Source organism: Pantoea sp. CTOTU50773, from assembly GCF_032082325.1.
GTDB classification, from domain to species: domain Bacteria; phylum Pseudomonadota; class Gammaproteobacteria; order Enterobacterales; family Enterobacteriaceae; genus Pantoea; species Pantoea communis.
On sequence record NZ_DAMDQC010000019.1, the window covers coordinates 1 to 46,814 of the forward strand.

General features: G+C 53.7%; 45 protein-coding genes and 1 pseudogene. 15 read left to right on the forward strand and 31 right to left on the reverse strand.

Features of this window, described 5'->3' with window-relative positions; genetic code table 11:
* Together RT340_RS04935 and RT340_RS04940 are read right to left on the reverse strand one after the other, a co-directional pair.
* A partial coding sequence (locus RT340_RS04935) for a transporter substrate-binding domain-containing protein (RefSeq protein ID WP_313374512.1) occupies window positions 1–1,064 on the reverse strand: 1,064 nt, incomplete at its 3' end.
* Between the two features lie 7 nt (window positions 1,065–1,071).
* Entirely contained in the window at window positions 1,072–1,695 is a 624-nt protein-coding gene (locus RT340_RS04940; RefSeq protein ID WP_034828290.1) for a response regulator, read from the reverse strand.
* Between the two features lie 740 nt (window positions 1,696–2,435).
* Here RT340_RS04940 and RT340_RS04945 point away from each other — a divergent pair.
* Window positions 2,436–5,135, forward strand: a complete 2,700-nt coding sequence (locus tag RT340_RS04945) for a cation-transporting P-type ATPase (RefSeq protein ID WP_313374514.1) — start codon at window positions 2,436–2,438, stop codon at window positions 5,133–5,135.
* Window position 5,136: 1 nt separating this feature from the next.
* Here RT340_RS04945 and RT340_RS04950 read toward each other — a convergent pair whose 3' ends face one another.
* Together RT340_RS04950 and RT340_RS04955 are read right to left on the reverse strand one after the other, a co-directional pair.
* Entirely contained in the window at window positions 5,137–6,138 is a 1,002-nt protein-coding gene (locus RT340_RS04950) for an AI-2E family transporter (RefSeq protein ID WP_313374516.1), read from the reverse strand.
* Between the two features lie 63 nt (window positions 6,139–6,201).
* A complete protein-coding gene (locus RT340_RS04955) occupies window positions 6,202–7,305 on the reverse strand; it encodes an AI-2E family transporter (RefSeq protein WP_097117448.1) in 1,104 nt (367 codons plus the stop codon).
* Window positions 7,306–7,487: 182 nt separating this feature from the next.
* On the opposite strand from RT340_RS04955, the gene RT340_RS04960 reads away from it, so the two are divergent.
* Window positions 7,488–7,727 carry a DUF1272 domain-containing protein gene (locus RT340_RS04960; protein WP_211728080.1) on the forward strand — a complete coding sequence of 80 codons (240 nt, stop codon included), beginning with the start codon at window positions 7,488–7,490 and terminating at the stop codon, window positions 7,725–7,727.
* On the opposite strand, the gene RT340_RS04965 is transcribed toward RT340_RS04960, so the two are convergent.
* Window positions 7,700–7,867, reverse strand: coding sequence for a hypothetical protein (locus RT340_RS04965; protein WP_176505734.1), 168 nt, complete (start codon window positions 7,865–7,867; stop codon window positions 7,700–7,702). The two genes, RT340_RS04960 and RT340_RS04965, sit on opposite strands and share 28 nt — an antisense overlap.
* 805 nt (window positions 7,868–8,672) lie before the next feature.
* Between RT340_RS04965 and RT340_RS04970 the strand changes: the two genes are divergently transcribed.
* Both RT340_RS04970 and RT340_RS04975 read left to right on the forward strand, forming a co-directional pair.
* Window positions 8,673–9,146 carry an RcnB family protein gene (locus RT340_RS04970; protein ID WP_034828301.1) on the forward strand — a complete coding sequence of 158 codons (474 nt, stop codon included), beginning with the start codon at window positions 8,673–8,675 and terminating at the stop codon, window positions 9,144–9,146.
* A gap of 109 nt (window positions 9,147–9,255) precedes the next feature.
* On the forward strand, window positions 9,256–10,083 hold the full coding sequence (locus RT340_RS04975) for a Cof-type HAD-IIB family hydrolase (protein WP_097117446.1): 828 nt from the start codon (window positions 9,256–9,258) through the stop codon (window positions 10,081–10,083).
* A 159-nt stretch (window positions 10,084–10,242) separates the two neighbouring features.
* On the opposite strand, the pseudogene RT340_RS04980 reads toward RT340_RS04975, so the two are convergent.
* Window positions 10,243–11,555, reverse strand: a pseudogene (locus tag RT340_RS04980) (iron-containing alcohol dehydrogenase).
* Window positions 11,556–11,680: 125 nt separating this feature from the next.
* On the opposite strand from RT340_RS04980, the gene gntT reads away from it, so the two are divergent.
* Window positions 11,681–12,997: a gluconate transporter gene (gene gntT / locus RT340_RS04985; RefSeq protein ID WP_313374521.1), complete on the forward strand. Its 1,317-nt coding sequence runs from the start codon at window positions 11,681–11,683 to the stop codon at window positions 12,995–12,997.
* Window positions 12,998–13,044: 47 nt separating this feature from the next.
* On the opposite strand, the gene RT340_RS04990 is transcribed toward gntT, so the two are convergent.
* Window positions 13,045–14,127, reverse strand: coding sequence for a malate/lactate/ureidoglycolate dehydrogenase (locus RT340_RS04990; RefSeq protein WP_313374523.1), 1,083 nt, complete (start codon window positions 14,125–14,127; stop codon window positions 13,045–13,047).
* A gap of 108 nt (window positions 14,128–14,235) precedes the next feature.
* A complete protein-coding gene (locus RT340_RS04995) occupies window positions 14,236–14,481 on the reverse strand; it encodes a hypothetical protein (protein WP_008103719.1) in 246 nt (81 codons plus the stop codon).
* A gap of 943 nt (window positions 14,482–15,424) precedes the next feature.
* On the opposite strand from RT340_RS04995, the gene pagP reads away from it, so the two are divergent.
* The 3 genes from pagP (at window position 15,425) to RT340_RS05010 (ending at window position 17,146) form a co-directional block, all read left to right on the forward strand.
* Window positions 15,425–15,997: a lipid IV(A) palmitoyltransferase PagP gene (pagP, locus tag RT340_RS05000; RefSeq protein WP_034829022.1), complete on the forward strand. Its 573-nt coding sequence runs from the start codon at window positions 15,425–15,427 to the stop codon at window positions 15,995–15,997.
* 150 nt (window positions 15,998–16,147) lie between these two features.
* Window positions 16,148–16,357: a transcription antiterminator/RNA stability regulator CspE gene (cspE, locus tag RT340_RS05005; protein ID WP_034829024.1), complete on the forward strand. Its 210-nt coding sequence runs from the start codon at window positions 16,148–16,150 to the stop codon at window positions 16,355–16,357.
* A gap of 357 nt (window positions 16,358–16,714) precedes the next feature.
* Entirely contained in the window at window positions 16,715–17,146 is a 432-nt protein-coding gene (locus tag RT340_RS05010) for a GNAT family N-acetyltransferase (RefSeq protein WP_034829026.1), read from the forward strand.
* On the opposite strand, the gene RT340_RS05015 is transcribed toward RT340_RS05010, so the two are convergent.
* Entirely contained in the window at window positions 17,124–18,479 is a 1,356-nt protein-coding gene (locus tag RT340_RS05015) for a PLP-dependent aminotransferase family protein (protein WP_313374527.1), read from the reverse strand. The genes RT340_RS05010 and RT340_RS05015 overlap by 23 nt on opposite strands.
* A gap of 135 nt (window positions 18,480–18,614) precedes the next feature.
* Between RT340_RS05015 and RT340_RS05020 the strand changes: the two genes are divergently transcribed.
* The 6 genes from RT340_RS05020 to tatE all read left to right on the forward strand — a co-directional run bounded on the left by RT340_RS05020 (window position 18,615) and on the right by tatE (window position 23,304).
* On the forward strand, window positions 18,615–19,574 hold the full coding sequence (locus RT340_RS05020) for an ABC transporter substrate-binding protein (RefSeq protein WP_045816520.1): 960 nt from the start codon (window positions 18,615–18,617) through the stop codon (window positions 19,572–19,574).
* A 2-nt stretch (window positions 19,575–19,576) separates the two neighbouring features.
* Window positions 19,577–20,371 carry a deaminated glutathione amidase gene (locus RT340_RS05025; RefSeq protein ID WP_313374531.1) on the forward strand — a complete coding sequence of 265 codons (795 nt, stop codon included), beginning with the start codon at window positions 19,577–19,579 and terminating at the stop codon, window positions 20,369–20,371.
* A 21-nt stretch (window positions 20,372–20,392) separates the two neighbouring features.
* The gene (locus RT340_RS05030) at window positions 20,393–21,280 is read left to right on the forward strand and encodes an ABC transporter substrate-binding protein (protein ID WP_097117441.1); all 888 of its coding nucleotides are present in this window, start codon (window positions 20,393–20,395) and stop codon (window positions 21,278–21,280) included.
* Window positions 21,277–22,227 carry an amino acid ABC transporter permease gene (locus tag RT340_RS05035; RefSeq protein WP_058960807.1) on the forward strand — a complete coding sequence of 317 codons (951 nt, stop codon included), beginning with the start codon at window positions 21,277–21,279 and terminating at the stop codon, window positions 22,225–22,227. Before RT340_RS05030 ends, RT340_RS05035 begins: the two co-directional genes overlap by 4 nt.
* Window positions 22,224–22,994 carry an amino acid ABC transporter ATP-binding protein gene (locus tag RT340_RS05040; RefSeq protein ID WP_313374534.1) on the forward strand — a complete coding sequence of 257 codons (771 nt, stop codon included), beginning with the start codon at window positions 22,224–22,226 and terminating at the stop codon, window positions 22,992–22,994. Before RT340_RS05035 ends, RT340_RS05040 begins: the two co-directional genes overlap by 4 nt.
* A 106-nt stretch (window positions 22,995–23,100) precedes the next feature.
* Window positions 23,101–23,304 carry a twin-arginine translocase subunit TatE gene (gene tatE / locus RT340_RS05045; RefSeq protein ID WP_034829040.1) on the forward strand — a complete coding sequence of 68 codons (204 nt, stop codon included), beginning with the start codon at window positions 23,101–23,103 and terminating at the stop codon, window positions 23,302–23,304.
* A gap of 132 nt (window positions 23,305–23,436) precedes the next feature.
* Here tatE and lipA read toward each other — a convergent pair whose 3' ends face one another.
* From lipA to leuS, 13 genes are all read right to left on the reverse strand, one after another.
* Window positions 23,437–24,402, reverse strand: a complete 966-nt coding sequence (lipA, locus tag RT340_RS05050; protein ID WP_313374536.1) for a lipoyl synthase — start codon at window positions 24,400–24,402, stop codon at window positions 23,437–23,439.
* A 176-nt stretch (window positions 24,403–24,578) separates the two neighbouring features.
* On the reverse strand, window positions 24,579–25,229 hold the full coding sequence (gene lipB, locus RT340_RS05055; RefSeq protein WP_313374538.1) for a lipoyl(octanoyl) transferase LipB: 651 nt from the start codon (window positions 25,227–25,229) through the stop codon (window positions 24,579–24,581).
* A 69-nt stretch (window positions 25,230–25,298) separates the two neighbouring features.
* On the reverse strand, window positions 25,299–25,562 hold the full coding sequence (gene ybeD, locus RT340_RS05060; RefSeq protein ID WP_313374540.1) for a DUF493 family protein YbeD: 264 nt from the start codon (window positions 25,560–25,562) through the stop codon (window positions 25,299–25,301).
* A gap of 159 nt (window positions 25,563–25,721) precedes the next feature.
* The gene (gene dacA, locus RT340_RS05065) at window positions 25,722–26,933 is read right to left on the reverse strand and encodes a D-alanyl-D-alanine carboxypeptidase DacA (protein ID WP_034829047.1); all 1,212 of its coding nucleotides are present in this window, start codon (window positions 26,931–26,933) and stop codon (window positions 25,722–25,724) included.
* 122 nt (window positions 26,934–27,055) lie between these two features.
* Window positions 27,056–28,156 (reverse strand): endolytic peptidoglycan transglycosylase RlpA, encoded by a 1,101-nt coding sequence (gene rlpA / locus RT340_RS05070; RefSeq protein WP_097117438.1) that lies wholly within the window; start codon window positions 28,154–28,156, stop codon window positions 27,056–27,058.
* 10 nt (window positions 28,157–28,166) lie between these two features.
* Window positions 28,167–29,279 (reverse strand): peptidoglycan glycosyltransferase MrdB, encoded by a 1,113-nt coding sequence (mrdB, locus tag RT340_RS05075; protein WP_097117589.1) that lies wholly within the window; start codon window positions 29,277–29,279, stop codon window positions 28,167–28,169.
* A gap of 8 nt (window positions 29,280–29,287) precedes the next feature.
* Window positions 29,288–31,192: a peptidoglycan DD-transpeptidase MrdA gene (gene mrdA / locus RT340_RS05080; protein WP_034829051.1), complete on the reverse strand. Its 1,905-nt coding sequence runs from the start codon at window positions 31,190–31,192 to the stop codon at window positions 29,288–29,290.
* A gap of 34 nt (window positions 31,193–31,226) precedes the next feature.
* The gene (gene rlmH, locus RT340_RS05085; protein ID WP_313374544.1) at window positions 31,227–31,697 is read right to left on the reverse strand and encodes a 23S rRNA (pseudouridine(1915)-N(3))-methyltransferase RlmH; all 471 of its coding nucleotides are present in this window, start codon (window positions 31,695–31,697) and stop codon (window positions 31,227–31,229) included.
* Window positions 31,698–31,700: 3 nt separating this feature from the next.
* Entirely contained in the window at window positions 31,701–32,018 is a 318-nt protein-coding gene (gene rsfS / locus RT340_RS05090; protein WP_034829055.1) for a ribosome silencing factor, read from the reverse strand.
* Between the two features lie 91 nt (window positions 32,019–32,109).
* Window positions 32,110–32,754, reverse strand: coding sequence for a nicotinate-nucleotide adenylyltransferase (gene nadD, locus RT340_RS05095; protein ID WP_097117437.1), 645 nt, complete (start codon window positions 32,752–32,754; stop codon window positions 32,110–32,112).
* A complete protein-coding gene (holA, locus tag RT340_RS05100; RefSeq protein WP_313374547.1) occupies window positions 32,747–33,778 on the reverse strand; it encodes a DNA polymerase III subunit delta in 1,032 nt (343 codons plus the stop codon). The genes nadD and holA overlap by 8 nt, the downstream gene beginning before the upstream one ends.
* Entirely contained in the window at window positions 33,775–34,374 is a 600-nt protein-coding gene (gene lptE, locus RT340_RS05105) for an LPS assembly lipoprotein LptE (RefSeq protein WP_313374549.1), read from the reverse strand. Before lptE ends, holA begins: the two co-directional genes overlap by 4 nt.
* A 14-nt stretch (window positions 34,375–34,388) precedes the next feature.
* A complete protein-coding gene (gene leuS, locus RT340_RS05110) occupies window positions 34,389–36,971 on the reverse strand; it encodes a leucine--tRNA ligase (RefSeq protein ID WP_160832612.1) in 2,583 nt (860 codons plus the stop codon).
* A 343-nt stretch (window positions 36,972–37,314) separates the two neighbouring features.
* Here leuS and RT340_RS05115 point away from each other — a divergent pair, with 343 nt between their 5' ends.
* Complete coding sequence (locus tag RT340_RS05115; protein WP_058960798.1) at window positions 37,315–37,797, forward strand: zinc ribbon-containing protein; 483 nt, start codon at window positions 37,315–37,317, stop codon at window positions 37,795–37,797.
* 74 nt (window positions 37,798–37,871) lie between these two features.
* On the opposite strand, the gene RT340_RS05120 is transcribed toward RT340_RS05115, so the two are convergent.
* The 9 genes from RT340_RS05120 to miaB form a co-directional block, all read right to left on the reverse strand.
* Window positions 37,872–38,597, reverse strand: coding sequence for an amino acid ABC transporter ATP-binding protein (locus tag RT340_RS05120; RefSeq protein WP_034829065.1), 726 nt, complete (start codon window positions 38,595–38,597; stop codon window positions 37,872–37,874).
* Window positions 38,598–39,275: a glutamate/aspartate ABC transporter permease GltK gene (gltK, locus tag RT340_RS05125; RefSeq protein ID WP_058960797.1), complete on the reverse strand. Its 678-nt coding sequence runs from the start codon at window positions 39,273–39,275 to the stop codon at window positions 38,598–38,600.
* Window positions 39,275–40,015, reverse strand: coding sequence for an amino acid ABC transporter permease (locus tag RT340_RS05130; protein ID WP_034829069.1), 741 nt, complete (start codon window positions 40,013–40,015; stop codon window positions 39,275–39,277). The genes gltK and RT340_RS05130 overlap by 1 nt, the downstream gene beginning before the upstream one ends.
* A 161-nt stretch (window positions 40,016–40,176) precedes the next feature.
* Window positions 40,177–41,070, reverse strand: a complete 894-nt coding sequence (locus RT340_RS05135) for a glutamate/aspartate ABC transporter substrate-binding protein (RefSeq protein ID WP_039330499.1) — start codon at window positions 41,068–41,070, stop codon at window positions 40,177–40,179.
* A gap of 439 nt (window positions 41,071–41,509) precedes the next feature.
* Entirely contained in the window at window positions 41,510–43,036 is a 1,527-nt protein-coding gene (gene lnt / locus RT340_RS05140; RefSeq protein WP_313374555.1) for an apolipoprotein N-acyltransferase, read from the reverse strand.
* Between the two features lie 4 nt (window positions 43,037–43,040).
* Complete coding sequence (corC, locus tag RT340_RS05145) at window positions 43,041–43,922, reverse strand: CNNM family magnesium/cobalt transport protein CorC (RefSeq protein WP_034829075.1); 882 nt, start codon at window positions 43,920–43,922, stop codon at window positions 43,041–43,043.
* Between the two features lie 84 nt (window positions 43,923–44,006).
* Entirely contained in the window at window positions 44,007–44,480 is a 474-nt protein-coding gene (gene ybeY / locus RT340_RS05150; RefSeq protein ID WP_313374558.1) for an rRNA maturation RNase YbeY, read from the reverse strand.
* On the reverse strand, window positions 44,477–45,550 hold the full coding sequence (locus RT340_RS05155; RefSeq protein ID WP_058960793.1) for a PhoH family protein: 1,074 nt from the start codon (window positions 45,548–45,550) through the stop codon (window positions 44,477–44,479). The genes ybeY and RT340_RS05155 overlap by 4 nt, the downstream gene beginning before the upstream one ends.
* A 205-nt stretch (window positions 45,551–45,755) precedes the next feature.
* Window positions 45,756–46,814: tRNA (N6-isopentenyl adenosine(37)-C2)-methylthiotransferase MiaB (miaB, locus tag RT340_RS05160; protein ID WP_313374561.1), on the reverse strand; the 1,059-nt coding region annotated here is incomplete at its 5' end.

The following is a 46,814-nucleotide window of genomic DNA, read 5'->3' on the forward strand; positions in this document are numbered from 1 at the left end:
CGGTCGAACATTGCGTTGACGGAAGAGGCTTCGATCATGGTGAAGTCGATACCGGTGCGCAGATGAATCAAACGCAGTAAGTCTGCAGTCATACCGTTAAATTTGTTGTGCCGATCTTTTAGCGTGAAAGGCGCATCGAGCGGGTTCATCACCACGCGCAGCGTCTGATGCTGAGCCAGCCAGCGTCGCTCACGGTCAGTGAGTTGCAGAGGCGCAGCCGCCATCATCGGTGGCATGCTTTGCACCCATTGATGGAAGATGGCTTTGTGCTGCTGCAAGGGAATGGCATTCAGCACCGCATTGACGCCCCGATACAGTGGCGCATTGCGGATGGGAAAGACAAAGCGCGGTCCGGCATCGGTGGGCTCAAAAATGCGTATCACGGAGAGCGTCGAGGCGTAATTGCGTTCAATCAGGTAATTGGCGGTGTTGAGATTGCCAATAAAGTAGTCGTTTTCGCCAAAGGCTAATGACGCCAACGCACTGAGCGCAGAAGGATAGCGGGTGATTTTTGCTTCCGGATAGCGCGCCTCGATCCAGGCATCGCTCAGGTAGCCTCGCGGCATGGCGATTTGCATCGGCGAATTATCATCACTCATCTCAGACATGATGTTATCGCGTGACACCATCGCAGGGTAATCAGAGGCAAACGCAGTACTTAATAATAGCTCTGCGCCAGTGGGTTCCGGGCTGCCCGCGCTGTCCACCAGCATATCGACCTTGCCTTGCTGCAGCGCATCGAGCGCCGCACTGCGACTGCTGTAATAGTGCGTGTTGATGTGTAAACCGAGGTAATGCAGAACTAAAGCGGTGTAGTCGGCGGAGATCCCTTCCAGCGTGTTGGCATCGATGACCATATCGAACGGTGGATTTTCAGGCGCGTAAATCGCAACGCTGACTTCGCGCTTTTCGCCCAGCCAGCGCCAGTCGTTGTCGGGGAGATCAAAGGTCAGCAGGACATTTTGTTCACGGCTGACCAACTGCATGATGCGGGGATCTTCAGCCCTGACTGGCTGACTCATCAGGCAGAGCAACAGGCCAATCAGGAGGAGTAATTTAACCATCAATATGTCAGGCGATATTATTGCGTTTGGCAAACTCGTAAAGGCCGACCATATTTTGAATGTCGAGCTTTTCCATTAATCGGCGTTTGTAAGTGCTTACCGTTTTATCACTGATTTTCATCCGCTGTGCCATTTCCACCACTTTCATTCCTTTGGATAAATACACCAGCACCTGCAATTCTTTACTGGAGAGGCCGGCAATTTTATTTTTGTCTTCCTGAATATCATCCGGTAAACCCTGACGTCGGCGATTTAAAGGAAAGAAGCCATATCCGGCATTAATCGCGCGAATGGCATCGTGCAATTCGGTCATGTTATTGCGCTTGCTAATAAAACCATCGGCACCGGCAGTGGCGCTGCGCTTGATGTAGTGGTCAACGTCCTTGCCGGTCAGTACCAGAATGCCACCGTTGAAGCCGTTGTGGCGCAACCTTTGCACCAGGTCGATGCCGTTGTAAGAGGGCATATCGATATCCACGATGATCAAATCCGGCGACAGTTTTTTGGTTAGCGCTAATGCTTCAAATCCGTCATCCGTTTCGCCCACCACATTCATGTTGTCCGTTTCAAGCAGCAGTCTTAACGCCATCCGAACCACCGGATGGTCATCAACGATAAGAACTTCCTTCATATGGCTGTCCTGTTTATTGCGGTGAATGGAATATTCATAAGGATTGGTTTTATTGGTTAGCAGATTTTAAGAGTAAAGTTTAAATGGCGCAAATAATTATTTTGTAAGGTTTTCCTGATGCAATAAATATCATGACCTGACGTGTTATTTATATATTCACTATGGTTTTTAATCAGTTTTCTAATTATGCGGTGAGTCTTTTAAATTCAGTGATGTCACTGGGCGTTAAGGTGATGATTTCGACGTGAAAGCAGTAGAAAAGTTATCACTGTGGGTAAATGTTAAGGTGTGCAGGTAGTGGTCTTATCGGGGCGAGAAGAGAAATCAGAGTCTCGCGTCGGAAAGACGAAGTGTGACCTTGTTTAGATTGGGTTTAATTTTACCTGAAGGTAAAGTTATTTATGTGATCCTAAGAGTAACGTCATAAAATGTCACTAAACTCATAGTCATGCCAGTAAGTAACCTTGCATAAATAAACAAGTGAAGTTGGACCAATATGCTGTTTTAAATTATTAAATTTATGTTTTTGTTGTGATTTTTTATCAGTAAATAAAGCATCATCACCTCTGATTTCCAGAGTGTGATTAATTCAACACTGAATGGTTATTAGCGATGTTAATTAACGGTCTAATTAACCAAAACATGACCCCGGTCATCTCGTTACAGATAAACAATATTAAACTGGGCTTTTGTTTTTACTCTCCTTTTTCCATTTTATTGTCAACCGCACGGGGTGAAATATGACCGTTGTTCCTTTTCGTCCAGATCGATCGGATTCATCTGATCGACCCTTATATCAGCTCGACAGTGCCAGCGCTTTTATCCGTTTAAACAGCTCGCCCAGTGGCTTGCCGACCGAAGAGGCGCAGGCGCGTCTGGCAGCTAACGGGCGCAACGTGCTGCCACAGAAAGCCGAAAAGTCACTGCTGATGCGCTTTCTGGCGCACTTTAAAGATGTGCTGATCTACATCCTGCTGGCGGCAGCGGTCATTACCGCGGTGATGGGCCACTGGGTGGATACCTTTGTCATTCTCGGCGTTGCTGTCATCAACGCACTGATTGGATTTATCCAGGAAAGTAACGCCGAGAAGTCATTGAAAAGCATTCAGAACATGCTGTCGAACGAAGCGATGGTATTGCGCGATGGGCGGCAGATCACCGTGCCGACCGAAGAGCTGGTGGTCGGTGACGTGGTGTTGCTGCGTCCTGGCGACAAAATCCCTGCCGATCTGCGTTTGTTCGACGTGCACAATTTGCGGGTAGAAGAAGCCATCCTCACTGGGGAATCCACGGTGGTGTCCAAATTAAGCGATGCGCTGGAAGGCGAAAAGTCGCTCGGCGATCGGCTGAATCTGGCTTATTCCGGTACTACGGTGAGTTCTGGCACTGCCGCAGGTGTGGTGATCGCCACTGGCGGTGATACCGAGTTGGGGCACATCAACGCGATGATCTCCTCCATCGAAGAAGCAAAAACGCCGTTGCTGGTGCAGATTGAAAAACTCGGTAAGGCGATTTTCTACATCATTTTGCTGATGATGGCCGCGCTGTTCGTGTTCGGTTATCTGCTGCGCGACATCCCGCTGGCGGAACTGCTGCTGGCGGTGATCAGTCTGGCGGTGGCGGCGGTGCCAGAGGGTTTACCGGCGATTATTTCGATCATTCTCTCACTTGGCGTGCAGTCGATGGCGCGCAATCATGCCATCATTCGTAAGCTGCCGACGGTCGAAACTCTCGGCGCCATGTCGGTGATCTGCTCCGATAAAACCGGCACGCTCACCATGAACGAAATGACGGTGAAAGCGCTGGTGCTGGCCAACAGTCACTGGCGCATCAGTGGCAACAGCTATGAGCCGAAAGGGGAGTTTCATCTGGAAAGCGGCCAGCGTGATGAGGCGCTGCTCAACGGCTTTTTACAGACGGTAGATATCTGCAACGAGAGCCAACTGAGGCAGGATAATCAGGGGCACTGGGGGATTGTCGGTGGCCCCACCGAGGGCGCGCTCAAAGTATTGGCGGCGAAAGCGGGCATCAACTCGGAATCCGTGCAGGTACTGAGCAAGCTGCCGTTTGACTCGGCCTACAAATACATGGCCGTGAGCTGTTTGATTGATGGCAAGGCGTGTCTGCTGCTGACCGGTGCACCGGATGTGCTGCTCGCGCTGTGCCAGCAGCAGCAAGGCGAAAACGGCGCCGAAGCGCTTGATCGTGATTACTGGAACGCCGCAATCACCACTTATGCCAGCGAAGGGTTGCGCACCGTGGCCGCCGCCTGGCGCTGGCTACCGGAAGGCCGACAGCAGATCGTTCACGCCGATCTGCGCGAGGGCATGATGATGCTGGGTCTGGCGTGCATGATGGATCCGCCGCGTCCGGAAGCGATTACCGCCATACGCGACTGCCAGCAGGCCGGGATTCGCGTCAAAATGATCACCGGCGATCACCCGGAAACGGCGATGGCCATCGGTCAGATGTTAGGCATCGGCAACAGTGACAGCGCCGTCACCGGCTATCAGCTGGAGCACATGGATGATGCGGAACTGGGCAAAGCGGCTCGTGAGTACGACATTTTCGCACGCACCAGCCCGGAACATAAGCTGCGTCTGGTGAAAGCGCTGGCAGAGAGCGGGGAGATCGTCGGGATGACCGGCGATGGCGTGAATGATGCCCCTGCGCTGAAACAGGCCAATGTCGGCATCGCCATGGGCATCAAAGGCACCGAGGTGACCAAAGAGTCGGCGGATATGATTCTGGCGGATGATAACTTCGCGACTATCGCGGCGGCGGTGAAAGAGGGGCGTCGCGTTTACGATAACCTGAAGAAAACTATCCTGTTTGTGATGCCGACCAACCTCGCGCAGGGGCTGTTGATCATCATCGCCATTCTGATGGGCAATCTATTACCGCTGACGCCGGTGCAGATTCTCTGGATGAATATGGCGACCTCAGCAACACTCTCATTTGGGCTGGCATTCGAAGCCGCCGAGCGTAATATCATGTGTCGGCCGCCGCGTAACGTACGCAGCCATGTGATGGATGGTTACGCCATCTGGCGAGTGGTTTTTGTCGGGTTACTGATTTCGATTAGCGCCTTTGTACTGGAAGCCTGGTTGCAGCCGCGTGGTTATTCGCCGGAGTTTATCCGCACGGTGCTGTTGCAGATGCTGGTGACTGCCCAGTGGGCGTATATGCTCAACTGCCGCAATAGCAATGGCTTCTCACTGGATGCTGGCTTGCTGAAAAATCGCGGTATCGGGCTGGTGACGCTGGTGCTGGTGGCGCTGCAGGCGATGATTATTTATCTGCCGCTGATGAATACGCTGTTTGGCACCGAGCCACTGCCGGTTAAATATTGGTTTATTTCGCTGGCGGTCAGCGCCGGGATATTTGTGCTGGTGGAAATTGAGAAGCATCTGACGCGCGGCTGGCGCGTCGCCCGATAACTCACTCTGGCTGGCGCAGTGCCAGCCAGACTTTTTTCAGCAAGAAGGTGAGAGGAATCGCCAGTATCGCACCGGTCATGCCCAGCAGCGCTTGCCAGAACAGGAAGGCCAGCAGCTGCACGGTCAGGGTGAGATTGAGGCGCTTGCCGAGCATCAGCGGTTCCAGCACCGAACTGAGCAGCAGGTTCAGCACCACAAAGAATCCCACCATCATCAGGCTGGTTTGAGTATCGAACAGGACAAAGGTTTGGATCACCGGCGGAATGGCCGCGAGAAAGGAACCGAGCACCGGAATGTAGTTGAAGATAAACATCAGCACGCCCCACAAAAAGGCGAACTTCAATCCCAGCAGATGCGCCATGCCCCAGACAATCACGCCGCCCAGCAGGCCGGTCAGCGTTTTCATCCGCGCATAAACAATCACACTCTGAATCCCTTCTTCCAAAGCGATAAACAGCGCAGTGTGCTGTTTACTGGCGCGCAGGGTGCGTTTCAGCAGCGGCAGCTCAATCAGCATAAACAGCAGCATCAGGAACACCATCAGCCACCACGAAAGCAGGCCGGGGATTAACGACAGTTGATAGGTGACAAAGCGCACCACCGCACCGGCATCGACAAAATTCAGCATCTCATCGGCGGTGAGGGCAATGCCCATCTGGCTCAGAGAGAGCGTCAGGTATTGCAGCTTGGCTGCTACCAGATTGGGTGCCTGACGGCTGAGTTTGATCAGGTCGGGCGCGGAGGCGCTTAGTGACATGATGGTGATGACGATCAGCAGCAGCAAAATCACAATCACCAGCAGAGAAGAGAGCGTACGTGGGATGCCGCGTCGCGCCAGGCGGCTAATCAGTGGATCGAGCATCACGGCAAGAAATATCGCCAGCAGCACCTGGTTGATCAGCGGCGCACCAAGGCGCAGCCCAAACAGCACAAGGGTCAGACATGCGAGCAAAATAAGCGCCTGCGCTAGCGGCGCGAAAGATTTTAACCAACCCTGGTACATCGATGCAGTTCTCCGGTAAACGGGCGGTTGCCGTGTGCAGCAACCGCCTGACAGGGAAAGGCCTTACTCGCGAGATTTCCCCTCTTCAATAAACTCTTCGTCGATCTCCTCGACATTGTCGCGGTTGTCGCGCCCGGAGAGCAGGTTCCAGCAGGCGATAAACAGCGCGGCAATCAACGGGCCGATCACAAAGCCATTGATACCGTAAACTTCCATGCCGCCCAGCGTCGAGATCAGGATCAAGTAGTCAGGCATTTTGGTGTCTTTTCCGACCAGCAGCGGACGTAAAATGTTGTCTACCAGACCGACGATCACCACAAAGAAGCCGACCAGGAACAGACCTTTCCATATCGCGCTGGTGGCGAAGAAGAAGATTGCCGCAGGCACCCAAACGATGGCGGAACCGACCGCCGGGATCAGCGACAGGAACGCCATCAACGCACCCCACAGCAAGCTGCCGTCAATGCCGGTGAACCAGAAGGCAAGACCGCCCAACACGCCCTGAACCACCGCGACCACCACCGTGCCTTTGACGGTAGCGCGTGAGACGGCGGCAAATTTCACCATCAGGTGATGCTTCACATAGGTAGAGAGCGGCAGTGCTTCCAGTATCAGATTCACCAGCCATGGGCCATCCTTCAACAGGAAGAACAGCAGATACAGCATCACGCCGAAGCCAACCGTAAAGGTGAACGTTCCTTTACCGATCATGAAGACGCTGCCTGCCATGTATTGGCCGCCTTTGAGGGCAAATTCAGACAGTTTCTGCTGAATCTGGCCGGCATTGTTGAGGTTGTGTTCCGCGAGATAACTCTGTGCCCAGTTCGGTAAGTGCTGCATTAATTCGGCAAACACCGTCGGGAACTGTGACGAACTGTTCTGCAGTTTGCTGTACACCGTATTGACTTCAACTACCATCGACGAGGTGATAATCGCTAATGGCGTGAACACGATCAGACAGATGATCGCCAGAGTGGCAAAGGCAGCGAGCCCGTTACGATCGCCCATTTTGCGGCGCAGCAATGACTTCAGCGGATGGAAGATCACCGCCAGAATGGCTGCCCAAAAAATGGCAGAGAAGTATGGTGTCAGCACATCAAAAAAGGCGTAGGTGACTATCGCCAAAATAACAATAAAGAAGCCGAAGTTAAGTCCTTTAATACGCATTCAATTGTCTCGTGAGTAAACGTGGCGATTGAACTATAGAACGTGATTAGCGGAATGTAATGCTTTTAAGCCACGCGTGCGGACATCGGATGTCCCGATTTGTCCTGCTGATGTCTGCAACCGGGCTGGCGCGTTTGAGGTAACACGGTGATGATGGTGAAAAATCTGACTGGAGATGAACCATGCTGGAACTGCGTCCCAACTGCGAATGCTGCGATAAAGACTTACCGCCGGACTCACCCGATGCGCGCATCTGCTCGTTCGAATGTACCTTTTGTGTCGACTGCGCGGAAACTACGCTCAACCATCGCTGCCCGAACTGTGAGGGAGAACTGGTGCGCCGTCCGGTGCGCCCGGCCGCAGCGTTAGCACGTCATCCGGCCTCGACCACGCGTCATTTATCGGCTGCCGCGACACGCTGAATGAGTTCGCGCAACTGCGCTTCGTTGAAGACTTCAATGCCGTGCTGGCGCAGCAGCGTGCGAGAGATGAGCAACTTATCGCTGCCATTATAACGAACCGTCAATCCCATCAGGCAGGCACTGACTAATATTCTTTCCATGACTCCATCCTTCGGAAATAAATCGCAGCGGTAACGTAATATTCTAACGCTGATATCGAAGTTGAAATAAAAATCCATTAAGCGAGTTAAAGCCTGCGCTATATTTAGCGCGATATTGATCACGATTGTGAATTAATCGAGGTGCTGCAGGATTCTAACGTATTAATGCTGGGTAAATTGATGAATAACGCTGAAGTCTGATTAATGAAAGGGTTGGCCGACGCAGGTTGAAGGGAATGGTATTGATTTAGCAGTGTTTTATCGCCTGGTGGTTGTGTGGTTATCGTTGGGGGCAGGTTCGTTTCTATCACCACGACGGTGCGAAATTTATCAAACCGCTATTCTGGTCAGAGCACAGACCTTATTTGTGCATCAGATCCCTCGCACAGCAGATTATTTTTCTGCGCCATTTTATTTTTACGGTTTTTTCCGAAAAGCAGGGGTTTTTAAAAGAATTTTGCATTTTAAAATGGTATTGTTTATCCGCAATGCTAGTGATGTGGCGTTGTGTGCTTCAGTTTTACCCTCAATTTTAGGGTTTACCCGCTTTATGCAATTTATGGAAATAGCATTCTCCACCCGATCCTCGCGATCGGGTTTCTTTCCTCTCCGCTGTAGTATGAATCCGCTGACTTTAAGACCAGATAATGTCAGAAAAGACACAACCGTTAAGAAATCGATAATTTGCAGTAATTTAATGTAAGTCTGCGGTTTTTAAGAGTTTTGGAAATCCTCTTTTGCTTTTGATTGGTGAATAGTGTCTCTCGACGGCGCAGTAACTGCCGTTATCATTGGAGGCAACATCATGAAAAAAACAACATTAAGTCTTATTGCGTCACTTATTGCATGCAGCACACTGTTCTCTTCCGTCTCCTGGGCAGATGGCCCGGGCGACCAGCGCTGGCAGCAGCACGGCGGCGACCAGCATCAGGATCATGGGCGCGGCCCTGACCATGGCGGCGATCGCGGCCCCGATCATGGCTACAACCATGGCCCGGACCGTGGCCCGGATCACCATGACCGTTATGCCGACCATCGTGGCCCAGATGGACACCATGACGGCGATCACTTCGCCTGGAACGGCCATGACTTCCGTCGCGGTCACCCGATGCCGCCAGAATTCCGTGGCCCGCACTATCGCGTAGATGACTGGCGTGAACGCCGTCTGCCAGAGCCGCCGCGCGGTGAGTACTGGTCTTACATTGACGGTAATTACGTCCTGATTGCTGCCGCCACTGGCGTGATCACCTCGCTGCTGCTGAACGGCGCATTTAACTAATCACCCCCACGGATGGCTACGGCCATCCGTGTTTCTCTCTGCTTTATGCCCTCACCAGGTTATTCTCTATGCGACCCTTTTTTCCCCTACAACGCGCTAAGGAGTCATGATGACCGTGGTAAAAATGGTGGCAGTAGACAAGGACGGCACCTTTCTCGACGATAAAAAGCAGTACAACCGGGCTCGTTTTCAGGCTTGTTATGAAGAGATGAAACGGCGCGGCATCAAATTTGTGGTCGCCAGTGGCAATCAATATTACCAACTCAAATCCTTCTTCCCCGATATCTCCAGCGAAATTGCCTTCGTCGCCGAAAACGGTGCGTGGATCATCGATCGCGATGAAGAGCTGTTCTGCGGCGCATTCAGCCGCGACGATATCGATGCGGTACTCGACACCCTGCACAACGGGCACTACCCGGAACTGCGTTATATCCTCTGCGGACGTGAAAGTGCTTACTACTTCGAAGGTCTCGACGAGAGCTGGCTGGTGAAGATGCGCCACTACTGCCATCGTCTGAAGCCGATTCGCAGCCTCGATGAGGTCGCGGATGACAAACTCTTCAAGTTCGCCCTCAATCTCTCCGATGATTATGTTGAACCGTTAATGGCCGATATCGAACGCTTGCATCAGGGTTCGGCCGCAGCGACCTCCAGCGGCCACGGATCTGTGGATCTGATTGTGCCAGGCAATCACAAAGGCCATGGGCTCGATCTGCTCGGCAAACGTTGGGGCATCGATCGCAGCGAGATTTTGGTGTTTGGCGATGGCGGTAACGATCTGGAGATGTTGCAGCAATCGGGATTTAGCTTCGCCATGGCGAATGCACCGCAAAAAGTGAAAGATGCCGCACGCTATGAAGCGCCCAGCAACAATGAAGAGGGCGTGCTGCAGGTGATCGAACAGATGCTGGCGGGCAAACCGCCGTTTAGCCTCTGAGCGTCATTTGACACTTAATTCATTGTTTGCTTTGACGATGCGCGGAGCGTATGCAGGCGCGGCGAGATGAAGCGGCGCAACATTGCGCGGTAAAGTGGCGGGAAAGTCATGTTGTGCGGGTGTGCTTTGGCGCACCCGCATCGTCTAAATCAACCGATGTTATGCAACGTGCCAGGCCGCAGTAATCATCTCGGTGAGGGTGGAGGCATCGTAACTGACCCAGCCGTTTTTACTGTTGGCGCGCGCGACAATCCAGTCAACATCGGTGGCGTTCAAGGTCGGCCCATCCTGCCAGAACGGCACAATCGCATGCGCCTGCAACCAGGCTTTCAGCGCTAACGCTGGCGGCGCCGGATCGTCCGGTAGTAGCGCTTGCCCCAGCTGTGCCATCAAACGCTGCTGTTCAGCGTGCTCGGTTTCCGCCAGCACATCGAGGAATGGGAACAGCAAACGTCCACACACTTCTCCGTGATGGAAAGGTTTGATGGCGCCCAGTTCACCGGCAATCCCATGAATCACGCCCAATCCCGCACTGCTCAGGCAGACACCGCCCAGCCAGGAAGCCATCATCATCGCTTCTCGTGCTTCATCACCTTGGGCATCGTCGCGATTCAGATTTGGCCATGCCTGAAAGAACAGCCGCAGCCCATTCAGCGCCGTTTGTTGGGTAAACAGATTGCCTTTACGCGACAGGTACGCCTCGAACAGATGGGTAAAGGCATCAATGGCGCAGGTGGCCAGTACGCTATCTGGTGTGCCCTTGAGCAAATCGGCATCCAGAATTGCCACCTGTGGCACAAACACCGGATGGCGCAACGAGGCTTTCACCTGAATATGCTGCTGATCGGTCACCACGGCGTTTTGCGTCGCCTCACTGCCCGTTCCCGCTGTGGTGGGAATGGCGATCAGCGGCAGAGTGATCGCCTGAACCGGCGTATCACCCACTTTCTCCAGGTAACGTGCGGTATTCAGCGGATGCTGCATCATGGCGCTGAAAGCTTTAGCGGCATCCAGCACGCTGCCACCGCCTATCGCTACCACGCGATCCACATGGCCGCGCCAGCGATTCACCCAGGCATCAATTTCATCGGGCGAGGCTTCATGGCTGACAATTTCATAGCCCAGAATCTGGTCATTGAGTGCCGCGCCCAGTCTTTGCCAGGCAGGGCCGTTAAGAAAAGAGCGGCCACAAAACAGCAACGTCGGTTGGGGATGGGCAGCTAGCAGCGGCAATAATCGGTCAATACTGCCACGTCCAAACAGGGTTTGTTGATTACTGTACAACTCGATCAGATTCTCACTCACCTGCAGATCCTTTTTTTGAAGGGCATAAAGACCTTAGTGTAACCAAAAGCGGTGACGCCCCCGCTGCAAACATTCTGATAACTGCCTGGCAAAAAGTTGATCACCTTCGCAAAACAGAAATTCCCCCCGCACGGCTGATGCTTTGTGCGCAATGTTACCCTTAACATGATACCCGTAACATTGTGCGACAGACCGCGTGCCTCTCAGCGATGTCACCGAATCGACTGTCCTTTGGGATCAACAAAACAAACCGCTGCCGACATGCTGTCGTGCGCAAAAGTGGAGAAAAATTATGCCATTACTCTATGTGGCGATTGGCGTAGCCTTACTGCTGCTGTTAATGATTCGCTTCAAGCTGAATGGATTTATTGCGCTGATACTGGTCGCGCTGGCGGTGGGCATGATGCAGGGTATGCCCGTCAACAAAGTGATTGGATCGATCAAAACCGGCGTGGGCGGCACACTTGGTAGTCTGGCGCTGATCATGGGCTTTGGCGCGATGTTGGGAAAACTGCTGGCTGACTGCGGCGGTGCCCAGCGTATTGCCACCACGCTGATTGCTAAATTTGGTCAAAAACACATTCAGTGGGCGCTGGTCTTAACCGGCTTCACGGTGGGCTTCGCGCTGTTCTATGAAGTGGGCTTTGTGTTGATGCTGCCGCTGGTGTTCAGCATCGCGGCGTCGGCGCGTGTGCCGCTGTTGTACGTCGGCGTGCCGATGGCTGCGGCATTGTCGGTGACGCACGGTTTCCTGCCTCCGCATCCAGGTCCAACGGCGATTGCGACACTGTTCAACGCCGATATGGGTAAAACGCTGCTGTATGGCACCCTGCTGGGTATTCCGACCGTGATTCTGGCGGGCCCGGTGTATGCGCGCTTCCTGAAAGGCATCGACAAACCGATTCCTGAAGGTTTGTGGAACCCGAAAACCTTTACCGAAGCGGAAATGCCCGGCTTTGGCGTCAGCGTCTGGACGGCGTTAGTGCCGGTAGTGCTGATGGCCTTGCGTGCCGTGGCGGAGATGGTGTTGCCGAAAGGGCATCTGTTGTTGCCGTATGCGGAGTTCTTTGGTGACCCGATTATGGCAACGCTGATTGCAGTGCTGATCGCCATCTTCACCTTTGGTCTGAACCGTGGACGTAGCATGGATGAAGTGATGGGCACCATCACCGACTCGATCAAAATCATCGCCATGATGCTGTTGATCATTGGCGGCGGCGGGGCGTTCAAGCAGGTGCTGGTGGACAGCGGTGTCGATAAATACATCGCGAGTATGATGCACGAGACCAATATATCGCCGATCTTTATGGCGTGGTCCATCGCGGCGGTGTTGCGTATCGCATTGGGTTCAGCCACCGTGGCGGCGATTACCGCCGGCGGGATCGTTGCACCACTGATTGCCACCAGCGGTGCCAGCCCGGAACTGATGGTGATTGCCGTGGGTTCTGGCAGCGTGATCTTCTCTCACGTCAACGATCCGGGCTTCTGGCTGTTCAAGGAATACTTCAACCTGACCATCGGTGAAACCATCCGCTCCTGGTCCGCGCTGGAAACCATTATTTCGGTGTGTGGTTTGGTCGGCTGTTTGCTGCTGGCTAACGTTATCTGACGGAAATCAGCTGAGGCGATGTGCCTCAGCTTCCTTATTACTGGGGTCTACTGCGCCAGCGCGCGGAAGGCCGCCAGCTCTTCATCGGACATGCCCGCTTGTAATGCGGCTGCACAAATCTGTTCCCAACTGTTGCTGTCGAGCGGAATCCCCTCGCGATCGCGTTCGATACGATTCTGTTCTTCCCATTCACCTGGCATCTGAATCGGTGCATCGCCGCTTTGTGGCGAGCGTTTTACCCATTCGAGGAACGATTCTGCTTCTTCCTGCATCGCCGGGGCATCAAACGCTTCGGGATTAACGATGATGGTGGTCATGCAGTTGAAAATGGCGTCATGGCTGCTGACCAGCGTGGCATCGTGCGTGGTGCGACCACCGGAAAGCGCACCGCCCAGAATTTCGCACATCGTGGCCAGCGCGTAACCTTTGTGCAGACCGAAGGGCATCAGCGAGCCATAAGGTGCCTGATGCATCACGCCGGGTTCGGTGGTGGGCTGCCCCTGATGATCGATCAGATAACCGGGCGCGACCTGTTGCCCTTTGTTCCACGCCACGCGTGTTTTGCCGTAGGCAATCCCGCTGGTAGCGAAATCGAGCAGCAGCGGTTTGGCATTTTGGCGTGGGAAGATGGCACAGAAGGGGTTGGTGCCAAAACGACGGTCGCTACCGTTAAAGGGCGCAACCATCGGATCACCCATCACGTTGACGAAATGAAAAGAGACGAATCCCGCAGCTGCGCACCGTTCTGCCCAATGACCGATACGACCAATATGGTGGGAGTGGTGTAAGCCGACCGCAGCGATACCCTGCTTCGCTGCACGCTCAATACCCAAGTGCATCGCCTGATGTGCCGCCACCTGACCAAAGCCATTATGTCCGTGCAGGGTGAGCACCGCACCGGCATCCTTTTCAATGGTGGTGTGCTGGTTCAGCTGCAGGAATCCCTGCTTCAGCGAACTCATATAGCTCGGGATCATTCCTACGCCGTGGGAATCGTGACCGGCCAGATTGGCGGCCACCAAATGGTCAGCCACTAAACGTGACTCTTCGGCGCTGCTGCCGGCATGTAACCAAATGGCCTGAACAAATTGATGTAACTGGGAAGGGGGAAGTCGGTAAAGGGCACTCACGCGGTCAATCTCCTTGTCATGTTCGATAATGCATCCTGCGCTTAAAGCTATCATTACCGCAAGTGAGTGTTATCAAAAGCAAAGGGCCACAATCTGTGGCCCAAAAACTCAATGCGGCTGTTCAAAGCCCGCTTTCACCATCTGATCGCGCAACGCGCGGGTAATTTCACGGTTCCCACCCGTGACCGGATAAATGACATTGTTGACGACATCGTCAAGGTAATGCTCTTCAAACTCTTGCATGGTGAGTTGGGTGCCACCTTCATCGTTAATAGCAATGCTGCCACTGATGTGGTTGCCGTAATCCTTTGCCTTCAGGCTGTAACGCCCCATGCTGGTATTAATCGTGCTCATAAGATCTCCTTGTTACGTAGGCAGTGATAACAATTGAGGCCTGCTAGAGGCGCTGTAAGTTTAGACAGCACGAGCTGGCGGTGCGCAGCGGGAGAGAGAGATAAAATCGCGACATGCGACCCGTCTCGCAGAAATAAAACTGAACGGAAGGCAACGCTCATCACCATGCGTGACAGTGCTCGCACTGCACAGCGAACGCAGAAGGATCATCTATACTGGTTAACAGGCGCGTTATTTTTCATCACTGAAGGAGCGAACAATGAAAATAATTCTGTGGATTATTGCCATCATTTTTATCGTGGGATTACTGACGATTACGGGTGTATTCAAACTGATTTTTTAGCATGAACAGGCACCTGAGGTGCCTGAATTCTTTATTCTGCCCGGGACGCGGCGAATTCGCTTAATGTCAGCATTGCCGGAATCATGTCCCGCCAGTCAATCGGTTTATCACAACCCGCGCAACACGCACCATGGTGTGGGTTATTTCTATCCTCTTCCACTTTCGGCAATGTGAAATAAAATTTAGCGCAGCCGCAGCGTCGACAGCGAATCGTCATTTCAATGTTCCTCCCTCTCCATCCTGGAAAGATGAGATTTATCTTATTCGCCCTCAGAGTTCAATTCATAAATTTAATTAATTTATTTCAGGTGTAAATGATTGTCGTTAAGTTGCTGAAAATTAAGTTGTCTCTCTGGGTGATTATCACGCTGAGAGTGCATTTAATGTGCATTTTTCCTTACGACCGGGATATTTCTTTCCTGTAGAAAAACCACAACCTAATCTAAATCATCGGAAAATAATGGTGTAACACAGACTATCCCTGGAGTTTTTAGCCGCTTTTTTAGATATCGTTTTAAGTTGTTGCGCTAATAATCGCCCACTCACCGAATGCGCCTTTTACTGGGGCGAATTTAAGAGTTGACTTAATAGGATTTTTTTGTGAATCGGCACATTTTATCCGCACTTTTGGGCGGAATTTTGACGTTACCCATGACGTTTTCGGCATCAGCAGTCACAACATCGCAAGCCATTGAGGCGGGATGGAACACATTTAGCACCAATGTTGAGCAAACCTGGTCGCAGCCACAGCATCATGACTTTTACCTGCCCGCTATCACCTGGCATAACCGCTGGACCTATGATGACGAGCATATCGAAAAGTACAACGAGCGGCCGTGGGGTGCGGGTGGCGGTGTCTCTCGTTGGGATGAGAAAGGCAACTGGCATGGGCTCTATGCCATGGTGTTCAAAGACTCGTTCAACAAATGGGAGCCTATCGCTGGCTATGGCTGGGAAGCGACCTGGCGGCCATTGAACGACCAGAATTTCCACATCGGTGCAGGCTACACCGCGGGCGTCACCGCGAGAGATAACTGGCGCTATATCCCGGTTCCACTGGTTTTGCCATTAGCATCAATAGGATATGGACCAGCCACTTTCCAAATGACTTATATTCCAGGGACTTATAATAACGGCAACGTCTATTTTGCCTGGCTGAGATTCCAGTTTTAGCGTGTGAAAAGCGTCAAAAAGTGTGAAGGGGATGCAAAAAATCAATATTTATCACTTTTTCATCAATTCTCACTGGACAAATGTCACCGCAATTGCTGTACTAGATGCCGACACAGTTTAGTGTCCATTTTTCATGTAAAGGTAATATAGATGTCCAAGATCAAAGGTAACGTTAAGTGGTTTAATGAGTCCAAAGGATTCGGTTTCATTACTCCGGAAGATGGCAGCAAAGATGTATTCGTACACTTCTCTGCAATCATGAGCAATGGTTTCAAAACTCTGGCTGAAGGTCAGCGTGTAGAGTTCGAAATCACTGACGGCGCTAAAGGCCCATCTGCTGCTAACGTTATCGCTCTGTAAGTTAACAGTTAGAATTTTGAAAACCCGCCTAATGGCGGGTTTTTTTTGTCCTTTTTACATGTGCCACCAAGTCAGGGAATAGCCCAACACGGCCGCCATGGCGACGAAAAGCGCCATCACTTCATTGTAGCTACGTGGAATCAGGTTTTTCATGTGCGCGCCCCAGAGGTGTATTTCACTCAGCATCGCAAAGCCAGGTTAAGCCAACCTTAAGCCGTATTGACAGTCTGATGACAGGGCACATTCTGCGGCGTATTTCACAGAACCTGGCAGTAACATTCTCATAACAATCCTTACTTGCAGCTTTTTACGCAACAACGCTATATAACTGCATGCAAGGACTCATGAGGAGGCAGGATGAATATACGTCAGGCACTGGCAAAAGACAGTTTTGCCCTGAGTGCGCTGTTAACCGAACTGGGTTACAGCGGCACAGAAAAGTTTATTGATACACGTCTGGCGCAGTTATGCAGCCATCCCGACGAAATTTTATTGGTGGCAGAACACGGTAATCAGGTTCTGGGATTTCTCTCTTTGCACTTTATCCCCCAACTGGCGCTGCCCGGTGATTTCGCCCGCATCAGCTATTTTTGCATTGCGGAAGGCGAGCGCAGTAAAGGCAGTGGCCAACAGCTGCTCAGCCATGCCGAACAGCTAGCGCGTGAACGGGGCTGCGATCGCATGGAAGTGCATTGTCACGCTTCCCGCCTTAAAGCCAACCAGTTCTACTCGCGTGAAGGCTATGTGGAATCTCCGCGTTATCACATCAAAGATCTGGGCTCGCTTTAAGTTCACGCCCGGTGGCGATGACCAGCGCGTCAGCAATGCTTTCAAGCTGATCGAACGGGAGCAGTGAAGCACTGACGCGAATAAAGGGCTCGCCGTTGAGGCAACAGCGTTCTCCCGGCAGTACAGCGATGCCGCGTGCTGCCAGGGTGATCATGGCGTACTGCTCTGATTCCACCGGGATCTGTACGCTCAACCCATCTCGCTCTTCCAGCACCACTCCGCGTTTTGCCAGTGCCGCCAGTAACTGCTGGCGACGCTGCGCGTAAACGGTCTTCGCCTGTTGAATGCTCTGCTGTGTGGCTTCATCGGTGAGCATCCATGCCACCGCATCCTGCAAGATACGGCTGGTCCAGCTGACGCCGAAATTACGCCACGACTGCAGTCGTTTCACCATGTCTGCCGTCGCGGATAACGCCGCCAGGCGCAGATCGGGACCATAGGCTTTGGAAAAAGAATGAACGTGAATGACCCGTTCCGGGAAGTGAAAACCGAGGCTCCAGGCCGGCCAGCGCGACAGATCGCCAATGCCATCATCCTCGACAATCATCGTGGTACAGTTCGCCAGCACCCTTGCTAACTCGGCGCTGCGACGCTGAGTCACGCTGTAGCCGGTGGCCGAATGCGTGCGCGGCTGATAGATAAACATCGCCGGTGATTTTTGCAGATGTGCGGCCAGCGCCGTGGGTATAGGCCCCTGATCATCACAGGGCAGCGGCAAAATTTCTGCGCCGATATTTTCCAGCATATCCAGCAAACGGGTGGCCGTGGGATTTTCAATCACCACCCGATCGCCCGGCGACAACAGCGTCTGCACAATCAGGTTCATGGCATCAAAACCGCCATCAGTGGCTAACCAGGCTTCCGCCGGATAGGGCCAGCGTGGACTGATGGCCGCTTGCAATTGCGGGGAGATCGCTTCGCGCTGATAGCTGTTTAACTCAGGCGAGGCAATCCCCGCGAGGATCGCCCGTTTAAGATCGGGTAGCAACGCCGGATCGGGTGACGCCATCGCCAGCGCCGCCCGGATGTTCTCGCCGTAGTTACCAATCTTCTCAAAGCGGATAGGGCGTGGCAGTACGCTGTTGCCACACACCCACACGCCACTGCGTCCTTTACCCGCCAGCACTTTCTGCTTCTTCAGTTGCGCCCAGGCAGCAGAAACGGTTGCCGGACTGACGCCCAGCCGCTCCGCCAGTTCGCGCACCGCAGGCATTTGCATGCCAACAGCAATTTGGCCGTCCCGAATTAAGGATGAGGCGGTAAGCGTTATTCCCTTTACCGAAGCATCGTCTATTTGATGGCTAAGCCACTCGACATCTACCGTTTGCGTCATAAGAAAATCATTTGTTCAGTAACAAAGAATTGATTGTTCAGATTAGTATTCGCGTTTTAGACTCAAATTCAAGCACTATTTGCTGAATAAATAAACAGCGCCAGATCTCTGGCCGAAAACGGGGAAAGCACAATTATGGTAACCATCAGACTGGCGGTGCGTGACTGGGATTATTTCACCCCGCTGGCACTCGGCGACATCAAACCAGAAGGCTTCACGCTGGAGATTGACCGCGTGGGCACGCTGGTTGATAACCTCGCGACCAGCGACAAATACGACGCGGGTGAAGTGTCATTCAGCCGCTATGCTCAGGCATGCGCCAGAGGCGATAACGCACTGCTCGGCCTGCCGCACTTCCTGATGCGCGGCTTCCGCCAGCGCTGCATCATCACTACCGCTGACAGCCCGATTACCACGCCCGCTCAGCTGAAAGGCAAGAAAATCGGGGTGACCGGCTGGCAGGATTCTGGCAACACATGGACGCGCACCGTGCTGCGTGAAGCTGGCGTAGAGATCGATGATGCGTACTGGTTTGCCGGCCGTCTGACCGAAGAGCATCCGATTGTGGATCGCCTCGCGGGATTCGGTCGTCCGGGCCGCATTGAGCCGGCACCGGGTGAGCGCCCGCTGATCGAACTGCTGAAGGCCGGTGAGCTGGATGCGGTGTTCACGCCCTTTATGCCAGAAGGTTTCTTCCTGAAAAATTCTGGCCTGCGTCAATTGCAAAACGACTTTGTGACCGCCGAGCGCGACTACTTTAATCGCGTCGGCTACGTGCCGGGTATCCATCTGCTGGCGATGAAACCGGCACTGGCGGAAATGCATCCCTGGCTGCCGCAGGCGTTAAGCGAAATCATCGATCGTTCGTACCAGATGTGGATGCAGAAACGCGAGAAATACGCCGACACCACACCGTGGCTGCTGGATGATTTGCGACGTACCGCGCAGGAATTACCGGCGGACTGGAATCAAAACGGATTCTCCGCTAACAAAAAGATGATCGCCGATTTTGCTAACGAGCTGTTCCAGCAAGGCTTAACCAAAACATTACTGACGCCGGAAGCGATTTTCCCGGCAGCAGTGCAAGGGGAGTGAAGATGAAAGTTGCAATGGGGCAGTTTGCTGTCAGCCGGGAATGGCAGGAAAACACCGATATCTGCATCGGTTTAATGAACAATGCACTGGCCGGAGGCGCGGATTTACTGGTCCTGCCAGAAGGCGTGCTGGCGCGTGATATTGCCGACCCTGATCTGGTACTGAAAGCCGCACAACCGCTGGATGGTCCTTTCATCACGCAGCTGCTGGCAGTCAGCAAAGGCAACGATTTGACCACCATGATGAGCGTGCACGTGCCAACTGAAGGCAACAAAGCGCTCAACGTGCTGATTGCCATTCGCAACGGTGAACTCATCGCCGCCTACGAAAAGCTGCATCTTTATGATGCGTTTGCGATGCAGGAGTCACAGCGCGTGAATCCAGGCAACGAAATCCCACCGCTGGTGGAAGTGGCCGGGATGAAAGTGGGCCTGATGACCTGCTACGACGTGCGTTTCCCTGAGCTGGCGCGCCGTCTGGTGCTGGACGGTGCTGATGTGCTGGTATTGCCTGCCGCGTGGGTCAAAGGCCCGCTGAAAGAGATGCATTGGGAATTGCTGTGTACGGCACGCGCACTGGAAAACACCTGTTACATGGTGGCCGTGGGCGAATGTGGCCCGCGTAACATCGGCAACAGTCTGGTCATCGATCCTCTTGGCGTGGCGATAGCCAAAGCGCCAGAGTCGGCGGCACTGGTGTTCGCCTACCTCGATCCACAACGTATTGCCTACGCACGTAGCGTACTGCCGGTGCTGGAAAACCGCCGTTTTGCTCGTCCTGAACTGAAACCACTTTGATAGATTTTGGGGAACTGGCTCATGAATAAACTTACAACAGCAATAACGTTGGCGCTGGGGCTGACAGTCAGCGCAGTGCAGGCAGCGGAAACTATCCCAACGCAGAAAGTTGATCAGGCGCTGCATGACCGCTTGCCAGCAGAGATTAAAAGCGCTGGAAAAATGATTTCGGTAAACAACGGATCGTTTCCTCCTTATGAGATCGTGAACGGTCCACATTCGATGGACGGCGCCTCAGCCGACCTGACGAATGCTTTGGCTCAATTGCTGGGTGTGAAAATTGAACATGCCACAGTCAGCGGTTTGTCGGGTGTTTTAGCTGGCATTAATTCGGGCCGTTATCAGATGGCGATTGGGCCGATTGGCGACTATCCCGATCGTCAGCAGAAAGTCGACTTCATCGATTTTGTGCAGGAGTTCGTGGTGTTCGGCGTGCAGAAGGGCAATCCAGCGAAAATTAACGGTCTGGAAGACACCTGCGGCAAGCGTATTGCTGTGATGGCAGCCGGTTCAGCTGAGCAGGTGATTCGTAAGCAGTCGGACGCTTGCGTTGCCGCGGGCAAACCTGCGGTGGTGGTGCAATCTTTCACCGATCAGCCTTCATCGATTCTGGCAGTACGATCTAAGCGTTCTGATGCATTCTTCTCTTCACAGGCACCGCTGACCTACTTTATCGAGCAAGCCAATGGCCAGCTGGAGCTTTCCGGTAAAGGGCAGAAAAACGGCTTTGGCGATATTTTCCAGGGCACGGTAGTACCAAAAGGTTCCGAACTGGGCAACGTAGTACTCGACGCCTATAAAGAGCTGTTCGCCAACGGCACCTACGCGGCGATCATGAAGAAGTGGAAACTCGACGGCAATATCTTGCAGCAGCCGGGTCGTAATCTGGCGCAGGGGACAGCAAAATGAATCCGGTCACCCACAATACGCGAGCCAGGGATAAGGCCAACGTGCAGCAGCGCGATGTCGCTTTCGCCCGCAGTGCGCCCACCTATGGACGCTGGATCTCATGGATTGTGGTACTGGTGGTCGCGGCCAACTTTCTCTGGCTGGTGGCGACCAATCCCAATTTTGAATGGAAAGTGGTGTTGCAGTGGTTCACCGAAGGTTCGGTGATGAAAGGGCTGCAGGTGACGCTCGGGCTGACGGTAGTCTCGATGATCCTCGGTACGCTGCTGGGGCTGCTGCTGGCGGTATGGCGTCTTTCGGAAAATAAACTGCTGAGCGGCATCTCGTCGCTTTACATCTGGTTTTTCCGGGGTACGCCGCTGCTGGTGCAACTGATCTTTTGGTACAACCTGTCGACGCTGTTTCCGAACATTTCGATTACCGTACCCTGGACGGATATTACCTTCGCCAGTTGGAATACCAACGATCTGATTACGCCGCTGACCGCTGCGTTTGCCGGACTGGCACTGAATGAAGCGGCGTATATGGCGGAGATCATTCGCGCCGGGCTGTTGTCGGTGGATCAGGGACAGGTGGAAACCACTCAGGCGTTTGGCATGAGCCGCAGCCGTGCATTACGCCGCATTATCATTCCGCAGGCGATGCGATCCATTATTCCTCCGACCGGCAATCAGCTGATCAGTATGATTAAAGCGACCTCGCTGGTGAGCGTAATAGCCATGGGCGATCTGCTTTACTCGGTGCAGGCCGTGTATAACCGCACCTTTGAAATTATCCCGATGCTGATGGTCGCCGTGATTTGGTATCTGCTGATCACGTCGATCCTGAATATTGGGCAGTCAGCAATTGAACGCTACTACGCACGCGGCACCAAACGTACCGTGGTGAATAAACGCCGGACAGACACGGCTGTCGCAGCCACACATCAGCTGAAGGAGGATGTATGAGTGAGATTCAGCCGCTGGTCTCTGCGCGCAATGTCCAGAAGAGTTATGGCGATAACGAGGTATTGAAAGGGATCGATCTGGATGTGTTTCCAGGTGAAGTGGTGGTGATTCTCGGGCCATCGGGATCGGGCAAATCGACCTTCCTGCGCTGTATAAACCATCTGGAAGATATGAACGCCGGCTCCATCATGGTGGGTGAAGAGCAGATTGGCTACGAATTGAAGCGTGGGATTCTGCATCGCCTGTCGGCACGGCGGATTGCTCACCAGCGTCAGAAGATCGGCATGGTGTTTCAGCAATTCAACCTCTATCCACACATGACCGTGCTGCAGAACATTATTGAAGCGCCCATTGGTGTGCATAAGTTTCCCCGCCAGGGAGCGTTGCAGCATGCGCGCGAACTGCTGACAACGGTGGGATTGAGTGACAAAGCCGATGCGTGGCCACGCCATCTTTCCGGTGGGCAGCAGCAGCGTGTGGCGATTGCTCGTGCGTTAGCCATCAAACCGGCGTTGATGCTGTTTGATGAGCCGACTTCCGCGCTGGACCCCGAACTCGTGGGAGAGGTGCTGGCGACGATGCGCACGCTGGCCGATCGTGGTCTGACCATGATCGTGGTGACACATGAGATTGGCTTTGCACGTGAGGCGGCGGATCGGGTGGTATTTATGGATGGCGGCGTGGTGGTGGAGCAGGGAACACCGGAGCAGGTGATCGGTAATCCACAGCACCCGCGTACGCAGGCCTTTTTGAGCCGCTTTATTTAATGTTGCGCGGATGTTGATCGTAATCTGTTACAGATTCCAGTTGTGACAGCTGATAAACTGCGCGTTAATAGCTATGTCTGTTTTCGCTAAGGTTGAAAGGTAAAGTATGGAAGGTTTCAGCATTGCCAAACTGCTGATCATCGGTGCACTTATTGTACTGCTGTTTGGTACCAACAAGTTACGTTCACTGGGTGGTGATCTGGGTTCCGCCATTAAAGGCTTCAAGAAAGCCATGAAAGACGATGAATCCACCGCAACCAAAAGCACCGCTGAAGAAGCGCCGGCTGAACGCGTGAGCCACAAAGAGTAATCCGACTTCAAACGTCAATAAGTGTAAATGTTTATGACGTTGATAAAAAAACCAGACTGCTTCCAGTCTGGTTTTTGTTTTTTGGCACGGGTGAAAAAAGCCTGGCTGCGGGCGTCACACCCGCAGAACCGATTATTTCACTTCCAGCCCTTTGGCCTGCATATCCGCATGATAAGAAGAACGGACGAATGGGCCACAGGCCGCGTGGGTGAAGCCCATCGCCATGGCTTCCTCTTTCATCTCATCAAACTCTGCCGGGCTCACATAGCGCTGTACCGGCAGGTGATGGCGGCTTGGCTGTAAATACTGGCCGAGTGTGAGCATGGTGACACCATGACGACGCAGGTCACGCATCACTTCTACGATTTCCGCATTGGTTTCACCCAATCCGACCATCAGGCCAGACTTGGTTGGCACATCAGGATGCGCTTCTTTGAAACGCTCCAGCAGCTTCAGCGACCAGTCGTAGTTGGCGCCAGGGCGTACCTGACGGTAAACGCGTGGCACGTTTTCCATGTTGTGGTTGAACACATCTGGCGGCGTGGCGGTGAGGATTTCCAGCGCACGATCCATACGACCACGGAAGTCAGGCACCAGCGTTTCAATTTTGATGTTAGGGCTTTTTTCGCGAATGGCAGTAATGCAATCGGCAAAGTGCTGAGCCCCGCCGTCGCGAAGATCGTCGCGGTCAACCGAGGTGATCACCACATAACGCAGCCCCATATCGGCAATAGTTTGTGCCAGTTTCAGCGGTTCGTTGGCGTCAGGCATATTTGGACGGCCGTGGGCGACGTCGCAGAATGGGCAACGACGCGTACAAATCGCACCGAGGATCATAAAGGTGGCGGTGCCGTGGTTAAAACATTCAGCGAGGTTAGGGCAGGAGGCCTCTTCACATACTGAGTGCAGACCATTTTTGCGCATGGCGGCTTTGATACCCTGAATGCGGCTGGAATCCGCAGGCAGTTTTATCTTCATCCACTCCGGCTTACGCAGAATTTCTTCACGCTCGACCATCACGGTTTTCACCGGAATCAGCGCCATTTTGTCGGCATCGCGATACTTGACGCCACGTTCCATCTGAATTGGTTTACTCATAAATCTGCAGGTTCCGGTCGGGATTGCGATTTGAAAGCTTCCTCACTCAAACTGAGAACCAGGCTTTCAACTTTATTTGAAAATATGGCAAAAATTATATCATTTCGTCTGCGCATAAGCAGCCGATATGCGAGTGCTAAAGTTACAATTTTGTAAATGAGCACAGACAGTCAAGGTCAGACCCTGGCATCATTTTGCCATTCAAGCTGGGTGAAACCCATTAAGCGAGCGAAATGTTTTATCAAACGGGGTTGTACGTCGGCGGTTGTGACCCCAGGCTGCTTTTCACTTAACTGCGTCATGCGCATGCCGGCATAACCGCAGGGATTGATGCGCAGGAAAGGTGCCAGATCCATCGCCACATTTAATGCCAGGCCGTGAAAGGAGCACCCTTTGCGAATGCGAAGGCCTAATGAGCACACTTTGTCATCGCCGATATAAACGCCGGGTGCGTCGGCACGTGCGCGCGCAGCGATACCATAATCCGCCAGGGTGGCGATCACGGTTTCCTCCAGCGCAGTGACCAGCTCTCTGACACCGATTTTGTGACGTTTAATATCAATCAACACGTACATCACCTGTTGCCCAGGCCCGTGATACGTCACCTGGCCGCCACGATCGCTCTGCACAACCGGAATATCGCCCGGCATCAGCAGATGTTCGGCTTTGCCTGCCTGGCCCTGGGTAAACACCGGATGATGTTCCACCAGCCAGATTTCATCGGCAGTGCTGCTGTCACGTTGATCGGTAAACTGATGCATCGCATCGGAGATAGGTTGCCAGTCGCGCTGGCCCAGTTGACGAACAAGAAGCGTGTTAGCTGACAAAGCGGAGATCCGGTAGAGAGTGAAGGGCTGAGTATAACGCTGGCAAAGCCGCCTTTGCCAGCGCGGGTATTACAGGACCATGCGCACGATATCAATGTTACCCAGTTCTTCGTACAGGGTTTCTACCTGTTCGATATGCGTTGCGGTGATGGTGATGGAAACCGAATGGTAGTTACCTTTGCTGCTCGGTTTCACTGCCGGGGTATAGTCGCCGGGGGCGTGGCGCTGCACCACTTCAACCACTTGATCAACCAGCTCCGGTTGCGCCAGACCCATTACTTTATAGATGAAGGGGGTAGGGAATTCGGGCAGTTCATTCAGTTTGGTTGTCATGTTGGCTCCGGTGCTTAAAATTGAGAAGAGAAGCCCGAAGGCCGCCCCTACAACAGGTGATGCATAAAAATCGATAAGGGAGGCTTTCCAGCCTCCCCTATACGTTTGAAACGGGGGTTTCTAATTATATGGTATCAGACAGACGATTTTTCAAGCGTCTTAGCCAAACCAGTGATGGAACATCAGTTTGATGTAATCAATGATACGGCTGAAGAAGCCGCCTTCCTGCACTTCGTTCAGCACCACCAGCGGACGCTGTTCAATGGTTTTGCCATCCAGCTGGAAGTTGATGCTACCCACCACCTGGTTTTTCTGCAGCGGTGCATGCAGTTCGGTATTGGTCAGTACATAGCTGGCTTTCAGGTCTTTCATACGGCCGCGTGGAATGGTCAGGTAGGCATCTTTTTCAACGCCTAACTGGACACGATCGCTGTTACCAAACCAAACCGGCTCAGAGGCGAACTCTTTGCCTGCTTTCAGAGGTGCGACGGTCTCAAAGAAACGGAAGCCCCAGGTCAGCAGCTTTTTACTTTCGGTTTCGCGACCTTTATAAGTGTGACCGCCCATGACGGCAGAGATCAGACGCATCTGGCCTTCAGTGGCAGAAGCCACCAGGTTGTAACCTGCCGCATCAGTGTGACCGGTTTTGATGCCGTCAACGTTCAGGCTGGTATCCCACAGTAAACCATTGCGGTTCATCTGTTTGATATTGTTGAAGGTGAACTCTTTTTCACGGTAGACCGAGTATTCGTCCGGCACATCACGAATCAATGCCTGGCCGATCAGCGCCATATCACGCGCCGAGCTGTACTGGCCTTCAGCATCCAGGCCGTGCACGGTCTGGAAGTGGGTGTTTTTCAGACCTAACGCGCCAACATAATTGTTCATCAGGCTAACAAACGCATCCTGGCTGCCGGCAACGTAATCGGCCATCGCCACACAGGCATCATTCCCTGACTGCAACACGATACCGCGCGTCAGTTGAGAAACCGGTACGCGATCGCCTGGCTTTAGGAACATCAGTGACGAGCCTTTGAACACCGGGTTACCGGTGGCCCATGCGTCTTTACCGACGGTGACGATATCATCGTTATGGATTTTGCCTGCTTTGACCGCCTGACCAATCACATAGCTGGTCATCATTTTGGTCAGACTGGCGGGATCGCGACGCGCATCGGCGTTCTTTTCGGCCAGGACTTTACCTGAGTTGGCATCGATCAGCACATAAGCTTCAGCATCGATTTCCGGGACGCCCGGGATCATCGTCTTAAGGTTAACATCGTCCGCAAAGGCGGCATGGCTGAGAGAAAGGGCGACCAGTGATCCCACTGTCAGGCGTTTCAGAAAACGAGAGGGTTTCAGCGTATTCATGTTAAGGACTACAACATCCGTGGGCTAAGAGTGAAAAAAGTGCCTTACTATAGCAAACGCCCGATCGAGCGACATCTTGCTTTGCAAATCAGTTTCAGCAGTAAAGGTAACTGCCCGTAACATTACGGACGGGCAGTTGTAATAAATGAGCTCATTTGTGCTTCAGTGGTCAGGCGCTGTTGTAACGCAGCGGCTTCCGCCCGGCTGCTGTAGCCGCCGAGTTGAATACGATAAACGTTGCCATTGGCTTCCACATTGCCGGGGACGCCAAAACGTTTACCCAGGCTGGTCGCCAGTTGACGGGCGCGCGCCGCATCATTGACCGCACCGACCTGAACGACATAACCACCGGCGGTATGCGTACTCTGAGGTGCAGCGCTGGCTGGAGCAGAAACCGATGCCGCGACAGGCGCAGCGGATGTTGCCTGCACAGGCGTGGCGGCCGGTTCACTGCCTTCCAGTACACCGTTTGCTAAAGGCTGAGGCGCGCCGAGGAAACCGCTGCTCTGCACCGGGGCACCGAGTCCACCGTTACTCTGCAGGGTGCTGTTATCGACTGCGCGAACATCCTGTGGCGCAGGTGCAGGCGTGGTATTGGCGCTGCCACCCATCATCACCATGCCGCCGTTAAGATCCGGGCGCGCGGGCAGGGCGTAGCTCTGCTTCGCCACTGTGGTGCCAATGGTGCCGGGGCCGGAAACAGAACCATCCGGTGCGACTTTGATGTAATCCACGCGAACACGGGAATTATTCGAGATATTCAAACGGTCGCCTGCCGCGCGAGACAGGTCAATGATGCGGCCGGGGGTATACGGGCCACGGTCATTAACACGCACCACGATCTGGCGACCATTGGCGAGGTTAGTGACGCGCACATAGCTTGGCAGTGGCAGAGTAGGGTGTGCCGCAGTTAAGGCGTCTGGATCGTAAGCTTCGCCGATCGCTGTGCGATTACCTTGTGCTTCTGCACCGTACCAGGTGGCCAACCCAACTTCGCTGAAGTTCGAAGGATCCTTGATTACGCGATAATTTTTACCATTAACGCTGTAATCCTGGCTGGTAGAAGGATTGATCGGTTCATAGCGCGGTTCAACGCCTGGGATTTCCACCACCGGGCCATTATAGGCCGGCTGCGGTGGCGCAGTATTATTCTGCTGTTCCGGTGCGGAACAGGCAGCCAGTACCAATGATGCCAGTGCAACCCCAAGCCAATCCTTACGCATGTGCAGCCTCTTAAACGCTTTTAGATAACATTTTTCGATGAGTATGGATCGACATCACGATGCCAAATCCGGCCATTAATACAATCAACGCCGACCCGCCGTAGCTCACCAGCGGCAGCGGAACACCGACCACGGGTAAGATACCACTTACCATACCAATGTTAACGAAAACATAGACGAATAAAATCAACATCAAACCACCGGCCATCACGCGACCAAAGGTGGTTTGCGCGCGCGCCGCAATAATCAGGCCGCGCAAAATCAGCAGCAGATACAGTACCAGTAACACTAATACGCCGACCAGGCCGAGTTCCTCTGCCAGTACCGCAAAGATAAAGTCGGTGTGACGTTCAGGCAAAAACTCCAGCTGTGATTGGGTGCCATGCAGCCAGCCTTTGCCACGTAAACCACCGGATCCAATCGCAATCTTGGACTGAATAATGTGATAACCGGCACCGAGCGGGTCACTCTCTGGATCGAGCAGCATCATCACACGGTCGCGCTGATAGTCATGCATCAGGAAGAACCACAGTACCGGAATAAAGGCCGCCACCAGCAGCACCGCCAGGGCAATCAGCTTCCAGCTCATGCCCGACAGGAACAGCACAAACAGGCCGGACGCGGCGATCAGAATCGAGGTGCCGAGGTCAGGCTGTGCCGCCACTAACAGCGTCGGCATGAAGATCAACACCAGCGCAATGCCGGTATTTTTCAGCGTCGGTGGGCAGACATCGCGGTTAATAAAGCGCGCCACCATCAGCGGCACCGCTATTTTGGCGATTTCCGAGGGCTGGAAACGCACAAAGCCAAGATCGAGCCAGCGCTGAGCCCCTTTACTGATATGGCCAAAGGCATCCACCGCCACCAGTAATATCACGCAGACAATATAGAGATAGGGCGCCCAACTTTCATACACGCGCGGCGGCACTTGCGCCATCACCAGCATGATAATGATACCCATGGCAATCTGACCGAGTTTACGCTCCATCATGCCGGGATCCTGACCGCTGGCGCTCCAGATGACGATGGCGCTGTAAGCCAGTAGCGCAAGGATGATCAGCATAAACAGGGGATCGATATGGATACGCGTCCAGATCGATCTTTTCTGCGGGCTATCGTTCATGGACATCTTTATTCACCTTCGTAGCCAGGCGGCGTCGGTGCGGCTTCAGGCAGCACGGTATTGTTGTCGCCTAGCATTATGTGGTCGAGAATCTGACGCATCACCGTACCCACTGCCGGGCCGGCACCGCCGTTCTCCAGAATCATGGTTACGGCAACGCGCGGTTTGTCGTAAGGCGCGAAAGCCGTCATCAGTTTATGGTCACGCAGGCGTTCAGCAATTTTGTGCGCGTTATAGGTCTCGTTCTCTTTCAGACCGAATACCTGCGCAGTACCGGATTTCGCGGCGATTTTGTAAGGCGCATCGGCAAAACTTTTGTGCGCCGTCCCGTTCGCGCGGTTGGCCACGCCGTACATGCCATCTTTGGCGATTTCCCAATATCCCGAGTGGATGTCGCCAATCGGCGCATCCGGCGGCTGGCGATACGGCACCATGGCCTGACCTTCACGGGTGGCGCGCAGCAAATGCGGCACTTTGATAATGCCGTCATTGATCAGAATCATCATGGCTTTGTTCATCTGCACCGGCGTTGCAGTCCAGTAACCCTGACCAATGCCCACCGGAATGGTGTCACCCTGATACCACGGCTTCTTAAAGCGCTTCAGCTTCCACTCACGCGTTGGCATGTTGCCGGGACTTTCCTGCGGCAAATCAATACCGGTGCGATGGCCATAGCCAAATTTGGTCATCCACTCTGACAGGCGATCAATGCCCATGTCGTAGGCGACCTGATAGAAGAAGGTATCGGCAGATTCTTCCAGCGACTTGGTGACGTTAAGACGGCCGTGTCCCCATTTTTTCCAGTCGCGATAGCGTTTTTCCGAACCGGGCAACTGCCACCAGCCGGGGTCAAACAGGCTGGTGTTGCGGTTAATCACGCCTGCACTCAGCGCAGAGACGGCAACATAAGGTTTCACCGTTGAAGCTGGCGGGTAGGATGCCTGTAACGCGCGGTTATACAGCGGACGGTTCTCATCGCTCAGCAGGGCTTTGTAATCCTTGCTGGAGATGCCATCGACAAACAGATTAGGGTCGTAGCTCGGTGTGGACACCAGCGCCAGAATTTCACCGGTGCGTGGATCGCTGACCACCACGGCGGCACGGCTGCCGGTCAACAGGGTTTCGATGTACTGCTGCAGTTTCAGGTCAACGGTCAGATAGATATCGCGGCCGGCCTGCGGGGATTGCTCGTGCAACTGGCGAATGACCCGGCCGCGGTTGTTCACTTCAACCTCTTCGTAGCCGGTTTTGCCATGCAGCACATCTTCGTAATAGTTCTCGATGCCCAACTTGCCGATATCATGCGTTGCCGCATAGTTAGGCCATTTACCTTCATCATCGAGGCGCTTAACGTCGCGATCGTTAATTTTAGAGACGTAGCCCACCACATGGGTCAGCGTCTGACCGTAAGGATAATAGCGGCGTTGGTAACCCTTCACTTCCACGCCGGGGAAGCGGTACTGATTGACGGCAAAGCGCGCCACCTGCACTTCGTTGAGTGCGGTTTTTACCGGAATGGAGGTGAAACGACGTGAGCGCTTACGCTCTTTTTCAAAGGCGTCGAGATCGTCGTCCGTCAGATCCAGCACCGGGCGCAGATCCTGCAGCGTCTGCTTCAGGTCATCGACTTTTTCGGGTACCAGTTCAGCCTGGTAAATGGTGCGGTTCAGCGCCAGCGGGACGCCGTTGCGATCAAAGATGATGCCGCGGCTGGGCGCAACGGGCACCAGCTTGATGCGGTTCTCATTGGAACGGGTGCTGTAATCGTCAAAACGCAAAATTTGCAGATGATAGAGGTTGACCACCAGCACGCTGGAGAGCAGGAAAATGCCAACAAAAGCCACCAAAGCCCGGCGGACAAAGAGTTTCTGTTCGGCAGTGTAATCGCGAAAGGCGTTGCTCTGTAATTTCATCCGCTGCGTTTATTGTCTGGAGGTTGTCAGGCGTTTATTCACGGTGATAAGGATGATTCGTGGTGATGCTCCAGGCACGATACAGGCTTTCAGCGACCAGCACACGCACCAGCGGATGTGGCAACGTCAACGTGGACAGCGACCAGCTCTGCTCGGCAGCGGCTTTACAGGCCGGCGCCAGTCCTTCCGGGCCGCCAATCAACAAGCTGACATCGCGGCCATCTTGTTTCCAGCGCTCAAGCTGTTGCGCCAGCTGTGGGGTTTCCCACGGCTGCCCTGGAATATCCAGCGTGACGATGCGGTTGCCTTTGCCGACGGCCGCTAACATCGCATCACCCTCTTTTTCCAGGATGCGCTTGATGTCCGCATTCTTGCCGCGTTTACCCGCAGGCACTTCGGTCAGTTCAAACGGCATATCCTTGGGGAAGCGGCGCAGATACTCCATGAAACCGGTCTGAACCCAGTCAGGCATTTTGGTGCCGACGGCCACAAGCTGCAGTTTCAAGGCTTAGCTCCAGAGCTTTTCCAGCTCATACAGCTGGCGGCTCTCTTCCTGCATCACGTGTACGATCACTTCGCCAAGATCAACGACGACCCAATCAGCGGCAGCCTTACCATCGACGCCCAGCGGTTTTAAACCCGCAGCACGGGATTCCTGAATCACGTGATCGGCGATCGAAACCACATGACGCGTCGACGTGCCGGTGCAGATGATCATGCAATCGGTGATGCTCGATTTGCCCTGAACATCAACAGCAATGATGTCCTGCCCTTTAATATCGTCAATCTTATCAATAACGAAATCTTGGAGTGCTTTACCTTGCAAAAGGTTCCCCTTAAAAACAGGTGATTACGAGAAGGCTGAATGCCCGGAAAACATAGCCTAAAATGAAGCGGCGCAGTATAGCACGCAACGATCAACCGCGATATAAGCCAGCGCGATCGATGTAGTCGATAACCGCATCGGGCAGCAGATCGGTGCAGGATTGCCCCAGGTGACGACGCTGGCGTATTTCCGTGGCGGAGATGTCAAACAGCGGCGTATCAGCCAGCCAGATATGGCCTGCCGGTGCTTGATGCAACTGTTCTGCGTGCTGTGCACGATGCGCATCCAGCCACTGCTGCATCTCAGGCGTTTCCATCTGCGTTGCATAGCCCGGTCGCTGGCACACCAACAGATGGCACAAAGAGAGGAGATCCTGCCAGCGATGCCATTTGGCTAACGTTAGCAGAGAATCTTGTCCGATGATAAACCCGAGGGGCTGTTCTGCACCGCGTTCCGCACGGAGTGCTTCAAGGGTTGCCACCGTCCATGACGGCGTATCCCGCTCCAACTCTCGCGTATCAATATCAAACAGGGGGCGGGTCGCAATGGCACAGCGCAGCATTTCCACGCGTTGCCGGGCACTGGCTTCGGGCTGTGGGCGATGCGGTGGCACGTTATTCGGCAGCAGCGTGACCTTTTTCAACCCCACCTGTTGCGCCAGCGCTTCCACCGGGCGCAGATGGCCAAAGTGGATAGGGTCGAAGGTGCCGCCGAACAGCGCGTAGAGTTTAGACATCAGTGAAGCTCAGGGGAAAATCGCGGTGACACAGCAGCAGCGACAAGGTCTCCAGCTGCGGCCAAAGATTTTGACCATAATCCTGCTTCATGGTCAGCTCCAGTTCGGCGAGCAGATGAACGGCGCGTTGCAGACGACGTGCATCAAGGCGTTGCAGCGCATCGGTAAACAGTGCGCGACGGTTTTGCCAGATGCGCTGTTGATCCATTAGCGCACGCAAGCCCTGTTTACCCTGATTGCGCTGCAAATGCAGCAGCGTCAGTAAATCACGTTGCAGAGAACGCAGTAAAATCACCCCTTCAGCATCCTCTTTTTCCAGCTGATGCAGGATATGCAGGGCGCGCTTACTTTTGCCCGCCAGCAGGGCATCCACCCAGTGGAAAGGGGTAAAATGCGCAGCGTCATTTACCGCGTCTTCCACGCGGGGCAGAGTGAGTTTGCCATCCGGCCACAGCAGTGACAGACGTTCCAGCGCCTGCGCCAGCGCCAGCAGATTACCTTCGTAGCAGTAGCACAGCAGTTGAATCGCCGCGTCATCAACACTCAACTTCATGGCTTTGGCACGGCTCGCGACCCAGCGCGGCAACTGCGCTTGTTCGGGCGTATGGCAGGGAACCAGCACGGCATGAGCGCTGAGCGCTTTAAACCAGGCGCTGTTTTCCTGCGCTTTGGTCAGTTTTGCCATGCGCAGCACCAGCAGGATATCGCTGTGTAGCAGGCTGGCGAGTTTAACCAGTTGCTCGGCCATCGCTGCATTGGCACCGTTTTCTGGCAGTTGCAGCGTTAAGGTCTGGCGTTGAGTGAACAGGCTGAGTGCCTGACAGCTGGCAAAGATCGCATCCCAGTCGGTTTGCGCATCAAGAGTGACACTGAAGTGTTCTTCAAAGCCTTGAGAAGATGAGGCCGCGCGAATGGCATCGGCACTTTCCTGAATCAGCAACGGTTCATTGCCGGTCAGAAAATAACAGGCGCGCAGCCCCTCACGAAGCTGCGCGCTCAGTTGTTCAGGATAAATCCTGATCATTGCAGACTGGTTGCTGACGAAGAGGGCACTTCTGGTGAATTCTCACCCGGTGCGATGATCTCCGGCTTTGGCAACGTGTCTTTGTTGCTTTCCTGCGCGGCATGAACCGTTAACAGTTTACGCACCAATTGCTCGGAGGCACGCTGGCGCATCTCCTGCACAATCATATCTTGCTCGGCATCCTTCGCCAGTGCGGCATTCGGGTTGTCGAAGAAAGAACGGTACACGGTGGTGCTGATCGGATAGATGCCTTTGCCCGGAATCAGAACCTGCGCGGTCACTGTCATCACCAGTGAATACTCAGCAGTGGTACCGCTGATAAACACCGATGCAGTATCACGTCCCTGCCTTTCTGCGCCTAAGCGCAGAGTAGGGTATTTGGCACTGGCCGTTTTGCTGTCATCGACGATGGTGACATCATTGATACGTAGCTGCTGGCGCACGGTGCGCGCCAGTGGACCATATGGGTCGCCGCTCTGGACGATTAGCGTTTTCATCTCGGTTGGCACCATGGTGGTGCCGCGCGGGTGAAAACCACAGCCTGCGGTGATCATCACCGCGAGCAGGACAAACAGCCTGATAATCAGTTGTCGCACAGTTCCTCCTGAACTTAACCTACGACCAGGTTAAGCAGTTTGCCAGGGACATAAATCACTTTACGAAGTGTGACGCCTTCCAGATATTTCGCCACAATGTGCTCCTGCGCAGCACGCGCCTGAACCTGCTCCTGCGTAGCATCCGGCGCAACGGTAATCTTGCCGCGCACTTTGCCATTCACCTGTACAACGACCAGCAGTGAATCTTCCACCATCGCGGATTCATCCGCAACCGGCCAGCTGGCTTCATCGACACTACCTTCTCCGCCCAGCGCCTGCCACAGAACATAGCTGGCGTGCGGCGTGAACGGATAGAGCAGACGAACGACCGCCACCAGCGCTTCCTGCATCAGTGCGCGATCTTGATCGCTCTCCTGCGGGGCACGAGTCAGCTTGTTCATCAACTCCATGATGGCAGCGATAGCGGTGTTGAATGTCTGGCGACGACCCACGTCATCGGCCACCTTGGCGATGGTTTTGTGCAGATCGCGACGCAGCGCTTTCTGATCGTCGTTCAGTGCATTGAGGTCCAGCGCCACGGTGGCACCTTTCGCTACGTGTTCGTAGGCCAGTTTCCACACGCGCTTCAGGAAGCGGTTCGCACCTTCTACACCCGATTCCTGCCATTCCAGCGTCATTTCTGCTGGTGAAGCAAACATCATGAACAGACGCACGGTATCGGCACCGTAACGTTCAACCATCAGCTGTGGATCGATGCCGTTGTTTTTCGACTTGGACATCTTGCTCATGCCGGCATAAACCACTTCGCGGCCTGCGTTGTCGACAGCCTTAACAATACGACCTTTTTCATCGCGCTCAACGCTAACATCAACCGGAGAAACCCAGTTACGCTCGCCGTTCGTGCCGGTGTAATAGAACGCATCGGCCAGAACCATACCTTGACACAGCAGACGTTTGGCTGGCTCATCAGAGTTCACCAGGCCGGCGTCACGCAGCAGCTTGTGGTAGAAGCGGAAATACATCAGGTGCATGATGGCGTGTTCGATACCACCGACATACTGATCTACCGGCAGCCAGTAGTTCGCAGCGGCAGGATCCAGCATGCCTTCGTTGTAATTGGCACAGGTGTAACGTGCGTAATACCAGGACGATTCCATAAAGGTGTCAAAGGTATCGGTTTCGCGCAGCGCTGGCTGGCCGTTAACCGTGGTTTTCGCCCACTCAGGATCGGCTTTGATCGGGCTGGTGATACCGTCCATCACCACATCTTCTGGCAGAATCACTGGCAGCTGATCTTCTGGCGTTGGCATCACGGTGCCGTCTTCCAGTGTCACCATTGGAATTGGCGCGCCCCAATAACGCTGACGGGACACACCCCAGTCGCGCAGACGATAGTTGACTTTACGCACGCCGACGCCTTTCGCCGCCAATGCATCAGCAATGGCGTTGAAGCCCGCCTGATGATCCAGACCGTTGAACTCACCCGAGTTGAACAGCGCGCCTTTATCGGTCATCGCCGCTTCGCTCAGATCAGGCGTTGAACCATCCAGATTCAGGATTACTGGTTTGATGTTCAGGTTGTACTTAGTCGCGAACTCCCAGTCACGCTGGTCATGGCCTGGAACAGCCATCACTGCGCCGGTGCCGTATTCCATCAGGACAAAGTTAGCGACCCAGACTGGGATCTCTTCGCCCGTCAGCGGATGGATAGCAAACAGGCCGGTGGCCATGCCTTTCTTCTCCATCGTCGCCATATCTGCTTCAGCCACTTTGGTGGTGCTGCATTCTGCGATGAAGTCAGACAGCGCAGGGTTGCTGGCCGCAGCCTGGCGCGCCAGTGGGTGGCCAGCTGCCACAGCAACGTAGGTGGCACCGAGGAAGGTGTCCGGACGTGTGGTGTAAACCGTTAATTTCTCTTCGCTGTACGCCACATCGAAGGTGATTTCCACGCCCTCAGAACGGCCAATCCAGTTACGCTGCATGGTCTTGACCGTTTCAGGCCAGTCTTCCAGCTTATCCAGATCGTTGAGCAGTTCTTCCGCGTAAGCGGTGATTTTCACGAACCACTGAGGAATCTCTTTGCGCTCTACTTTGGTGTCACAGCGCCAGCAGCAGCCGTCGATAACTTGTTCGTTAGCCAGTACGGTTTGGTCATGCGGGCACCAGTTCACCGCTGAGGTCTTTTTATAGACCATGCCTTTTTCATACAGCTTGGTGAAGAACCACTGTTCCCAGCGATAGTACTCTGGCTGGCAGGTCGCCAATTCGCGGCTCCAGTCATAGCCAAAGCCCAGCAGTTTGAGCTGGTTCTTCATATATTCGATGTTGTCATAAGTCCATGGTGCGGGCGCGGTGTTGTTTTTTACCGCAGCGCCTTCGGCTGGCAGTCCAAACGCATCCCAGCCAATCGGCTGCAGGACATTTTTACCCAGCATGCGCTGATAGCGCGCAATCACATCGCCGATGGTGTAGTTACGCACGTGGCCCATGTGTAGGCGGCCAGAAGGATAGGGCAGCATAGAAAGGCAGTAGTATTTCTCTTTGCCTTCCTGCTCGGTCACTTTAAAGGTTTCGTTTTCGTCCCAGTGCTGTTGGACGCGGGATTCTATCTCTTCCGGGCGGTATTGCTCTTGCATGGCTGCCTGTGGTCCTTTATGAAAATCGTTAACCCTGAATAGTTCACGTCACAGGCAGGCGGCAAAGGTGTGAATACGCTCGCGCTTAACGAAGTAAGCGACGGCGTGAACACGTGCAGCCAACGCACCTGCGACTTGAAGTATGACGGGTTCGCATACATTTAGATCCGCATAGCATACCCATAAGGCTCTTCCTCAACAACATTTCACGCCCCGGCTGAGCGGATTTCTACTCAATGCGCCGCCGCTTTCACCCTTTTGCGATTTACTCCGCTTTCGTCACGGCAAATATGACAGAACAGCTAAACTTACTATCAGCTATTCCCGCGGAAAGGAGAACAAAATGAATAACGTGGCGCAGGAGTATCGTGCAACGATAGCGGCATTAACCCAGCGGCTGGAACAGGGCGAGCGTGATGTTGATGCCCTGGTCGCTGAGGCTCGGCAGGAGTTATTAGCGAAAAAGACGCTGACCTCTTCTGAAGTGAATGAGGTGATGCGGGCGGTCAGGCGTGATTTACATGAGTTCGCGCTCAGTTATCAGGAATCTTCAGATGTGCTCGGTGACTCCGTATTCTTGCGCGTCATTCGCGAGAGCGTATGGAAAGAACTGGCGGATATCACGGACAAAAGCCAGTTAGAGTGGCGCGAGGTGTTTCAGGATCTACGACATCACGGTGTTTATCAAAGCGGTGAAGTGGTGGGGTTGGGTAACCTGGTGTGTGAGAAGTGCGGTTTTACCCGGGCGATCTATACACCGGAGAGCTTAACGCGCTGCCCGGAGTGTGGGCACGATCATTTCCAGCGTCAGCCTTTTGAGCCTTGATTTGCGGAAAATCGCGCCGCTGCGTGATTAATGGGGAAACCCCATCCATACAGCGGCGCAATTGAGAGCGCTAATTAATGCAGGATCTTCGCGAGGAAGTCTTTTGCGCGGTCGGACTGCGGGTTATTAAAGAAGTCATCTTTGTTAGTGTCTTCGACAATTTTCCCTTCATCCATAAAGATCACGCGATTGGCCACTTTGCGCGCAAAGCCCATCTCGTGCGTCACCACCATCATGGTCATGCCTTCGTTCGCCAGCTCAACCATCACGTCCAGCACTTCGTTGATCATCTCTGGATCGAGCGCAGAGGTCGGTTCGTCAAACAGCATCGCGATGGGGTCCATACAGAGCGCGCGGGCAATCGCCACACGCTGTTGCTGGCCGCCCGAGAGTTGTCCAGGGAACTTCTCCGCATGCGCAGCCAGACCAACACGCGTCAGCAGCTTGAGACCTTTCTCACGCGCAGCGGCTTTATCACGCTTTAACACCTTGACCTGCGCCAGCACCAGGTTATCGACAATGCTGAGGTGCGGGAACAGTTCGAAGTGCTGGAACACCATACCGACTTTGCTGCGCAGTTGTGCCAGGTTGGTTTTCTTGTTGTTCACTTCGGTACCGTTAACCTGAATGCTGCCTTCCTGCACCGGCTCCAGACCGTTCACCGTTTTAATCAAGGTTGACTTACCTGAGCCGGACGGTCCACAGACCACCACCACTTCACCTTTTTTTACTTCGGTGGAGCAGTCGGTCAGCACCTGAAAGTGACCATACCACTTAGAAACATTTTTCAGGCTAATCATTTAAACCGTCCTCTTTCTTTTCAGATAGCTAACCAACAGCGAAGCGCTCAGGCTGATCACAAAATAGACCAGACCGGCAAACAGAACCATTTCAACCTGGGTACCGTCACGCTCGCCAATCGTCGAGGCGGTACGGAAGAAGTCAGCCAGGCTTAACACATACACCAGCGAGGTATCCTGGAACAGCACAATGCCCTGCGTCAGCAGCAGTGGCACCATGGCGCGGAACGCCTGCGGCAGGATGATCAATTTCATTGATTGCCAGTGCGTCATACCCAACGCGAGCGCAGCATTCGACTGTCCGCGTGAGATGCTCTGGATACCCGCTCGGATGATTTCCGAATAGTAGGCCGCTTCAAACAGTGCAAAAGCAATCATGGCGGAAATCAGGCGAATGTCAGTTTTGGGGGAAAGTCCCAATACCTGTTGCAGTAATGCAGGCACCACCAGATAGAACCACAGCAGCACCATCACCAGCGGGACGGAGCGGAACAGGTTGACGTACAACTTAGCGAACCAGCGAATCGGCGCGAACGGCGACAGACGCATCACGGCCAGAATCGTGCCCCAGATAATGCCGAACACCACGGCGACGGCGGTAATCTTGAAGGTGATGATCAAGCCATTCCACAAATAGGGCAGGCTGGGAGGAATCGAACTCCAGTCAAACTCGTACATTATTTGCCTCCCAGATTGCCGGGCAGGCGAATTTTACGTTCTACCAAACTCATAATCAGCATGATCACCAGGTTAATACCCACGTAAGCCAGGGTAATGGCGGTGAAAGATTCATAGGCGTGCGCCGAGTAGTCGAGCAACTTACCGGCCTGCGCCGCCATATCCACCAGACCAATGGTCGAAGCGATGGCAGAGTTTTTCACCAGGTTCAGCATTTCCGAGGTCATCGGCGGCACAATCACGCGATAGGCATTAGGCAGTAGCACGTAGCGATAAGTTTGTGGCAGCGTCAGCCCCATCGCCAACCCTGCGTTTTTCTGACCGCGTGGCAATGATTGAATCGCGGCACGTACCTGTTCACAAACGCGCGCAGCAGTGAACAAGCCGAGGCAAATGGTTGAGGAAACGAAGAACTGAATATTGGGGTCCAGTTCTGCTTTAAACCACATCCCCAGTTTTTCGCCCACCAGTTCTGGCGCCACCAGATACCAGAAGAAGAACTGGACGATCAGTGGGATATTACGAAACAGTTCCACGTAGCAGGTGCCAATGGTCGACAGCAGTCGATTGGGCACGGTACGCAGAATGCCGAAGAAGGAACCTACCAGGAAGGCGATAATCCAGGCGCAGCAGGAAACCGCAACGGTAACCTGAAATCCGGACCACAGCCAGCCGAGGTAAGTCGTATTGCCGAACGGGGCCTGTTGTAAAAAGATGCCCCAGTTCCAATCGATACCCATAACGAGCTCCGGTAAAAAAAGGGTAGCGAGGCTACCCATAAGATTGTTGAGCGGTGTCTTGCGTCCTGCTTCAGGGGAACGACCTGTTGCAGTCTGTCTGTCCGCACCGCGTGTTCAGCAATCGAGAGGGCAGCCTGACTGCCCTTGTTTTCATTGTTAATTCAGAGTGCTTTATCGTTTGGTGCTTTGAACAGCGCCTGCATGTCAGAAGACAGCTCGAAGTTCATGTTTAGATTCTTCGGTGGGATTGGCTGTTTGAACCAGGTATCGAACCACTTAGCGGCTTCACCCGAGGTCTGCGCTTTGGCAATGGTGTCATCCATCAGCTGTTTGAACTGCGGGTCTTCTTTACGCAGCATACAGCCGTAAGCTTCTTTTGACTGAGGTGTGCCAGTGATCTGCCAGTCGTCTGGTTTCTTCGCTTTAGCACGTTCACCTGCCAGCAGAGCATCATCCATCATAAAGGCCACGGCACGACCGGTTTCCAGCGTACGGAAAGAATCGCCATGGTCTTTGGCGCTGATGATGCGCATGTCCATTTTCTTCTCATCGTTCAGCTTGTGCAGCAGAACTTCAGAAGTGGTACCAGAGGTCACGACAACGGTTTTGCCTTTCAGGTCAGCGAAATCTTTGATGTCGCCACCCTTTTTCACCAGCAGACGCGTACCGATGATGAAGACGGTATCGGAGAACGCGGCTTGCTGCTGACGTTCCAGGTTGTTGGTGGTAGAACCACATTCAAAATCGTAAGTGCCGTTTTGCAGCAGTGGAATACGGTTCTGAGAGGTGATCGGCAGCATTTTTACTTGCAGATCAGGCTTGTTCAGCTTGGCTTTGATCGCCGCTACGATGGCGTTTGAGTAGTCTTGTGAATAGCCAACCACTTTTTGCTGGTTGTCGTAGTAAGAAAAGGGAACTGATGACTCACGATGCCCAACGACGATCACGCCGCTATCATTGATTTTTTTCAGGGTGCCGGTGAGATCTTCCGCCTGGGCCGCTCCCGCTGCTGCTCCCAACAGCAGAAGAGATAATGCCACTTTGCGTGTCTGCATGTTCCTACTCCTTTGAATGGATGTTGCGCAGAACATAAACTGCGCAGATTGTGATGTTGTGTGTATTTCGTGCTGCTTTTTTAGTTATCCCTTAGCGCAACTGCGCGCAGGATAGTGATTAACATAGCGAATTGTTAACGCAATGAAACAAAAAAGTTTGTTTTTTGCGAGCCGCTCCGCACCATTAAGAGGCAATAAAAAGCCATTGCGCCGTTTCGGTGCGTGTCAGTGCCAAATAATAGTGCGTGAACATGGCATTACGCTGACAAAACGCTGATGTTGAGAAAATCACTGAAATAAATAGCAATGATCGTGCCAGCACGGTGAAATGCGTGAAAAAGCCAGCAGAGAATCTGGTAAAGCGTAGCCGATGGGAGCGGAAAACAGCGCAAAAAAAAGGCGAAGTGAGCACTTCGCCTGTCAGAATGTGATCGGAGTGTCAGTGGCGACGACGAATAATCGCCAGGACGATGCCGATTAACGTCAGAATCCACACCGGCCAGATGCCTGCTTTGGCGTACGGAGTTTCACCGATGGTGGGTGTCACCTTAGCTTCCAGTACGTCACGGGTAAATTGCGGAATCTCTTTCTCAACGTCACCGTTCGCATTCACAACGGCAGTCACACCGTTGTTAGTGGATCGCAACAGCGGACGGCCCAGTTCCAGTGCACGCATACGCGCCATCTGGAAATGCTGCCACGGGCCGATGGAGTGACCAAACCAGGCATCGTTAGAGACGGTCAGCAGGAAGTTGGTATCAGGCCGGAAGTTGGCTCGTACCTGCTCGCCCAACACAATCTCGTAGCAGATGGCGCTGGTAAGATCATAACCCGCCACCTTCAACTGCGGCTGTACATAGGCACCACGGCTGAACGACGACATTGGCAGATCGAAGAACGGGGCCAGCGGACGCAGCAGATCTTCCAGCGGCACAAACTCCCCGAACGGCACCAGATGGTTTTTCTGATATCGGTTATGGCTTTGATAGCTGTAAGGCTGCTCGCCGCCCAGCACAATCACGGAGTTGTAATCGTGGTAGCGGTTATCCCCTTCAACGCGTGAATCGACAATCCCGGTAATTAGCGAGCTGCCGCGCTCGCGCAGTTCGGCATCCAGCGCTTTGAGGAACGGCTGCTGATTGCTTTCAAGGTCGGTAATCGCCGATTCCGGCCAGATAATGATGGGCGCTTTGCCCATATAAGGCTGGCTGTAAGAGGTGTACACACGCAACGTATTCAGCAACTGCTGTGGGTCCCACTTCATCGACTGGGGAATGTTGCCTTGCACCATCGCCACGTCTACGCTGCGTTCCGGCAGCGGCTGATACCACTGCAACATGCGCAGTGGCCATGGCAGCAGCAGCAATACCGCGGCCGCCACCAGGCTCTTCACCGTACGATGATAAAGCGCATGCACCAGCAGACCGGCGATCACCATTAACAGGAAAGTGATGGTTTCAACGCCCGCCAGCGGCGCAAGGCCTTTGAGCGGACCGTCGATCTGGCTGTAGCCGAACTGCAGCCACGGGAATCCGGTCAGGATCCAGCCACGCAGAAATTCGCTGATTTGCCACAATGCCGGTGCCGCCAGCACCAGACGCCACAAGGTCGCAAGTGGCCACAGGCGATTAAGCACCGCCGCAAACAGCATCGGATAAATCGCCAGGTAAGCGGCCAGCAATATCACCAGGAAGACGTTAACCGGGCCAGGCATACCACCAAAGGTGGCGATGCTGACGTAAACCCAGTTAATGCCACTGCCGAACAGCCCAAAGCCCCAGACGAAGCCAATCGCGGCGGCTTGAGGGCTGCGGCGATCCAGTAGCAACAGTTGCAGTCCCGCCAGGGAAACTAATGCGGCAGGCCAAAAATCATAGGGAGAAAAGGAAAGGGTGCCAACGGCACCCGCAATCAAAGCCAGCAGCAGGCGAACCCGCTGCTGCGAGTAGAGAGAGGCTAAAGCCATAAAATTATTCGTCTTCCAGTTGCGGTTGTGGAGAGTCTTCCGGAATTTTCACATGCACCTGGATGATACGGCGGCTGTCGGCCATCGCGACTTTGAATTGGTAACCATCAATGTCGATGCTCTCACCGCGCGCGGGAAGGTGGCCGAATCCCTGCATCACCAGACCGCCAATGGTATCCACTTCATCATCACTGAAGCTGGTACCAAATACCTCGTTAAAATCCTCGATAGGCGCAAGCGCACGTACGGTATAGGTATGGCGGTTTAACTGACGGATATCACGATCTTCTTCATCGTCATATTCATCTTCAATTTCACCGACAATCAATTCGAGGATATCTTCAATCGTGACTAGCCCGGAAACGCCACCGAATTCGTCAATGACAATCGCCATATGATAGCGCTGGGAACGGAACTCTTTCAGCATGCGGTCAACACGCTTACTTTCAGGCACGACAACGGCGGTGCGCAGCACTTTCTCAATGCTGAAAGGTTCAGACGCGCTGCTCATAAACGGCAGCAGGTCTTTGGCCATCAAAATGCCTTCGACGTGGTCTTTATCTTCGCTGATCACCGGGAAGCGCGAGTGGGCGGAATCAATAATGACCGCAAGGCACTCTTCAAGACTTTGGTTGCGTTTAAGGGTGATCATCTGGGAGCGCGGGATCATGATGTCACGCACGCGCTGCTCGGCAATATCCAGCACCCCTTCGAGCATGTCGCGGGTGTCCTGGTCGATCAGCTCTTTTTGCTCAGAATCGCGGATCAGTCCCAGTAGCTCATCACGGTTTTTGGGTTCACCGTGAAAAAGTTGGTTAATTAACAGGGAGAAAAATCCCTTTTTACTACTGGGTGCGTCGCTGTTTTGAGAATGGTCGTCGCTCATGGCGTTTTTATTTCGTTCTCTCTGGTGAGGGAAAGGAACTGCTGGCATCCGCGCCAGCAGCGCAATAACCTGAACCTAAGGGGATCAGGCGTCTTCTTTCTCCGAAATGTACGGGTCAGGATAACCAAGAGCAAGCATTATCTCGGTCTCCAGCGCCTCCATTTCTTCGGCTTCTTCATCTTCAATATGGTCATAACCCAGCAGGTGTAGCGTGCCGTGGACTACCATATGCGCCCAGTGGGCTTCAACGGTTTTGCCTTGTTCTTCCGCTTCTTGCTCAACAACCTGACGACAAATAATCAGATCGCCCAGCAGGGGTAGCTCAATCCCTGGTGGCGCTTCAAACGGGAAAGAGAGCACGTTGGTCGGCTTATCCTTACCGCGATAAGTCAGATTAAGCTCATGACTCTCCGCTTCATCCACCAGACGGATGGTGACTTCACTTTCCGGCTGGAAAGGCGTCACGGCGGCTTCGAGCCAGCGCTGGAAAGCAGGTTCGGCAGGCAGGCCTTTTTCATCGGCACAGGCCAACTGTAAATCTAAAATCACCGCGCTCATGAAGGCTCCTGCGGGCTGGATGGGGCGGCAAGTTGAGACGCCAGCGTCTCACGCTTGCGCTCTTCTGCCAGTTTGTCACGGCGCTTCTGATCGGCTTCTTCCCACGCTTCATAAGCATTCACGATGCGTGCGACAACCGGATGACGCACCACGTCTTCGCTGTGGAAAAAGTTAAAACTGATTTCATCGACTTCCGCCAAAACCTCAATGGCATGGCGCAGGCCGGATTTAGTGCTGCGCGGCAGGTCAATCTGCGTCACGTCACCGGTGATCACCGCTTTGGAGTTGAAGCCGATACGGGTCAGAAACATCTTCATCTGCTCGATGGTGGTGTTCTGACTCTCATCGAGAATCACAAAGGCGTCGTTGAGTGTACGTCCACGCATGTAAGCCAGCGGAGCCACTTCAATCACATTGCGCTCCATCAGCTTTTCCACGCGCTCAAAGCCGAGCATTTCAAACAAAGCATCGTAGAGCGGACGCAGGTAAGGATCGACTTTCTGGCTCAGGTCACCCGGCAGGAAGCCCAGTTTTTCACCGGCCTCTACCGCAGGGCGCGTCAGCAAAATACGGCGGATTTCCTGACGTTCCAGGGCATCAACGGCAGCGGCCACCGCCAGATAGGTTTTACCGGTACCAGCTGGACCCACACCGAAGGTGATGTCATGGTCGAGGATATTAGCCACATACTGCGCCTGATTGGGCGTACGAGGTTTAATCACACCGCGCTTGGTTTTGATGTGAATCGCCTTACCAAACTCCGGCACGCTTTCGGCGGTTTGCTCCAGTACACGGCTCTCTTTGATCGCCAGATGCACCTGGTCCGGTTCAATATCCGGGATTTGGCCACGCACTGGCGCAGTACTCACGTACAGGTCACGCAGAATGTTGATGGCTGCGTCAACGCTGAGCGATCGGCCCACCAGTTTGAAATGGTTGTCCCGGCGGTTGATCTCGACACCGAGGCGTTTTTCCAGCTGCTTCACATTGTCATCAAACGGACCGCACAGGCTCATCAGTCGGCGGTTATCAGCCGGTTCAAGGGCGATTTCACGAGTTTCGATATTCAAATGAATCCTTTGGGTCACTCAGGGCCAGTTGAAGAAGGTGTATCCAATGCTCCATCACAGATTGAGCATCTATACGGAATTATTTATGGGGCAAGGCCCGGCTGCAAGTTACAGAAGCGATATTTGGGCGTTGCAGGTGGAATGCAAGGGGCACGGGATGAAACAGGCGGCAGCACCTTGTGCACTGCCGCGCAAAGTTGGAGTATCAAGGCTGGTAAAGACCGACACCGATGTCATTTTCACGGCGCGTGCGGGCTATCACCGCATCGGGGCTGAGGCTGACACGCAATGCCATTTCATCTTCAGTGCGGATCAGTTTGCCACGCAGCGAGTTGGCATGGACATCGACAATTTCCACGTCAACAAACTTACCGATCATCTCAACAGGCGCTTCGAAGTTCACCACGCGGTTGTTGTCGGTGCGTCCGGTCAGTTCCATGACATTTTTACGTGAGATGCCTTCTACCAGCACACGCTGTGTGGTGCCGAGCATGCGGCGGCTCCACGCCATCGCCTGCTGATTGAGGCGATCCTGCAGAATATACAGGCGCTGCTTTTTCTCTTCTTCCGACACATCGTCAGGCAAGTCAGCGGCTGGCGTACCCGGACGTGCCGAGTAGATAAAGCTGAAGCTGACATCGAAATTCACGTCGCCCACCAGTTTCATGGTCTGCTCAAAATCCTGCTGCGTTTCGCCAGGGAAACCAATGATGAAATCTGAACTCATCTGAATATCAGGACGTGCTTTCTGCAGTTTGCGGACGATGGCTTTATATTCCAGCGCGGTGTGCGCACGCTTCATCAGCGTCAGGATACGATCGGCACCGCTCTGAACGGGCAAGTGCAGGAAGCTCGCCAGCTCTGGCGTGTCACGGTAGACATCAATAATGTCATCAGTGAATTCAATCGGATGGCTGGTGGTAAAGCGGATGCGGTCGATGCCATCAATGGCCGCCACCAGACGCAACAGTTCCGCGAAGCTGCAGAGCTGGTCATCAAAGGTCGTGCCGCGATAGGCATTGACGTTCTGGCCCAGTAAGTTAACTTCTCGCACGCCCTGCGCAGCCAGTTGCGCGATTTCCAACAGAATATCGTCACATGGACGGCTCACTTCCTCACCGCGGGTGTAAGGCACCACGCAGAAAGTACAGTATTTGTTACAGCCTTCCATAATGGAGACAAAGGCCGTCGGGCCTTCTGCACGCGGTTCTGGCAGACGGTCAAATTTCTCGATTTCCGGGAAGCTGATGTCAATCACCGGGCT

What these genes read in the sequence shown, in the direction of transcription:
- gntT (WP_313374521.1), top strand. Translation starts at nt 11,681, where the DNA reads ATGCCATTACTCTATGTGGCGATTGGCGTAGCCTTACTGCTGCTGTTA.
- ybeD (WP_313374540.1), bottom strand. Translation starts at nt 25,562, where the DNA reads ATGACAACCAAACTGAATGAACTGCCCGAATTCCCTACCCCCTTCATC.
- mrdB (WP_097117589.1), bottom strand. Translation starts at nt 29,279, where the DNA reads ATGAACGATAGCCCGCAGAAAAGATCGATCTGGACGCGTATCCATATC.
- ybeY (WP_313374558.1), bottom strand. Translation starts at nt 44,480, where the DNA reads ATGAGCGCGGTGATTTTAGATTTACAGTTGGCCTGTGCCGATGAAAAA.
- RT340_RS04940 (WP_034828290.1), bottom strand. Translation starts at nt 1,695, where the DNA reads ATGAAGGAAGTTCTTATCGTTGATGACCATCCGGTGGTTCGGATGGCG.
- RT340_RS05020 (WP_045816520.1), top strand. Translation starts at nt 18,615, where the DNA reads ATGGTAACCATCAGACTGGCGGTGCGTGACTGGGATTATTTCACCCCG.
- RT340_RS04955 (WP_097117448.1), bottom strand. Translation starts at nt 7,305, where the DNA reads ATGCGTATTAAAGGACTTAACTTCGGCTTCTTTATTGTTATTTTGGCG.
- RT340_RS04945 (WP_313374514.1), top strand. Translation starts at nt 2,436, where the DNA reads ATGACCGTTGTTCCTTTTCGTCCAGATCGATCGGATTCATCTGATCGA.
- RT340_RS05120 (WP_034829065.1), bottom strand. Translation starts at nt 38,597, where the DNA reads ATGATTAGCCTGAAAAATGTTTCTAAGTGGTATGGTCACTTTCAGGTG.
- lipA (WP_313374536.1), bottom strand. Translation starts at nt 24,402, where the DNA reads ATGAGTAAACCAATTCAGATGGAACGTGGCGTCAAGTATCGCGATGCC.
- mrdA (WP_034829051.1), bottom strand. Translation starts at nt 31,192, where the DNA reads ATGAAATTACAGAGCAACGCCTTTCGCGATTACACTGCCGAACAGAAA.
- RT340_RS04970 (WP_034828301.1), top strand. Translation starts at nt 8,673, where the DNA reads ATGAAAAAAACAACATTAAGTCTTATTGCGTCACTTATTGCATGCAGC.
- RT340_RS05015 (WP_313374527.1), bottom strand. Translation starts at nt 18,479, where the DNA reads ATGACGCAAACGGTAGATGTCGAGTGGCTTAGCCATCAAATAGACGAT.
- RT340_RS04965 (WP_176505734.1), bottom strand. Translation starts at nt 7,867, where the DNA reads ATGGAAAGAATATTAGTCAGTGCCTGCCTGATGGGATTGACGGTTCGT.
- RT340_RS05135 (WP_039330499.1), bottom strand. Translation starts at nt 41,070, where the DNA reads ATGCAGACACGCAAAGTGGCATTATCTCTTCTGCTGTTGGGAGCAGCA.
- RT340_RS05010 (WP_034829026.1), top strand. Translation starts at nt 16,715, where the DNA reads ATGAATATACGTCAGGCACTGGCAAAAGACAGTTTTGCCCTGAGTGCG.
- corC (WP_034829075.1), bottom strand. Translation starts at nt 43,922, where the DNA reads ATGAGCGACGACCATTCTCAAAACAGCGACGCACCCAGTAGTAAAAAG.
- lnt (WP_313374555.1), bottom strand. Translation starts at nt 43,036, where the DNA reads ATGGCTTTAGCCTCTCTCTACTCGCAGCAGCGGGTTCGCCTGCTGCTG.
- RT340_RS05025 (WP_313374531.1), top strand. Translation starts at nt 19,577, where the DNA reads ATGAAAGTTGCAATGGGGCAGTTTGCTGTCAGCCGGGAATGGCAGGAA.
- RT340_RS04975 (WP_097117446.1), top strand. Translation starts at nt 9,256, where the DNA reads ATGACCGTGGTAAAAATGGTGGCAGTAGACAAGGACGGCACCTTTCTC.
- RT340_RS04950 (WP_313374516.1), bottom strand. Translation starts at nt 6,138, where the DNA reads ATGTACCAGGGTTGGTTAAAATCTTTCGCGCCGCTAGCGCAGGCGCTT.
- RT340_RS05130 (WP_034829069.1), bottom strand. Translation starts at nt 40,015, where the DNA reads ATGGGTATCGATTGGAACTGGGGCATCTTTTTACAACAGGCCCCGTTC.
- RT340_RS05030 (WP_097117441.1), top strand. Translation starts at nt 20,393, where the DNA reads ATGAATAAACTTACAACAGCAATAACGTTGGCGCTGGGGCTGACAGTC.
- cspE (WP_034829024.1), top strand. Translation starts at nt 16,148, where the DNA reads ATGTCCAAGATCAAAGGTAACGTTAAGTGGTTTAATGAGTCCAAAGGA.
- RT340_RS04960 (WP_211728080.1), top strand. Translation starts at nt 7,488, where the DNA reads ATGCTGGAACTGCGTCCCAACTGCGAATGCTGCGATAAAGACTTACCG.
- dacA (WP_034829047.1), bottom strand. Translation starts at nt 26,933, where the DNA reads ATGAATACGCTGAAACCCTCTCGTTTTCTGAAACGCCTGACAGTGGGA.
- gltK (WP_058960797.1), bottom strand. Translation starts at nt 39,275, where the DNA reads ATGTACGAGTTTGACTGGAGTTCGATTCCTCCCAGCCTGCCCTATTTG.
- leuS (WP_160832612.1), bottom strand. Translation starts at nt 36,971, where the DNA reads ATGCAAGAGCAATACCGCCCGGAAGAGATAGAATCCCGCGTCCAACAG.
- tatE (WP_034829040.1), top strand. Translation starts at nt 23,101, where the DNA reads ATGGAAGGTTTCAGCATTGCCAAACTGCTGATCATCGGTGCACTTATT.
- rlpA (WP_097117438.1), bottom strand. Translation starts at nt 28,156, where the DNA reads ATGCGTAAGGATTGGCTTGGGGTTGCACTGGCATCATTGGTACTGGCT.
- holA (WP_313374547.1), bottom strand. Translation starts at nt 33,778, where the DNA reads ATGATCAGGATTTATCCTGAACAACTGAGCGCGCAGCTTCGTGAGGGG.
- RT340_RS04995 (WP_008103719.1), bottom strand. Translation starts at nt 14,481, where the DNA reads ATGAGCACGATTAATACCAGCATGGGGCGTTACAGCCTGAAGGCAAAG.
- RT340_RS05115 (WP_058960798.1), top strand. Translation starts at nt 37,315, where the DNA reads ATGAATAACGTGGCGCAGGAGTATCGTGCAACGATAGCGGCATTAACC.
- nadD (WP_097117437.1), bottom strand. Translation starts at nt 32,754, where the DNA reads ATGTCTAAACTCTACGCGCTGTTCGGCGGCACCTTCGACCCTATCCAC.
- RT340_RS05035 (WP_058960807.1), top strand. Translation starts at nt 21,277, where the DNA reads ATGAATCCGGTCACCCACAATACGCGAGCCAGGGATAAGGCCAACGTG.
- RT340_RS05040 (WP_313374534.1), top strand. Translation starts at nt 22,224, where the DNA reads ATGAGTGAGATTCAGCCGCTGGTCTCTGCGCGCAATGTCCAGAAGAGT.